Source organism: Bradyrhizobium sp. Ec3.3, assembly GCF_000472925.1.
Classification (GTDB): domain Bacteria; phylum Pseudomonadota; class Alphaproteobacteria; order Rhizobiales; family Xanthobacteraceae; genus Bradyrhizobium.
Window position 1 is genome coordinate 102,501 of record NZ_AXAS01000008.1, and the last position, 57,671, is coordinate 160,171.

Here is a 57,671-nt window from a genome sequence, read left to right on the forward strand (position 1 = left end):
CAGCGCGTTCCACTTGTCGAGGTTCATGACGTTGTGGCCCTGGCCGGTGCCTTCCCACCAGCCGGGATAGTAGTAGAATTTCGCGACCTTGACGAAGCCGAGCTTCTCGTCGTCATAGGGGCCGACCCATTCCGCAGCATCGATGGTGCCCTTCTCGAGCGCCGGATAGATGTCGCCGCCCGCGATCTGCTGCGGCACGCCGCCGACCTTGGCGATGATCGTGCCCGCGAAACCGCCGACGCGGAATTTCAACCCTTGCAGATCGGCCATCGACTTGATCTCCTTCCGGAACCAGCCGCCCATCTGGGCGCCGGTCGAGCCGGTCGGGATGCCGATCGCATTGTGCTCCTTCAGCAGATTGTTGAGCAGGTCCTGGCCGCCGCCCCACAACAGCCAGGAGATGTGCTGGCGCGTGTTGAGCCCGAACGGCAGCGAGGTGCCGAACGTGAACGCAGGGTTCTTGCCCCAGTAGTAGTAGAGCGCCGTGTTGCCGATCTCGACTGTGCCGTTCGACACGGCGTCGAGCACCTGGAGGCCCGGGACGATTTCGCCGGCGGCGAAGGGTTGGATCTGGAAGTGATTGTCGGTGATCTCGGCGACGCGCTTGCAGAAATATTCGCAGCCGCCATAGAGCGTATCGAGCGCCTTCGGCCAGCTTGCCGCCAGCCGCCACCTCACGTCCGGCATCGACTGTGCGATGGCCGGCGCAGCAATCGTGCTCGCGGCAAGGCCAAGACCGCCCGCCGTCAGAAACTTACGACGTTCCATGCGTTTCCCCTCTGTTGTAGTCGAATGCTCGACGAGGGATCGCGACCTTGTTGTCGCTTGTTGTTCGCCGGCAGCCGACGCTTCTTTTTGTCCGAACTCTGTCAGGCCCGGATCGCAGTCAGGATGACGAAAGGGAAACCGCAAATCAAGGCCGCCGCCCTCAGCCGTTCGACGTGTGGTTGATCAATGCTGCGCTGCGAACGCAGCCTCCATGGCCTTGCGGATCCTGACCGTCTCGTTATTGGCGTCGAATTCGACGTCGCTCCAGCGCACCACCTGGCCATGCGCGACGTCTTGTCTCAGCTTGACCCTGTGGGCAAGGCCGATCGGCAGCGCGCCGATCTTCAGGCTGCTTGCTGCCGGCATCAGCTTGCCCCACACGGTATAGCCGCCTTCCCCGTCAAGCATCTCGCCCCCGCGAAGATTGCGCTTGGCGACCGCCGCGACGTCGCCGCGGAAGCCTGTCGCTTGACCAGTGGGCTCGCCGCGCAGCGCCGCCGACAGGATCGAGATGTTCAGTTCCAGTCCGATCAGATGATAGGGCTTGTACATTGCGGCATAACGGCCGCTCGCGTCGGTCTTCAGGCCGTACTGCCTGAAGCAATCCGCGGCGTAATCGTTCGGCGCCTCCAGCACGACATAGACGCCCCAGCGCAAATCGCGAAACACCGGCCGGCCGTCACGCTCGAGCGATGACACAACTTCGACCACGCCTGATCGCTCCAATGCACCACCCTTGTCGCGCGGTCGCATGATGTGCGGGAGGTCGTCGACGCCGCATGGGGGAAACAGCAGCCCATCCGTCGGTACATCGAGCGTGCAGGCATTGGCGATCGCCGCCATCTCGATCGCCGACTTGGTGCCGTCGAGAAAGGAATTGAACATCTGCGGATTCATCCCGGCCGACTGCGCGTCGCCCGCAGTGAGGCCGTAATGCTGCCAGACGCCATCGGGCGTTACGTCGTGATAGGACGGCAGGTATTTGGTGCCCTTGCCGGCCGCGACCACACGAAAGCCGGTAGCGCGCGCCCAGTCGACCATCTCGGCCGTCAGCGCCGGCTGATCGCCATAGGCGAGCGAGTAGACGACACCCGCTTTTCGCGCTTCCTGTGCCAGCAGTGGGCCCGCCAGCACGTCGGCTTCGACATTGACCATCACGATGTGCTTGCCGGCCGCGATCGCCGCACGCGCGTGGCGGATGCCGACGGCGGGATTGCCGGTCGCCTCGACCACGACGTCGATCGGGCCATTCATCGCGCGCACGCCGTCATCGGTGAAGCTGGTCGCCGCGATGCGTTCGGCGTCCCAACCCACCGTCCGGCACGCCTCGCGCGCACGGTCGCGGTCGAGATCGACGATGACGGGCACCTCCAGCCCCGGCACATGCGGCACCTGCGACAGGAACATCGAGCCGAACTTGCCGGCGCCGATCAGCGCCACGCGCACCGGCTTGCCGGCGGCAGCGCGGGCCTGGAGGAGGGAGAAGAGGTTCATGGGGAATATCCGATCAAGTATCGTGTCCAGGACGCGGTGCAGCGTGAAACGCTGCTCCGCAGAGCCGGGACCCAGAAAGAGAAGTGCGAGTGGCATGGGCCCCGGCTCAGCAGCGCACCGCTTGCGCGCTGCGCTGCGTCCGGGGCTCGAGACCTATCTATTCCGCCGCCTGCCGCGGCGCACGTGCGAGCCGCAGCAGCGCGTCGTCGTCGACCGTCCTGATCGGCGCAAAATCGCGGTGCGCGATGTACTCCGGCCGCGTCGGCTTGCGGATGTAGTTCGAGACCGCGTTCAGCGTCAGGTACACGATCTTGCGCGGGTAGGGCGTGATGTTGCCGCTCGAGCCGTGCACGAGATTGCCGTGGAACATCAGCATGCCTCCTGGCTTGCCGGTCGGCGCGACGATGCCGCCCTGCTTGACGAGGCGCGTCACGGTTTCCTCGTCCAGCGTCCACAGCGGATAGGAGGTGGTTGCAAGATCGTGCGAGGCCTCCAAGTCGCCGGCATTCTGGCTGCGCGGCACCAGCATCAGGGGACCGTTGATCGGCATCACCTCGTCGAGGAAGATCGCGATGTTCATCGCGCGCGGCTCGGGCATGCCGTCGTCGCGCTTCCAGGTGCCGTAGTCCTGGTGCCACTGCCAGACGTCGCCGGTGAAAGCCGACTTCGCGTTGATCTTGAACTGGTGCATGTAGACCGGCTCGCCGAACACCTGCTCGACCGGCTCGATCATGCGCGGATGCCTGCCAAGCACGCCGAAAGCCTGGTTGTAGAGATGCGCGGCGAAGGCCGTGCGCGGCGCGCCACTCTTCTCGCGCCAGACCTCGGGCCGGTCAGTGTCGTAGATGCCGACCGCCTCGCGCGCGAGGAAATCGACCTCCTCTTGGGCAAACAGCTCGGGGAGGAACAGCCAGCCCTCGCGATGGAAGAACTCCGATTGCTCCTGGCTCAGTTTCATGGGTGCATCCTTCGTTGATTATTATAGTTGTCATTCCGGGGCACGCGAAGCGTGAACCCGGAATCTCGAGATTCCCCGTTGCGCAATTGCGCATCTGAGGTCTGGTCCTTCGGACCATCCCGGAATGACGGCGCGAATTGCTACGCGGCTTCCTCCGTCGCTCTCAATCTCTCCTCGGTCATTCGTCCGGCCGTCTGCGCATGCGCAAGCGCGGCGCGCTCCGCCGCTTTGGCTTCACCGGCCAGAATGTGTCCGGCAATCGTCGCGTGCTCGGCCCAGGCGCTCTCGCGATAGTCGAGCTCGGACAGCACGGTCGCCATCGAGCGGCGCATATGCGGCCATTGCGGCGCGATCGTCTCCTCGATCACGGGATTGCCGGCGAGGTGATAGATCGCGCGGTGAAACTCGACGTCGAGCGCGATCAGTTCGTTCAATGACGTCTTGCGGTTGATGGCGCGTCCGGCGCGCAACGCGGCCGCAAGCCGCTCGCGTCCCGCGGCATCGCGCGCGATGCGTTCGGCGGCGAGCCGCGCTGCCAGCGCATCAATGGCGCTGCGCACCTCGTAGAGCTGGCGAATGCGCGTGGGATCGAGTTGAGTGACTTCGAACCCGCGCCGGCCGCTATCCGCGACGAGACCTTGCCGATGCAACAGATGCAGCGCATGCGACACCGGCTGGCGCGACACGCCGAGCTTGTCAGCCAGTTCGTTCTGTCGGATGCGTTGACCGGGCTGCAAGGTGCGATCCGTGATCGCCTCCAGGATGCGCGCATAGACCTGGTCGATCAGATTGGGCAGCGGGTCGAGCGGGATCACGCCGGCGGCTCCTTTCGGAATACGGAATTCCGTATGCGAAACTATCGCGGGAGGAGCGGGGGCGTCAAGCGGGCCGTAGATCATCATTTCTGGCGGACTAATCTATTGAAGATGCTTGACTTTTTATCCCTCCCACAGGCGGGGTGGGGTGAAGCCGCTACTTCTTCCCCTGCTCGATCAGCATGCGCGTCATCAGATAGAGCCGCGGCACGATCGAATTGGTGTCGATGTACTCGTCGCGGGCGTGATAGCCGAAGCCGGCAAGGCCAAAGCTTTCGACCACGACCGCCTTGCCACTGCGATTGGCATAGCCGGCGTCGGTCCCCCCACCCGTCATCTCGGCGATGTCGAGCTTGCGACCGAGCTCCGCGTAGATCGCCTGTCCCTCCTGTGCGAGCGCGCGGCCGCGCTCGCCGGCAACGAAGGGCGGACGTCCCGGCACGATCGACACCGTCGTCTCGGTGTCGGGCACAAGCTTGTTCTTGATCTTCTCGTCGAGCGCGGCCTGGAGCTTGGCAATGCCGTCGGAAACGGTGAGGCGGATGTCGGCGCCGGCCTCGGCATCTTCCGGAATCTGGTTGCGCACGGTGCCGGCCTTCGACGTCGTCCAGTTGAGCTGCGTGCCGGGGATGGATTTCGCGACATCCTGGGTTTGCAGCAGCTGGTGCGAAAGCTCGATCAGCGCGTTACGGCCGCGGTCCGGCGCCGCGCCGGCATGCGAGGCGCGTCCCTTCACCTTGATCGTTCCAGTCGCGGTGCCGCTGGCACCCAGCAGCAGTGAATCGTTCTGCGCCGGCGGCGAGGCGGCCGTCGGCTCGCACGACAGCACCACGTCATGCTGATCGGCGAGCTCTGAGATGAATTCGCCCGAGCCGATCGAGCCGACCTCCTCGTCCGGATTGAGGGAGACCGTGAGCGTGGCGTAGTCGCGCCAGCCTGTGTCTTTCAGGATCTTGAGCGTGTGCAGGATCACGGCGATGCCGCCCTTGTCATCGGCAATGCCGGGTCCGAAGATCTTGGTGCCATCGGCATGGTACGGCTCAGTCGCGAGAATGCCGCGCTGATACACCGTATCCATATGCCCGATCAGCATCAGCTTGCGCTTGCCGGTGCCCTCGAAGGTGCCGACGACGATATCGGCGCCGGCGCCTGCCGTGGTCTTCTGCCGCCGCGTCGTCGCGCCCAGCGCTTTCAACCGCGCTTCGGTGAAGTCCGCCATCTTCGCGAGCCCCTCGACATCGCTGCTGCCGCTCTCGATCATCACCATATCGTGCAGCGTCTCGATCAGCGGCGCCTTTTCCTGCTCGGCGGCGGCCTTCAGCTTCTCGTCGGCGGCCGTGAGCGCCGTGGCGTTGGCGCTCACAAGGACGAGCAGGGATACGGCGAGGAGGGGAACGAGGCGGAGTGTCATCGAGCTGTCCTTCTGCGTCTCGCGCGCCGGCACCGCGCGCGATTGCCAGTCAGCTTAGCATCGCCGCCGCATCGACTCCAAGACGCGTTGCGCCCTACTTCTCCAGCACCTCCACGTCCAATGCGCCGATCGCTTCTGGATTGGCGATCGCCTCGATCCCGGCGATCCTGTCGCCTTTGAAAGTGACGCGCAGCGCGATCCGCAAATGCCCACCGAGGATGACAGCAACACCCATTTTGCCATCGACGAGTGCGGGCCGTGCAGCCTGGGCGCGTCCCCTAAACGTCTCGGCGACAGCCGTGGCGCCGCGGATCTCCGGCAGCGAGCCGAGTCGCACCGCGGCCTCATCGGCGCGCACGACGACGTCGGGATCGAGCACGGCGAGCAGTCCCTCGAAATTACCCTCGCGCGAGGCGGCCAGAAACGCATCGACGATCGTCCGCTGCCGGGAAAAATCCGCATCCGGCACCGGCGCGCCCTGCACACGGCGCCTGGCGCGGCTCGCGAGCTGGCGCGATGCATCCACCGAGCGACCGACGATCGGCGCGATCTCTTCGAAGGGAACGGCGAACATGTCATGCAGCACGAAGGCGAGCCGCTCTGCCGGTTGCAGCGTCTCCAGCACCACGAGGAGCGCGGCGCCGACGGAATCGGCCATCTCGGCCTCGCGCTCACGCGCATCGTCGACCGGCTCCGGCACGTCCGGGCCGATCGGATCCTCGCGGCGCGATTTGCGTGCGCGGAGCATGTCGAGGCAGATGCGCGCAACAACGGTGGTCAGCCAGCCCCGCAAATTCGCGACATCCGAGGTGTCGCTGCGGCTGAGCCGCAGCCATGTCTCCTGCACGGCGTCGTCGACCTCGCCGCGCGTGCCCAGCATCCGGTAAGCGACGCTGCGCAAATGGTCCCGATTGGCCTCGAATTGCCGGGCTAGAAAATTTTCTTCAGTCATCGGTCACATCCCCTGGTCGTGGTCCGTCATGCCCATGACGAGACAAATTCGGCCGATGTGACCGGATCCGTCGAAATTCCTCTCACCGGAACTTCCGGCTTCGAAATGGAGACACGACATGATGCACGCACGTATGAATCATCCGGTCATGGTCCTGCCTGAGGCCATGAAGGCGATGCAGGCGCTGAACGAGGTGAACAAGCAGGGACTGCCGGAAAAACTCCTGGAACTCGTGCACCTGCGCGCCAGCCAGATCAATGGCTGCAGCGTCTGTGTCGATATGCATCCCAAGCTCGCCCGCAAGGCTGGCGAGACCGATGAGCGGCTGTTCGCGGTCTCGGCCTGGCGCGATACGCCCTATTTCACCGAAGCAGAGCGCGCCGCGCTGGCACTCACTGAGGCGGTCACGCGTCTTGCGGATCGGGCAGACCCCGTTCCGGATGCGATCTGGAACGAGGCTGCCAAGCATTTCGACGAGCGCGAGCTTGCGACCCTGATCCTCTCGATCGCCACGATCAATGTCTGGAACCGCCTGAACGCGACAATCAAGATGCCGGTCGGCGTGTGGAAGGTGTAGCGAGGCGAGCACCGGTCTTCCTTCTCCCCTTGCGGGAGAAGGTGGCGCGAAGCGCCGGATGAGGGGTTACATCCGCGAATTCACTTTAAGAGATGTATGCGCGGAGCGAGACCCCTCACCCGTCTCGCCGCCGCGTTCCGCGCCGTCGATCCACCCTCTCCCGCAAGGGGAGAGGGGAAGAGAACTACCCCTCCAAGAACTCGCTCACCACCTTGCCATACTCGTGCGGCGCCTGTTCGAACATCCAGTGGCCGGCATTCGCGATCACCGCCGTCTTCGCGCCGGCGATGTGCTCGGCCAGCACGCGCCAGATCACCGACAGGCTGCCGGTCGTCGCGCCGCCGCCGATCAGTAGCGTCGGCGTCGTGATCGCCTGCGCGTCGGCCAGCATGTAGGGCTTGCGCTGCTCGTTGAGCTGGCCGAGGAAGGTGACGACGTTGTCGCGCAGTTGCTGTTTCGCGGCCGCCGGCACGCGCCGCCAGGTGCCGTCGCCCTCGATGCCCTCATAGAAATTCCGGAGCGCGCCTTCGACGTCGCCGGCATGGATCATCTCGACCGAGAGCGCCGTGCGCGCGGCGAGCGGTGGATGGGCGGGCATGTCTGCCGGGACTGGCAGGCTTGCATCGAGATCGCCGCCGGGCTCGGCGAGCACCAGCTTGCGCAACAGGTCAGGCCGCGCCTGCGCCACGCGAAACGCGATGTGCCCGCCGCGCGAATGCCCCATCAGATCGACCGACGCGTGCCCGATTCTTTCGATGAAGCCGATGACGTCGGCGACATGCTGGGCCATCTTGTAGTCCTCGCCGGCGCCGTTCCAGTGCTCGGGAAAGAAATGCCGCAGGCTGACCGCGATCACGCGATGCCTTTTCGAGAGCGGGCCGAGCACCGAATACCAGGTGCGGAAATCGCCGAGCGTGCCGTGCACGCAGACCAGCGGCAAGCCTTCTCCGACCTCGAGATAGGCCATGTCGTATCCGTTGACGTGAACAGTCTGCATGATCAGCCCGCCAGAAAATCCAGCACCACGTCCGAATATTTTTGTGGCGCCTGCTCGAACATCGGATGCGTCGTGTTCGCGATGATCGCCGTCCTGGAGTAGGGCACATGCGCTGCGAGCGCGTGCAGCACTTTCGGCAGCAGGCCTTTGGTCCGGGCACCGAGGATGAACAGCGTCGGCATCAGAATCGACTCCGCATCGGCCTTTGAAAATGGCGGGCGGTTATCCCTGACCTGGCCGATCAGAGTATACGCGTTGTCGCGCAGATTCTGCTTCACCATCGCCGGCAGCCGCGGCCAGGTGCCGGGTCCCTCCAGCGTATCCACGAACACGGCGAGGCCGCCATCGACGTCGCCGGCCGCGATCTTCTCCGCGGAGGCCGTGAAACGCGCCAGCAGCGGCGAGGGACCGCCGGTGTAATCCGGATCAAGGCTCGCATCGAGTTCGCCGCCGGGCTCGGCGAGAATCAGCCGGCGCAGCAGATCCGGCCGCGCCTGCGCGACACGAAAGCAGATGTGCCCACCGCGGGAATGGCCCATCAGGTCGACGGGACCGGTATCGAGCTTCTCGATGAAGGCGATGACGTCGTCGACATGCTGCGCAATGGAATAGGTGTCGCCGACACCGTCCCATTGCGCCGGGAAGAAGTGCCGCAGGCTGACGCAGATCAGCCGGTGCCGCTGCGACAGCGGTCCGAGCACGCTGCCCCAGACCCGGAAATCGTTGAGCGAACCGTGCACGCAGACTAGCGGCGGTCCCGCCCTGGCTTCGCCCACGTCGAGATAGGGCATATCATATCCGTTGACGTGAAGGCTCTGCATGAAGGCTCTCGAAAGGCGCGGGGAACTCCTGTGCAAGATTCCCGGAAACCGGGTGGATCGCAACTATTTCCAAGCCTACATTTCGCGGGAAGATCACAAGCGGGGGCCTGCGACGAGGAAGAGCCCAGGAACCTAGTCATGACTGACCAGCATTTCGTCCTGTTCGAGACCAAAATCGGCCTGTGTGCCATCGCCTGGGGCCCGCGCGGCATCAACGGCGTGCAACTGCCGATGGGCGGCGAGGACAAGATCCGCACCCGCATCCACCAGCGTCACGCTGATGCCAGCGAGGCCCAGCCGACGGCCGAGGTGAAGCAGGCGATCGACCGCATCGTCAAGCTGCTCGATGGCGAGCCGGATGATCTCACCGACATTCCGCTCGATCTCGATGGTGTTCCCGACTTCAACCGCGGCGTCTACGAGATCGCCCGCACCATCCCGCCCGGCAAGACCATGACCTATGGTGATATCGCCAAGCGACTCGGCGGTGTCGAATTGTCGCGCGAGGTCGGCCAGGCGCTCGGCCGCAACCCGTGCCCGATCGTCGTCCCCTGCCACCGCGTGCTCGCCGCCGGCAACAAGCCCGGCGGCTTCTCCGCCAATGGCGGCGTGGTGACGAAGCTGAAAATGCTCGAGATCGAAGGCGCGCTGGTCAACCACACGCCGAGCTTGTTTGATTGAGCTCTGGCCTTTTCCCTCTCCCCGTTCTTACGGGGAGAGGGTTGGGGTGAGGGGCTGTCTCCGCAAATTCGACGACCGTTGGACTCGCGGAGAGTCCCCCTCACCCGCCGCGCGTTCCGCGCGTCGGCCTCTCCCCGCAGGCGGGGAGAGGCGAAGCAAGCGCTCACACCGCCGCGCAGACGAACGCGTTGCCCTTGCGGCGGATCTTGCCGCTCGACGGCGAGGGGAAATGCGCGGTGCAGCACAGCGTATCGGTGTCGCAATAGCGCTCCAGGAAACTGCGCCGGGTTTTCGCCGCCTGCGCCTGGTCGACGTCGAACTTGATCGACAGCTCCGGATAGAGCGTCTGGAGCGGCGAGTGCATGAGATCGCCGGAGAACACGGCGTCGTCCTTGCCGCGGCCGAAGGTGAAGGCGACGTGGCCGGGCGTGTGACCCGGCGTCGGCAGGATGCGAACATGATCGCCGATCTGATGGTCGTTGCTGACCAGCTCATGGCGTTTGGCTTCGACCACCGGCAGCACGCTGTCGACGAAAGGCGGCACGGGCGCCTTCGCGTTCTGCTCGGACCAGTAGTCGAACTCCTGCCTGGCGAACAGATAGCGCGCCTTGGGGAAGGTCGGCACCCAGCGGCCGTTCTCCAACCACGTATTCCAGCCGACGTGATCGACATGCAGATGCGTGCACATCACAAAGTCGATGTCATCGACCGAGACACCGGCGTCGCCCAGCGCACGCAAATACGTATCGTCGGTCTTCATGTGCCAGGCCGGCCGCTGCGGGCGTGGCTTGTCGTTGCCGACGCAGCTATCGATCAGGATGGTGTGATGCGGTGTCTTCACCACATAGGACTGGAAGCAGAGCATCAGCACATCGTTGTCGTCGAGCGCTTTCGCCTGCTTCATCCACGCCCGGTTCTCGGCCAGCACCTCCGGTGTCAGCCCGGGCAAGAACTCCAGCGCTGCGAAGAAGGGGGCTTCCTGCTCGATGACGCGATGGATGGTGAGATCGCCGACCGAGAATGTGAGGCTCATGCTAGCTTCTCCTGGTATCAATGCGCGTCGCGCACGGATGGAATGACGATATTGGAAAGGATGTCGATCGCCGCCAGGCCTTCCTTCGGCTGACCGTACTGCGCAGCAGTGGTCATCATGACGAGATCAAGCTCGGGCACGATGAAAATGCGTTGCCCGCCCCAGCCAAACGCGCCGACCCACTTGATTTCCTTGTAGCCGGCGAGCGAGCGACCCATCCACCATTGATAGCCGTAGAACAGCGTACTGCCAAAATAGCCGATCGCCTGGAAGCGCGGCGCGATCGATTGCGCGATCCACTCTGCCGAGACGATCTGCTGGCCGTTCCACTGCCCGCGATTGAGCACGAGCTGGCCGACCTTCGCCGCATCGCGCGGCCGTAGGCGGAGGCCGGCGGCAGCTGCGACCTTGCCGTTCTTCGGATAGGCCTTCCACTCGAGGTCGGTGACGCCGAGCGGCTGAAACAGCGCCTCGCGCGCGAAAGCTTCCAGCGGCTTTCCCGAGACGCGCTCGATGATGTTGCCGAGTAGATCGGTCCCGCCACCATTGTAGGTCCACAGCGTATCCGGTGGCGCGGCGACAGGTCGTGACAGCACATAGCCGATCGGATCCGGCTCGAAGCCGAGATGCGGCTCGTCGTTCTTGGGATCGGTCCAGGCCCGCGCCTCGTCCCATTTGATGCCGGAGGACATCGTGAGCAGATGGCGTAGCGTGATGGTTTCCCACCCGGCCTGCTTCTCGGCCTGGTAGTCGGGGAAAAATTTCAGCACGGGCTCATCGGCGCTGGCGATCAGCTTGCGGTCGATAGCGATGCCAACCAGTAGCGACGTCACGCTCTTTGATGCTGAGCGCATGTCGTGCTTGGTGGTGGCCGTGAACTCGTGTTGGCCTTCCGGCTGTCCCCAGGGTTGGTCGTAGCCTGGAAAATATTGCTCGAAGACGAGCTTGCCGTGACGCGCGACGACGACCGAATGGACTGCGGTAGCCCGTTGCTCGAGCCGCGCGGCGATGCCGCAGAGCAGCGTGCCATCCATGCCGACGCTATCGGGCGACGCGGTCACCCAGCCATCGTCGATCGACGATGGCGAACCGCAGGCAAGGTTTCTTTGTTCAGGCGCCATGCCGTCAGCTCGCACATGACTCGCTGAGACGATCAACGCGAGCGCGAGGCTCGCGCCGAGAATTGTGAGGCGGGGAGAACGGTCGCGCATCGTCATTCGCCCCGCATGTCTTGTTACGCCGGCGGCGGCACCGAGATCTTCACGGAGGGCCGCTCCAGCATCTTCTGATGGAAAGCGTCGAGCTTCGGATAGGCCTTGCGCCAGCCGCAGTCGGCGAAACGGAAGTCGGCATAGCCGAGCACGCAGACGAGGCCGATCTGCGAGATGTCGAACGAACCGTTCAGGACTTCGGGGCGGTTCTCGAACCGCGCCATGCCGGTCCAGGCCCGGTTCCAGTGGTCGTCCGACCATGCCTGCCATTGCAGGCCCTGCGGCCGCACCATCCTCTCGTAGCGGCACAGCAGCATGGAATCGAGCATGCCGTTGATCAGCGAATGATCGGTCTTGGCCGACCAGCGGCGCGGGCCGTAATCCGGGATCAGATTGCCGCCGGCGAGCTCGTTGAGATATTCGACGATGACGTAGGAATCGAGGATCACCTCGCCATTGTCGGTGATCAGCACTGGCAGCTTCTTCAGCGGCGTGATGCGCGAATAGTCCTCATTCGCCTGCCCCGGCGCGACGGTTGCGGGGACGAACTCGATCTTGTCGACGAGCCCAAGCTCGATCGCGGCGATGCGCACCTTGCGCGCGAAGGGCGAGGCCTCGGAGAAGGTGAGTTTCATTTCAATGTCCTAGGGCGGATGCGGCAGTTCAAGTTCGTCATTACGAGCGAAGCAATCCAGATTGTCTCCGCGGAAATAGTCTGGATTGCTTCGTCGCTTTGCTCCTCGCAATGACGGTGTGGCAGCGGTCGAGACCGTTGCCTACGCCGCGACGATCTCCTGGCGCTGCTCGCCGAGGCCTTCGATGCCGAGCGCGACGACGTCGCCGACATTGAGGTAGGTCGGCGGCTTCATGCCCATGCCGACGCCGGGCGGCGTGCCGGTCGTGATGATGTCGCCGGGCAGCAGCGTCATGAACTGCGAGACATAGGAGACGCACTTGGCCATGGTGAAGATCATGGTCGCGGTCGAGCCGGTCTGGCGGCGCTGGCCGTTGACGTCGAGCCACATCGACAGGTTCTGCACGTCCTTGATCTCGTCCTTGGTGGCGAGCCACGGTCCGAGCGGACCGAACGTGTCATGCGACTTGCCCTTGGTCCACTGACCCAGGCGCTCGGTCTGGAAGTGGCGCTCGGAGACGTCGTTGCAGACGCAATAGCCGGCGACGTAATTGAGCGCGTCGGCTTCAGAGACGTATTTGGCGCGGGTACCGATGATCGCGGCAATCTCGACCTCCCAGTCGAGCTTGGTCGAGCCGCGCGGCTTCTCGACCGGATCGTTCGGGCCGGAAAGCGCGGTGTTGGCCTTCATGAAGATGATCGGCTCAGTCGGGATCGCGGCGCCGGTCTCCTTGGCGTGGTCGCTGTAGTTGAGGCCGATCGCGACGAATTTCGAGATCCCGGTGACGGGGGCGCCGAACCGCGACTTGCCCGCGACGGCCGGCAGCGAGGCCGGATCGAGCGCTGCGAGCTTCTTCAGGGACTCCGGCGAATAGGCCTCGCCGGTCAGGTCCTTCACATGGGCCGAGAGGTCGCGCAGCTGGCCGGATTTGTCGATCAGCCCGGGCTTTTCTGCACCTTTTTCACCATAACGAACAAGCTTCATTCTCGTCTCTCCCTAGGATGGACTGGTCGGTTAAATAGCTTCATGGAACAGGGCGGCGGGAATTTCAACCGCCTATGGGCCCGTGCATTGCAGCCCTCTCAATTCGGATGATCGCAGGGTGGGTTAGCGAAGCGTGACCCACCTCTTTCGCTTTGCGCTGAGGCAGACAATGGTGGGTTACGGCTAGCGGACTGCGCTTCGCGCAGCCGCGGGGCTAACCCACCCTACGATTGTAACGCCACGAACTTGAACGCGTCTCCGTCGCGCTTGATGTGTCCGCCGGAGAAATGCCCGCCGATCACCAGCGTCGCGGTATCGGCGAAACGCGAGAACAAATCGCGCCGCGTCCTGGCTGATTGTTGCGGGTCGGAATCCACCGTCGAACACCAGTCGAGATGCGCCATCTGGCAGGGGTGGTGGGCGGCATCGCCGGCGAGCAACGCCTGCTCGCCGCCGGAGCGGATCAGGACGCTCATGTGGCCCGGGCTGTGGCCGGGAGTCGGGATCATGCTGATCTCCTCGCACAGCTGGTGGTCGCTCGGGATCAGCTCAGCAAGGCCGGCGTCCACGATGGGTTTCACGGAATCGGTGAACACGGCCGCCTTGTCCGGTTCGGTCGAGTGGTCGCGCCAATACTCGTATTCCGTTCTGCCGAAAACGTAGCGGGCGTTCGGGAAACTCGGCACCCATTGGCCGCCATCGAGCCTCGTGTTCCAGCCGACATGATCGACATGGAGATGCGTGCACAGCACCGTATCGATGCTATCTGGCGCAAAGCCCGCCGTCGTCATCATCTCCAGAAACGGCGTGTTGCGGTTGTTCCAGGTCGGGACGTTGCGGCCCTGCTTGTCGTTGCCGAGGCCGGTGTCGACGACGATGCGGCGCGACGGCGTCTCTACCACCAGCGAATGGATCGACATCTTCAGCCGGCCCTGCTCGGTGGCGAAATGCGGGATCAGCCAGGGCAGTTTTCGGATTTCCTCATTGCTTGCCAGCGGCAGGATGAAGCGCGTCGAGCCGACCGTCTCCATTTCCACGAATTTGGTGATCCTGACCTGGCCTACCGTCCACCGCATCCGGCGCGTCCTCTTGTTCTGGTTGGAGCGGACATTGCGGGTTTCCGCCAGCCGCCGCAATGGATCATCCGCTGTGATGCGGCGTTATCGGGGGAACCCAGGAGGGAGCCATGCCGGAGCTAGCGATTTCCGCCGAGAAAGTCGCCTTCTTGATCGAGAAGGCGCGCGAGTACGACGTCAAGGAGACCGACTCCGATCCGGACTCGGGGTCAAATCCAACGGATGACGATGCGATCGACGTGCTGCAGGACAACGGCTCCGATCCGGTCGGCCGCGAGATTACAAGCTTCATTGCCGCCCTGAACGAGGACGAGCAGATCGATCTCGTCGCGTTGATGTGGCTCGGGCGTGGCGATGGTGGACCGGACGATTGGGAGGATCTACGTGCCCGTGCCGTCGAGGCGCGCACCGAGTATCAAAATCCCCGGCGAGAAACCGCACACTATCTCTTGGGTGAGCCGATGCTGGGCGATCTGCTCGCCGATGGCCTCGACGCGTTCGGCGTCGACTGGACCGACGAGCGCTCGAGCGCGGATTCGTCAGGCTTCAGCGAGCGCGACGAGGACGAGCCGACGAAGCGGCGGTGATCGAAGTCCCTTCTCCCCTTGTGGGAGAAGGTGGCGCGAAGCGCCGGATGAGGGGTTGTCTCCGCGAACTCACATGATGCAGTCTGACTCGTGGAGAGAGACCCCTCACCCGCCTCGCTTCGCGAGGCACCCTCTCCCACAAGGGGAGAGGGCAAGAGAGCCTACATCGTCCCGGGGAACGCACCGCCGTCGAGCAAGATGTTCTGCCCGGTGATGAAGCCGGCCTTGGCGCCGCATAGGAAGGCGCAGGCGTAGCCGAACTCGCCGGGATCGCCGAAGCGGCCGGCGGGATTGAGCTTTGCGCGCTCGGCCAGAAGCTGCTCCGGCGTGATGCCGCGCTTGTCGGCTTCGGCCTTCGCCGTGCCGCGCAGGCGATCGGTCTCGAAGGGGCCCGGCAGCAGGGCATTGATGGTGACGTTGTTGATCACCGTCTTGCGCGACAGGCCGGCGACGAAGCCGGTAAGGCCGGCGCGTGCGCCGTTGGAGAGGCCCAGGATCTCGATCGGCGCCTTCACGGCGGCCGAGGTGATGTTGACGATGCGGCCGAACTTGCGCGCCATCATGCCGTCGACCGTCGCCTTGATCAGCTCGATCGGGGTCAGCATGTTGGCATCGATCGCCTTGATCCAGTCGTCGCGGGTCCAGTTGCGGAAATCGCCGGGCGGCGGGCCGCCGGCATTGTTGATCAGGATGTCCGGATCGGGGCAGGCCTTCAGCACGGCCTCGCGCCCGGCCGGCGTCGTGATGTCGCCGACGATCTCGGTGACCGTCACGCCCGGGTTGGCCTTCCGGATCTCCTCGGCCGTTGCCTTCAGCGCGTCCGCGCCGCGCGCGGTCAGCGTGACATGCACGCCCTCGTTGGCGAGCGCCATGGCGCAGGCGCGCCCGAGGCCCTTGCTGGATGCGCAGACGATGGCGCGGCGACCTTTGATCCCAAGATCCACTGTTTCACTCCGTAATGTCAGGCAGGTTTTGTTGGCACCACTGTAGCCAACCTCAGTCCCGTTGATAAGAGACGGGCTGTAGCCAAAATGCATGGCGCGCCCGCGGAAGAAGGTCACGCCGCGTCAGATGGGCCGCTCCCTCTTGATGCGATCGATGGCGGCCGCGGCTTCAGGCGGCAGGGACTTGAATCCCATCTGTCCGGCAGCGGAGAACAGCGGGCGCAATTGCGAGCCGACGAGGAACGGCGGCTGCCGGTTGGCAGGCACTAATTGATCGAAGACCAGGACCAGCGTTGTCGCGACGAGGCCGACCCGCACGGCTCCGAGCGCTGCGCCGCCTATGCGGTCTCCGCGCCCGGCTTCGCCGACTGCATCGTCCAGCGCGGCGCGGCCGAGATGTCCAAGCGCCATGCCGGTTGCGACGAAAACGCCGAAGAACAACACCCAGCCCTGAAGCAGAGGCGAAGCGCTCTCACCGACCACGTGGGGTGCGATGAGCGACACCATCCAGATGGAGATCGGTGCAGCCAGGAGATAGGCCAGGATGGTCATCGCACTGCGCAGCAGACCGGTCCTGAAGCCGAATCCTATCGCCACAGCCAGCGCTGCATAGACTGCGAGATCGAAACTGTTCATGAGCTGCGCCCTGCCTGCATGGAACGAGTGAACGGCAAACCCATCATTCCGGTTTCAGATCACTAAAATCGTCTGTATCTGTGCGGGGGGGACACCCTGGAACCTTGCCATGTCAGACGTATTCGACGTCAGTAAAGAAACCATCCTCATTACCGGCGCGAGCCAGGGCCTGGGGCGCCAGTTTGCGCGCGTGCTCGCCGCGCACGGCGCCGCCGTCGTGCTCGCCGCGCGCCAGACGAACAAGCTCAAGGCGCTCGAAGCGGAGATTCGCGGCAAGGGCGGCCGCGCTGCGGCGATCGCGCTCGATGTCACCGATACGGGGTCGATCGCCAAATCGGTCGATGCCGCGGAGGCGGCGCTCGGTCCCATCACCGTGCTGATCAACAATGCGGGGATCGCGATCGAGAAGCTCGCGACCGAGCAGACGGAAGCGGACTGGGATGCCGTGGTCGGCGCCAATCTCAAGGGCGCCTATTTCCTTAGCATCGAGCTGGCGCGACGAATGATCGCACGCAAGCAGTCAGGCAATATCGTCAACATCGCCTCCGTGCTCGGCACCGGCGTGTTGAAAGCGGTCTCGCCTTACGCCATCTCCAAGGCCGGCATGATCCAGGCGACGAGAGCGATGGCGCTGGAGCTTGCGGGGCAAAACATCCGCGTCAACGCGCTGGCGCCGGGCTATATCGACACCGAGATGAACCACGATTTCTGGTCGACGCCGGCAGGCGAGCGCCTGGCCAAGCGCATCCCCCAGCGCCGCGTCGGCGCCGAGTCCGATCTCGACGGAGCGGTCCTGCTGCTGGCCTCAAAGGCCTCGCGCTACATGACGGGCAGCGTGGTGACGGTGGACGGCGGGTTTCTGCTGAGTTGATTCTTCTTCGCCTCTCTCCGCCCGCGGGGAGAGGCGAATTGCATCGAAGATGCAATCCGGGTGAAGGGGAACCTCCGCGAGCCGTCTGTTGTTGTGATCGCGGAAGCAGCCCCTCACCCCAACTCTCCCAGCGCGAGCGAAGCTCGTCGCGCCCCCGTAAGAACGGGGAGAGGGAGAGCAGTTCGTCACCGCATCTCCGCCCTGATCATATCCGCGGCCTTCTCGCCGATCATGATGGTCGGTGCGTTGGTGTTGCCGCCGATCAGCGTCGGCATGATCGAGGCATCGACGACGCGCAGGGCCTCGAGGCCATGCAGCCTGAGCTTCGGATCGACCACGGCGAGCGGATCGGTGCCCATCTTGCAGGTGCCGACGGGGTGATAGACCGTGTCCACGCGGGCGCGCAGAATGTTGCGGATGTCGTCGTCGGTGCGCACGTTGGCGGTGAAGACGTCCTTCTGCTGGAGCGCGCGCAGCGCCGGCGCCTCCATCAGGCGGCGCGTGGTCTTGAAGCCGGCGACCATGCTCTCGAGATCTTCTTCCTCGCCGAGAAAATTCGGATCGATCAGCGGGGCCTGCATAGCATCACTGCTTGCAAGCGACACGCTGCCGCGGCTCTTCGGCCTGAGCAGGCAGACATGGCAGGAGAAGCCGGTGCCGCCGTGGCGCTTGCGGCCGTGGTCGTCGACCATGGCCATGCCGAAATGCAGCTGGATGTCGGGAATGTCGAGATCGGGCCGCGTCTTCAGGAAGCCGCCGCATTCGGCGAAGTTGGAGGTGAGGGGGCCTCGCCGCTCCTTGCGATATTGCAGGATGGCGCGGATCAGGCGCGGCATGCCCTTCAGCGAGATGCCGGCAAAATTCGGGTTGTCGGACATGTAGCCGAAAATGAAGTCAGGATGGTCCTGAAGGTTCTGGCCGACGCCCGGTAAATGATGCACGTTCGCGATGCCGTGCTCACGAAGCGCGGCTGTATCGCCGACGCCTGACAGCATGAGCAGGTGAGGCGACTGGAACGCTCCGGCGGCCAAGATCACCTCGCGTCGCGCGCGCAGCTGCTTCAACTCCTTGCCCTGCCGGTATTCGACGCCGACAGCACGCTTGCCCTCGAACAGGATCCGCATCGCATGCGCCCCTGTCTCGACGCGCAAATTCGCGCGCCTGTTCATGTGGGGATGAACATAGGCACGCGCCGCGCTCCAGCGCTCGCCGTTCTTCTGCGTCACCTGGTAGATGCCGAGGCCTTCATGATCGTCGGCGTTGAAATCCTCGCGGATGCGGAATTGCGCTTCCTGCGCGGCCTGCAAGAAGGTCTGCTGGACCGGATTGCCGGAGCGCAAGCGATTGACCGCGAGCGGGCCGCCCTTGCCGTGATATTCGCCGCCGAAATCGGCGTTGTCTTCCGAGCGTTTGAAATAGGGCAGCACGTCGGCATACGCCCAGCCGGTGTTGCCGAGCGAGGCCCAGTGGTTGTAGTCCCAGCGGTGGCCGCGGATATAGACCATGGCGTTGATCGCGGAGGAGCCGCCGAGCCCCTTGCCGCGCGGCTGATAGCCGATGCGGCCGTTCAGCCCCTTCTGCGGCACGGTGTCGAAGGCCCAGTTGTTGACGGTGCCTGCCACCATCAGCACCAGCGCGCCGGGCGTGGTGACGACCCAGTTGTCGCAACGGCCGCCGGCATCGAGCAGCGCGACCGAGGTCTGCCCGTCCTCTGAGAGCCGTCCCGCCACCGCGCAGCCGCCTGAGCCCGCGCCCACGACGACGAAATCGAATGTGTCAGTCATTGTTGTTCCCCCTGCAGTTTTCTTTTCCTTGTCATTCCCGGGCGATGCGAAGCATCGAGCTATGATGCGAAATTGCGCATCTGAGAATCCATTCATCCGCGTCACGTGTTGCGAAATGGATTCCGGGCGCGCGCTACGCGTGCCCCGGAATGACGATGCGGGCCTCAGCTTGCTGAAGGCCCTAAAGCCCGATTCGCCCGACTGGCGCCGCTGCCGGAGGCGCCGACGACGCCCATCGGCTGGTTGACATGGCGTTTCCCCGTTATCTTGTTGCCACAGGCTGGCCCTTTGCGGAACTTATGGCAAGTGCTGGCTTTTTCGGCCCGTTACGGGTGCATTTGGCCTGTCATAAAGTCGAAAAAAACGTCCCGCCGGGCCTTTCCAAAGCGGACGGCGGTTGATACATAGCCCTCGCACCCGACGGGCTTTGCCTCGGGGTTGCCTTCCAAGGAAGCCTTTGGGACGCGAAAGCAAGCCACGCCACGCGCGCTGGTCCGCATTCACCGTCTCAGGTCGTCTTCGGGGGGCGTTGCAAAAGTTTAACGCGGGGTGGAGCAGCCCGGTAGCTCGTCAGGCTCATAACCTGAAGGTCATAGGTTCAAATCCTATCCCCGCAACCAAGTTCGGACTTTGCCGGTTCCGATGTGAAAATGGCCCGCTTTCCAAGCGGGCCATTTTTGTTTTGACCGACAGGCGGCTTGGAGCGTGCCGTTAGTTACGCCTCGAGGTCAGACGAGATGGTCTCAAGCGAAATGTCGTTGCGTCGCTGCCAGAAGGGCGCGTCGGGAAAGCGACGTTCGGATGCATACATTGCGCGCTGCGTGGCCAGGTAGGATGCGATCCCCTCCAGAAACTGTCGCTCGTAGCGCCGGGATGCCGTTGTGTCCCCCGCCAGCGCACCGGCTACACTCTCGGCAGCCTGAATGCCGCTCCACAGCGCGATAGCAAGGCCATTCGCTCCCAGCGGATCGAGCGCAGTCGCGGCATCGCCCGCCCGGACAATGCGATGGTCGATCATCCCTGACATGGTGGTGGTGCTCGCCGGCGCGAACTTGAGCTGCGCGCACGCAGCCACGTCGATCCCCAGGCTCGTCACGCGTGCCGAGATCGCATGAGTGTGCGAAACCATGTCGGCCCACAAGGTCATGTCCTTGCGCAGGCCCGCCGGGAGCAAGTCCGAATCCGTAAAGAAGCAGAGCAGGATGCGGCCACCTGGCAGCATGGACATGTACCACCATCCCGCCGCCACAGCCTCGACAAGCGTCGCCGGCACGGCTTCGACATCTTGCTCGAGCTCGAAAATGCCATAGCAGGCCACGAGCTTGTCCAGACGGCGAAGCGGCGCTTCGCCCCCGGATGTGACCGAGGCGCGGCCGGAGCAATCGATCACGAACTCGGCTTCGATCGAGGAGCCATCGGCAAGATCGACAACGACGTGGTCCGGTGCCCGCGAGAGCCGTCGGGCCTCGGCGCATTGCCGCGCGAGGCCGTCGGCGTCGAGCGTCCGGGCCATGCGGGTCTCTAACCGCTGCCGGTCGATATGCCAGCCCGACGCTCCCTCCTGGTGAAACGCATTCCGCCGCAATATGGCGCTGCCCCACACCGAATAGCGCCCCTGACAGGCGATCGCAGTCTCCGCGTCGAGCAAGCCAAGCCAGCCGAGACTCTCGAGATGGGGAGAGGCGCGAAATGAAAGCGTTTCGCCGCGATTGGCGACGTCATGACCGGGCGCAATGAGAAGCGGACGGCATCCCCGCCTGAGCAGGGTGCGGGCACAGGCCATCCCTGCCATTCCCGCGCCCAGGATCGCGACCTGGTGCATGCGCGCCTAGGTGCGGTCTTTGATCGCGGAAAGATCCAGTGTGCCGCGCTGCACTTCGACGAAGACGTCCTTGGGAATGCCCGGGACGTCCTTCGGTCCGACGCGGCGCACGACGACGCCCATTTGCGTCCATAGCGCGATCATTCGCCGCAATCCGTCGGTGTAGCTGGCCTCGACATGCAGGCCGATGCCGGCCGCACCGCGCGACCAGGCAACCCGCGCGTGATAGAAGCGCAGCCGCTCTTCCGCCGAGAGGTCCGCGCGCATCATCTGCTTGTAGAAACCTTCCGGCAGGACGTCGACGGGAAGCAGCGCAGGCCACCACACCGGTGTCGGGAAACCGTCGGCCGTCAGCACGGACTGGCAGCTGAATGCATCGCCCTGCCAGGGAACGCCCATCCATCGCGTGAGATCGCCCGGCGCCTGCGGCCCCACCGGTGCGCCATCGTTCTTCCGATCGGGATGACCGGCGAAGACATTCTGCGGGTTGAGCTGCAATCCGACATCCTGCACGAGGCTCTTCCGCGTCGAGATCGCGATGCGGAAGGGGAGCGGAGTTTCCGTCGTGGACCGATACAGCGCGGCATGGCGGATCGGCCATGTGATCTCGACGCCCGGATGGAATGCACCACCCGAGCAGGCATCCAATGCCGCACGCGTGAGCGCCTCCGGCCGGAGCGACAATGGCATGTCGTCGAGCTTCTCGACCGCGTTGGCGGCCGCGTCGTTGAGGTCGTCGGTGAATTCGCCTTTGGCCCAGCGGATCAGGATCTGGTACTGGGTCGGCGTCAGCGTGAGCCAGCCGGTCGGGCTTCCCGGGAAGTTGACGCCATCCCCGAGCATCGGAGGCAGCGCGTCGGAGCGCCGGTCTTCGCCGCCGGGCTTGCGGAATGCGGCCAGAACCTTTTCGCGCGCGGGACGCGCTTTCTCCGCGGGGTCCGCAAGCGACTGGACGACGGCGGGATCGGACAGGTCGTCGAGATCGGTCCAGGCCTTGCTGAGATAGGATGCCTGTACGATCCATTGCATCATGCCGGCGCGCCGCAGGATCGGAAGCACGTCCCGGCGGAACGACACCGCAGCGGACAGTGGCTTCAGGTGTCCGGACGCGATCATCGCTTCCCGTGCCGCGTCGTAGAGGCTGACGATCGGCTCGATCTGCGGCGCGAATTTCGGACCGCAGCAGACCACCCAGGCCGGCTCGCAGGCCATGTCCGCGCCGCCGAGGCGGACGCTGGCCTTCACCCAGCCGTCACACCAGTCGTCATGCCACCCGTCATTGTTGGTGAAGTCGCGCACCGGATTCTGCGGCAGGGCAGAATTGGAGATGCCGTCGGCAGGAAAAACCAAGAGCCGCCCGGCCTCGTCGGTGCGCAGATGACCGAGCGTCACCGGCATCGTCTTCCAGAACTTACCCGCCATGCGATAGGCCGCGTCACGGCCGTCGGCGTTCTTCGAAGCACCGTCGATCCGGACGGGACCGGCGTCGATCACCAGCATTTCTTCGCGGTGGGCCGGCTCGATGGCGGCATTGCGCAACGCGCCGGGAATGCCCGGCGCATTGTCGCCGCCGTCCATTGCGTTCGAATAGCCGTACCAGGCCGCCTTGCTGTTCGCCACATAAACGGTCCATCGCAGGCCGTCAGCCTCGCCGAGCTCGCGCACGACGCGTCCCTGATCGTCATAGCCGTACACGCGAAAGCGCTGGACCTGCTTCTTGATGCGGCTCGGTCCCTGCTTGAATCCGCCCGCAGGCTCGTTCATCAGGCCCGGCACTTCAGGCGCGAGGAACCATTCATCGCCATTGCCGACGCGCGAAAAGCCGATCGCCGGGAAAATCGCCGCGCGCACGATGGCTGTTCCGGCAGGCGCCTGCGCCTGCGCCAGCGCCGGCAACACGGCCGCCCTGAAAAGCGCAGGCGCTGCAAAACCGACGGCGGATGCGCTGATCAGGAAGTCACGGCGTTTCATGAGCGAATGTCTCCGGTTGATGACCCACGAAGATTCATGGAGCGATCACTAGGTAGAAATCTTTAACGCGTGGTTGTCTCGCGTTGCAGCTCTCCAAAGAAGCAACCTTGGGTGCCTTCCGTCGCGCACCAGAGCTTTCTTGTTGCCGAATGTTGCTGGCGGCCCCGCCCGCCAAGAGCAGTCACCTATCGGACATCTTTAGGACACTCATTTTTTGGAGTACCCAGCCGTATCGAAAACCAATGGCGCAGGGAGTACGGAGCGTTGGTACGAATTGGCTGTTACAGGCGGCAGATAGGAGCGGCGGTCCTTGGCTGTCTGCTGCTGGCATCGTCGCATGCGAGCGCAACAATCGATGGTCTTGCCGGGACCTGGTCCGGGAACGGTTCCATGAAGCTCTCGGAAGGGGGCCGCGAACGAATTCGCTGCAAGGCAAGCTACGTGGTCAAGAAGCCCGAAAAATCCATGAACTTCGAGCTGAAATGCGCGAGCGATGCCTACAAGATGCTGCTGTCCGCCCAGATCGAGCAGGACGGCTCCACGATTTCGGGCAACTGGTTTGAAAGCGAGTATCGCCAGGGCGGCAAGATCACCGGGAAGAGCTCGGATGGACTTGTCGAAGCAAGGATCGAAGGCAACACCGTCGCCGCTTTCGTGACCATTCGAACCAAGGCCAACCATCAGTCCTTCGCGCTGGAATCGCCGGGCGCCTGGGCCTCCGAAGTTTCCGTCGAGCTGGACCGGGTCAGCAACTGAACTGGGAGCCGTCGCGCGCCCGCTGCTCCCGGTGTTGATCGCGGGATGCCTTACCCCACCACCTGCGCCCTCGCGTCCCCCTGTGCGGGGAACGCGCACGACCCTGCACGCCGTCGCCCCGGACGTTTTGCCGCAAGTGATCCAGTTCACACCTGCTGTGACGGTCCTTGCTGTACCCTAAGGTTGCATTTGTAGAACGCCCATTTCGAGCAAGGCCTTAAGTCGCACGGGCTGGATTGCCCACGCGGCGCGCAGTTTTTTAAACGAGCGCATCCCCTGTCTCGGGTCCGTGCCGTGGCTGACGAGCAGGCGATGGAGGGGGCAGCATGAGCGAATCGACCGCCCAGCAGCGCGTAAACTGGAAGACCTTCGAGTGCAACCAGCACGCGATGGTCCGCATCTCCTTCGGTCCCGACGAGATCCTCGTCGCGCCCCCGACGGCTGACGCCTGGCAGGCGCTGGCGATGGTGCTAGCGGCCAATGGCTACAACATCAGGACGACCGATACCGACAGCTACAATTGCCGCGCCATTACCGGCGGCAGCGAGAAAAGCCTGCACGCCTACGGCATTGCACTCGACGTCAACTGGACGACGAACCCGTACAAGGAGACCTCGGACCAGCGCAAGGTCCGCTTTTCCGACCAGCCGACGCAGGATCTGCGCGCCCAGGACGTCAAGCGCAACCTTGCCGACACCGACATGACCCAGGCCATGATCGACGATGTGCTTGCGATCAGGACGGTCAACAAGAAGCGGGTGTTCGAGTGGGGCGGCAACTGGATCAACATCAAGGACACCATGCATTTCGAGATCGACGTGAAACCCGACGATCTCGCGACGGGCATCGACTGGAGCTCCGTGAAGGGGCTAGTCAATGGCCGGCCGGTGCCAGGACGGCTGATGGAAACGCGCGGCGGCGGGACGCCCCTGCAAGGCGACATCGCACTCGGAAACTTCGAGAAGGTGCACGCCCTGATCGAGAAATGGGAGGGCGGCTACACCAACCATCCGCGCGATCCCGGCGGCCCGACCAACATGGGCATTACGCAGAAGGACCTGTCGGCCTGGCGGCACGCGCCGGTCACCGCCGATGACGTGCGAAACCTCACGCGGGACGAAGCGCTGCAGATCTTCCGCGCCAACTACTGGACGCCGGTGCATGGCGACGAGATCCCGCTGCCGGCCGCCCAGGTCGTCTACAACACGGCCGTGCTGAGCGGGACGACGCGCGGCATCCGTTTGCTGCAGCAGACGCTGGCCCGTGGGCAGAATGGGCTCGCTCTGGACGGACACATGAATTCGCCCACCATAGATGCCTGCCTTGCCGCCGATCAGAAAATGCTCGTCGAGGACTATTGCTCGGCTTACGAATCCTATCTGCGCAGCCTTCCCATCTTCGACACGTTCGGCCGCGGCTGGCTCAACCGGCTCAATGAGATCCGGCAGACCGCGCTCGGATGGGCGGAAGCGCCAGAGGTCGGTCTGGACGTCGTGCCGCAGCGGGAGCTGCAGACGACGCCCGTCCTGGGGGCGACCGAACTCAGGTTCGGCGACAAGGGCACGCTGGTCGAGGGCCTGCAGCGCAAGCTGACGGAGCTTGGCTATCCGCTGGGCGAGATCGACGGCCAGTTCGGCACGCTGACGCGCGAGGCGCTGCTGGCGTTCCAGGCCGACAACAACGTTTCTCCGACCGGCGTCCTCGATCCGGCCACCCAGGTCGCGTTCGCCCGGCCGCAGCCGCGACCGCTCTCGCGCGATCGCCTCTCGGCGACATCAGACGATCTGCGGGCGAGCGGCTCGCAGACGATCAAGGCCGCTGACAGCACCAAGATCACCGGCTGGATCTCCTCGATCCTCGGCGCGCTCGGCATCGGCAACAGCGCCGCGGTCCAGGTGATCAACAACAACGTTGCGACGCCCCCGGCGCCTAATCTTTCCCAATTCCTGGCGGAAGTGCAGAAGCTGTTGACGTCACCGCAGCTGCGTGCCGATCCGGCGAACACCCAGCAGGTGCTCGATGCCGCCAAGCAGCTGCAGAATTTCAACGTCAAGCAGCTGCTGTCGCCGGAAAATATCCAGATCCTCGACAATCTCCGCGGACTGATCCCCGCCAATGTCATCAGCTCAAATCCGGCACTCGCCAATTTCTTTCAGATCGTCGACGGCGCGCACGGGTTCACCCAGTTCCATACCATCTTCGACGCCTTGCCCGGGATGTTCGCCAACGACTCGACGCTTCAGCTCTTGTCGAAGGGACTGGCGGCCGTGGCCGGCAGCGTGATCCCGGGCTTCGGCGGATCGCTGGCGACGCTCGCGATTGGCCTTGCCGCCAACTACTTCAGCAATCGCGTCATTGAGGCCCGCACGCGCGACCACGTCACGGGCGCCAACACGAACCGATGACCATGAACGACACTCACCCAGACCCTCATGTGTCGGCCGCAACGGCCAATCCGTCCAACTCGGGGGCGAGCCATGATCATTGACACCAACATGCGGACAACTCCGCGTCTGGCTTCCCTCAAGCAGAACGGCGTCGATACCATCATCCGCTATTATTGCCACAACACGCGGCAGCCCGAAAAACGGCTGACGCCCGACGAAGCCGACGCCATCATTCGCGCAGGGCTGAAGCTCGCCGTCGTCTACCAGGGCGCCGGCGATTCCGCGGCATCGTTCTCGCAGGATGCGGGTGCCAAGGACGGCGCCTACGCGCGCGACTATGCGGTCAACGTCATCGGTCAACCCGCAGGTTCAGCGATTTACTTCGCCGTCGACTATGACGCTTCGGATGCGGACATCCGCACGCGCATCGTTCCTTATTTTAACGCGGTTCGGCAGGCCTTGAAGGGCGGGGCGGGCGACGCCTCCTATCAGGTCGGCGTCTACGGCAGCGGCGCGGTGTGCCAGGCGTTGCTGCAGGCCGGATTGGTGTCCTACACCTGGGTTTCCCAATCCGGCGGTTTCAACGGCACTGCCGCGTTCCTCCGCTCCGGGCAATGGAATCTGCATCAGCGCCTGCCTTCGACGCTATACGGCCTGAGCGTCGACCCGAATGATCCCAATCCGCAACGGCCGCAGTTCGGCGCGTTCAATCAACTCGCGACGGGCGCGCCTGCGCCCGCAAACATCGGCGTGGCCAGCAATTACGCGCCGCTGCCATCCATCAGCGCGACGTTCGTGCAGCAGCAACTGCAGCGTCTCAACTACCCACCGGGTGCGATCGACGGCGACTACGGGCCGCTGACGCGCGCGGCGCTGCTCGCGTTCCAGGCCGACAACAATCTGCCGCTGACAGGAGTGGCGGATGCTGCGACCGCCGCTGCATTCGAGACCGCGCGTCCGCGTGCGCTCGATCCCGCGCGCGTGCGGGCGACGGCCGACGATCTGCGCGAGATGGGCTCTCAGACCGTCAAGCAGGCGGACCATACCAAGACAGCAGGGTGGATCGCGTCGATCCTCGGTGTGCTCGGCATCGGCAACAGCGGCATCGTCGAGATGGCGAATTCGGCAGGCGCGCCGGTTACGCCCGCGCCAACCGGACAATTGCCGCAAGGCTTGTTCAAGTTTCTGGGCGACCTGCAGGTATTCCTGTCGTCGGGACAGCCGGCCGACAAGCTCGAGCCGATCAAGGAAGGCCTCCGCCAGCTACAAGCCGTCGACCTGAAGAACCTGATCACCCCGGAAAACGCCAATGTGCTGCAGCAGCTGAAGGTGCTGATTCCGCCGGACGTGCTCACGAAGAACCCTGACCTCACCAAGGTCCTCCAGCTGGCCGACGTCGCGCGCCAGGCCAGGCCGCAATTGCAGACGGTGTTCGACATGCTGCCCAGCTTCTTCACCGATGGCACCGCCTTGCAGGTCCTGGCGAAGGGCGCGGCCGTGGCTGCATCGTCGATGATTCCCGGTTTTGGCGGCAGCCTCGCCGCGCTCGGCATCGGCCTTGCCGCCAACTATTTCGGCAACAAGATCATCCAGGCTCGCGTCGCGGATCACCAGACCGGCGCCAACAGGAGGCTGTAGCGGTGGTCGCGGGACGCGACACCGCGACAACACGCTCTCCGGAGACGATTTTGTCTTGAGTCCGCACCGGAGTTCCGTCGAGTCCGAGCCGGGCCGTTCACTCGCTCTTATGATGCCGCGCATCGAGGGAGCGAGGAGAACGTTTGTCGCATCTTAAGTTTTCGACCGATGCCTTCGCCGACAACGACAAGATCGAGGCGTGGCGCGAGGTGTTCGGCCGCTCGGTCGTCAAGATGGAGATGGACCCGGCGCGGGGCGAGCCCTTCCGCAGCGAAGCGCAAATTCATGCCCTGCCCGGTGTCACCATGGCTTCGATCAGCAGCTCCGCCAATCGGGTGATGCGCACGCCGAGCCTGGTTGCGGACGGCAGCGACGATTTCGTCTTTGCCCTGATGACCCATGGCGAGGCGACGATCAGCCAGCGTGGGCGCGAGGTGGTTTTTCGCAAGGGCGAAGCGGTGCTCTGGTCCAATGCTTCGGTTGGAAGCTGCGACTACGCGATGCCGATCGATTTCGTGGCGCTCGTCGTTCCGCGCGTGCTGATCCCTGTTGCCGATGTCGACGACGCCTTGATGCGCCCGTTGCCGGCGGATCTGGCGCCGATGCGTCTTCTCCGTAACTATCTCGCGCTTCTACAGGAAGGGCACCTTGAGGCCTCGACACCGCACCTCAGGGCGGCGTGCGCTACTCATTTGCAGGATCTGGTTGGGTTGGCGGTAGGCGCGACGCGCGAAGCGGCAGATATCGCCAGCGGACGCGGCGTTCGCGCGGCGCGCCTCAAGGCGCTCAAAGCGGATATCACCGCGAATATCATGCAGCGCGACCTCTCCGCGGAAACGCTCGCTCTGCGGCATGGCATTTCGCCGGCCTACATCCGCAAGCTGTTCGACAATGACGGCACCAGCCTCAGCCATTTCGTTCTGATGCAACGGCTGAGCCGCGCCTATCGCATGCTGGTCGATCCCACCTTCGTCGATCGGCAGATCAGCGTCATCGCCTTCGAATGCGGCTTCGGCGACCTGTCCTATTTCAACCGATCCTTTCGCCGCTACTACGGCGCGACGCCGTCGGACATCCGAACGCGGCCGGCGCGCAACGGCTTCGTCCCTTGACGCCCCAGTCCGTGTGGTCGTTCCGCAACACACGCCGCGAACCCGGCGATGTGTAGCGCGCAAGCCTAGTCGTTGTTCGATCCGGTCCAAGCCCGCCTGCGTGTTGCCGACTATCGTTCTTGCGGAACACCAATTCGCCGGATTCGCCAAACGCTTCCACCAACAAGTTCGCCCGAGAGTCTGCATAATGATCAACTTCGCTTGCGCCAAATCCATTCGACCCGACGGCCTCCGTGGCGTGTTGCCGGCATTCGCCGCCACGGTACGACTCGGGCGCGTCCCGACGTTCGCCGCTCCGTTCCTGTTATCGGCGGCCGCAATGGTCGCGATCCCCGCAAGGCCGGCGTTCGCCGCCTGCGTGCAGTCGGGCAGCACCGTGAGCTGTGACGGCGCGAGCACCACCGGCTTCGGTACCGGCGTTGAAAACAACCTGACCGTGACGGTCCAGTCGAACGCCTCGATCACGATCGGCCCGGCGCAGCCCGCGATCAACGTCGCCGACGGCAACACCGTGCTCAACAGCGGGAGCATCACGATCGGCGACTTCAGCGCGGGCATGCAGGGCGTAAGGAACAACACCTTCACCAATGCCGGCACGATAACGATTGGCTCCACCTCGTGGGGGATGGTCGGGTTCACCGACAACAACGTCCTCACCAATACCGGCACGATCACCTCCACGGGGGTCAACACCATCGGCATCTACGCTGCAGGCACCGGCAACACGGTGAGCAATTCCGGCGCCATCACCCTGACCGGCGCTCTCTCGACCGGCATCTGGGCCAGCGATATCAATACCATCCTGAACTCCGGCACCATCACGGTCGGCGGCAGCAACGGCGCCCACAGTGCCGGTGTCATCCTGACGATGAACAACAATTTTACCAACACCGGCTCGATCACGGCCGCAGGGACGAGCAGCACAGGTGTCTTGGTTGCGGGTGACGGGAACAGCGTGACCAACAGCGGGACGATCGTCGCAACCGGCACCCACGGCTTCGGGGTCCGCATTGACGGCAACGGCAATACGCTCGTCAACACCGGCACCATCAAGGGGGGCTCGAATGGCCATTCGCTGTTCTCCCCCGGGACCACCGGCAACGTCATCACCAACAACGGCACACTCGACGGCGCCATGTTCTTCCTGGGCGCCGGCACCAGCAACAGCTTGACCAACAACGGGCTGATCACCATCACCGATGCGGCGATGGTGCTTGGGCAAGGCAACATCGCGTTCGGCGGCGCGTTCACGCAGACGGCGCAGGGCACGCTGGCGCTCCGCGTCGACAATGCGGGCAACAGCGATGGCCTGCTTGCCAATTCCGCCCAGCTCGGCGGCACCTTGCGTGCGGTGTTGCAGCCCGGCCTGTATGGCTCGTCGACCACCTATACGAACGTCGTGCAGAGCGGCACTTCGGTTGCTGGGCAATTTTCGAGCGTCATCTCGTCCTCGGCCTTCTTCACGGCGGCTGCGACCTACAGCACCAACTCCGTCGACCTGACCCTGACGCGTCAGGGGTTCGGCGCGGTTGCGGGTGAAACGGCCAACCAGCGTGCGGTCGGCAATGCGCTCGAGGCCGGCTATTCGCCGTCGCTCACGGGCGCCACCGCGACGTTCTATTCGCAGCTCCTCCAGGCCGGCTCGGTCCGCGTGCTCGACCAGCTTTCGGGCGAGGGCACCAGCGGCACCCAGAACACGGCCTTTGCCGCCGGCAGCATGTTCGGCCGGACCATGGACGACCAGATGGACGCGTGGCGCACCGGTCATCGCGGCGAGGCCGCAGGCAGCGGCGCGCTCGGCTACGCCTCGGAGCGGCCGGTCACCTCGGTCTTCAACGCGCTGAAGGCGCCGCCGCTGGTCGAGCCGCAATGGCACGCCTGGGCGTCGGGCTTCGGCGCCGGTCAGTCGCTGTCGGGCGATGCGGCGGTCGGCAGCGCAAGCTTCAGCGACCGCGTCGCGGGCGGCTCGATCGGCGTCGATCATCTCCTCAATCCGGACCTGCTGGTCGGCATCGCCGCCGGCGGCTCCAGTGCGACCTTCAGCGTCGACGATCGTGCCACCTCGGGCAGGCTCGATGGCGCCCATGTCGGCGGCTATGCGATGCAGCGGTTCGGCGCTGCTTACGTCTCGGCGCAACTCGCCTACAGCCACTTCAACAACTCCACCACGCGCACCATCACCGGCATCGGTGCGGACGAGATCGCCAAGGGATCGTTCGGCAGCGACCAACTCGGCGGGCGCCTGGAGATCGGCCGCACCTATGATTTCAGCCAGGTGTCAATGACGCCGTTCGCGGCCGTGCAGGCCGCGCGGCTGTGGCAGGCGGCCTATACCGAAACCAGCACCGCCGGGACCGCGCCGGGCGTCCTCGGATTGAGCTACACCTCGCGCTTCGTCTCCTCGCTGCCGGTGTTCCTCGGCACCAAGTTCGACGGCCGCTTCAATGTCGGCAACGGCATGATGTGGATGCCGTTCGCCAACGTGGCCTGGGTGCACGAATTCTCGCCGACCCGCGACGTCACGGCATCGTTGATCACGTTGCAGGCCCCGGCGTTCACCGTCGAAGGCGCGCGCGCGGCGTCCGACGCCGGTCGGGTCGAACTCGGATCGCGCCTCGCCCTCAACCGCTGGTCGGAACTGTCCGCACGCTTCACAGGCGAGTTTTCGAGCGCAGGTCAGAGCTATGCCGGCATGGGCGCGCTCAAGGTGAGCTGGTGAGCATGGAGAGACGGGTACTCGGCGTCGCCTGTGGCGGCCAGTTCGCGAGAAGCGCGACCGACCAGAGCGTGAAGGGCACGTTTGCGGTGAGGTTCTGATGAGGATCGGTGAGGGCAACCACCGGCGATGCGGCCTCCACCAATCCAAACGACGAATTTGCTCCCGGGACGACTGTGCGCGCTCCGGCCAATTTTGCCATCCGACGGCTGCTTCGGCCGCAAGACTTGGGAATGACCGATGAGAACGAGAAACGACGCGATGCAGATCAAGACGGTGTACCTGACGAAGCCGAACTCCGGGCAGTGGGCTGGGCGATCTTTGACGCTAGCCGCTTCTTTTTCTCTCACGGTGGCCGCTGCGGTCACAATCTCGACCGGCCCAGTCGCAGCCGCCTGCGTGCAGTCCGGCAGCACCGTGAGCTGTGACGGCGCGAGCACCACCGGCTTCGGTACCGGCGTTGAAAACAACCTGACCGTGACGGTCCAGTCGAACGCCTCGATCACGGTCGGCCCGGCGCAGCCCGCGATCTACGTCGCCGACGGCAACACCGTGCTCAACAGCGGCAGCATCACGAGCGTGGGCTTCACGGGCATGGAGGGCCTCAACAACAACACCTTCACCAACGCCGGCACGATAGCGATAGGCTCCAACTCATGGGCGATGGCCGCGTTAGGCACCAACAACGTCTTCACCAATACCGGTACGATCACCTCCACGGGGGTCAGCGCCATCGGCATCGAAGGCCGCGCCGGCAACACGGTGAGCAATTCCGGCACCATCACCCTGACCGGCGCGGCATCGGACGGCATCAGGGCCACCAACACCGATACTATCGTGAACTCCGGCACTATCACGGTCGGAGGCAGCAACGGCGCCAACAGTATCGGGCTCTTCTTGGCGTCGAACAACAACCTTACCAACACCGGCTCGATCACGGCCGCCGGGATGAGCAGCATAGGTGTCCTAGTTGGGGCCAGCGGCAATACCGTGACCAACAGCGGCGCCATCAAGGGGGGCTCGAACGGCTATTCGCTGTTCTCCCCCGGGTCCATCGGCAACGTCGTCACCAATAACGGCACGCTCGACGGCGCCATTTTCTTCCTGGGCCCCGGCACCAGCAACAGCTTGACCAACAACGGGCTGATCACCATCACCGATGCGGCGACGGCGCTTGGGCAAGGCAACATCCTCTTCGGCGGCGCGTTCACGCAGACGGCGCAGGGCACGCTGGCGCTCCGCGTCGACAGTGCGGGCAACAGCGACGGTCTGCTTGCCAATTCCGCCCAGCTCGGCGGCACCTTGCGTGCGGTGGTGCAGGCGGGGCTCTACCAGACGACGACGACCTATGCCGGCGTCGTGCAGAGCTCAGGCCCCGTGACCGGGCAGTTCGCGAGCGTCACCGCATCGTCGGTCTTCTTCACCGCCGCCGCGACCTACAACGCCAGCTCCGTCGACCTGACCCTGACGCGTCAGGGATTCGGCGCGGTGGCCGGCGAAACCGCGAACCAGCGCGCGGTCGGCAACGCGCTCGAGGCCGGCTATTCGCCGTCGCTCACGGGCGCCGCCGCGACGCTCTATTCGCAGCTCCTCCCTGCCGGTTCGTTGGGCGTGCTCGACAAGCTCTCGGGTGAGGGCACCAGCGGCACCCAGAACACTGCCTTTGCCGCCGGCAGCATGTTCGGCCAGACCATGGACGTCCAGATGGACGCGTGGCGCACCGGCCACCGCGGCGACGTTACGGGCGCCGGTGCGCTCGGCTACGCCGCGGAATCGCCGACGACCTCGGCCTTCAACGCGCTGAAGGCGCCGCCGCTTGCTCAGCCGCAATGGAATGCCTGGGCGTCTGGCTTCGGCGCCGGCCAGTCGCTCTCGGGCAATGCGACGGTTGGCAGTGCAGGCTTCAGCGACCGCGTCGCGGGTGGCTCCATCGGGGTCGATCATCTCCTCAATCCCGACCTGCTGGTCGGCATCGCCGCCGGCGGCTCGAGTGCGACCTTCAGCGTCGATGATCGTGCCACCTCGGGCAGGCTCGACGGCGCCCATGTCGGCGCCTATGCGATGCAGCGCTTCGGCGCGACTTACGTCTCGGCGCAGCTCGCCTACAGCCACTTCAACAACGCCACCACGCGCACCATCACCGGCATCGGGGCTGATGAGACCGCCAAGGGCTCGTTCGGCAGCGACCAACTCGGCGGGCGGCTCGAGGTCGGCCGCACCTACGATTTCACCCGTGTCTCGGTGACGCCGTATGCGGCGATTCAGGCCGCGCAACTTTGGCAGGCTGGCTATACCGAGACCAGCGTCACCGGCACCGGCGTGCTTGGCCTGAGCTACGCCTCGCGCACCGTGTCCTCGCTGCCGGTGTTCCTCGGCACCAAGTTCGACGGCCGCTTCAATGTCGGCAACGGCATGATGTGGATGCCATTCGCAAACGTCGCCTGGGTGCACGAATTCTCGCCGACCCGCGACGTCACGGCATCGTTGATCACGTTGCAGGCCCTGGCGTTCACTGTCGAAGGCGCGCGCGCGGCATCCGATGCTGGCCGGGTCGAAGTCGGCTCGCGCCTCGCCCTCAACCACTGGTCGGAACTGTCCGCACGTTTCACCGGCGAGTTCTCCAGGGTCGGCCAGAGCTACGCCGGCATGGGCGCGCTCAAGGTGAGCTGGTGAGCATGGAGAGACGGGTACGCAACTGCAGCGATAGGGGGTGGTCGTGTTGTTTCCTACTGAACGAGAGCTCGAATTTCTCGCCAGCCTGAAAAGGATTTGGCTGAGTCTATATCGGGAGGAGTGCGAACGGATGACCGCGTGCGGGACGCTCGGCTGGCGTCACGCGTTCGGCGACACTACGCCGCTGTCGACCGTCGCCTTCCAGGGCGGCTCCGCCTTCACGGTTGCCGGCGTGCCGATCGCGCGCGAAGCCGCGCTCGTCGAAGCCGGGCTCGATCTCGCCATCACCCCGACCGCGACGTTCGGGGGCGCCTTCGCGGGGAGAGCGACCGGCCAGAGCGTCAAGGGCACACTTGCGATCAGGTTCTGATTCGGATCGGTGAGGGCGTCAATCAGGACCGTTTGCTGGCGACGGCCGCTTCGGCGGCGAGTGGGGGAAATTGATGAAATCGAGAAGTGACGCGGCGCGGATGAAGACTGAGCAACTGCCGGCATTCATCGCCAAAGCGCGATCTGAGCGCGCCCCAACGCTCGCCTCTTTGTTGTTGCTGTCAGCAGCCGTAACGGTCGCGATCCCCGCAAGGCGGGCGGTCGCCGCCTGTGTGCAGTCGGGCAGCACCGTCACCTGTGATGGCGCGAGCAGCACCGGATTCGGCACGGGCACCGAGAACAGTCTGGCGCTGACAGTCCAGCCGACTGCCTCGATCACGGTGGGCAACGGACAGACGGCGATCAATCTCGGCAGCGGCAACACCGCGATCAACAGTGGCACCATCGCCGTTGGCGACGGTAGTCTCGGCATGCAGGGTCTAGACAGCAACAACTTTACCAACACCGGTACGATGACGGTGGGTGCCGGTTCTACCGCCATATTTGCGCTCGGAAATAACAACGCTCTCTCCAATACGGGGATGATCAACGCGACGGCGCAAGGCGCCACCGGTGTCGGGGCCGCCGGGAGTGGCAATACGATCACCAATTCCGGCACCATCACGCTCACCGGAGTGGGGTCTTACGGTATCGTCACGAACGGCGGTGACATCATCCAGAATTCGGGTGGCATCACGGTAGGCAGCAACACCGGCTTCAACGCGACGGGCGTCGCCCTGCAGACCGACGACACACTCATCAACAAGGGCACCATCACCGCACTCGGCAAGGATGGACGCGGCGTCATCGTCTGGAACGTCAATACGACGGTGACGAACAATGGCACGATCCATGCGCCCGGCACCAACGGAGCTGCGGTGGAGATTGAAGGCATCAACGATATCATCACCAACAACGGTACGATCAGGGGCGGTCGGAACGGCTATTCGCTGTTCTCCTCCGCGACCGCCGGCACCACCATCACCAATAACGGCACGCTGGACGGACAGCTTTTTCTCTTGGGCGGTGGTGGCGTCAGCCTGACCAATTCCGGGTTGATCACGATCAGCGACCCGGGAACGCCGCTCATACCGGCCATCTTCTACGTCGGCGGCACGTTTACCCAGACCGCACAGGGCACGCTGACGCTGCGCGTCGACAATGCAGGCCTTCGTGACGGGCTCTTGACCGACGGCCAGGTCAAGCTCGACGGCACCTTGCGTGCGGTGCTCCAGCCGGGGCTCTATCAGTCGTCGACCACCTACACCGACGTGGTCCAGACCATCACCTCGGTCACCGGCCAGTTTGCCAGCGTCACCTCGTCGTCGGTCTTCTTCACCGCAGCCGCGACCTATAACGCCGCCTCCGTCGACTTGACCCTGACCCGCCTGGCCTTCGGCGCGGTCGCGGGCGAGACCGCGAACCAGCGTGCGGTCGGCAATGCGCTCGAAGCCGGCTATTCGCCAGCACTGACGGGCGCGGCCGCGACGCTCTATTCACAACTGCTCCCGGCCGGCTCGGTGAGGGTGCTCGACCAGCTCTCGGGCGAGGGTACGGGCGGCGCGCAAAATACCGCCTTCGCCGCCGGCTCCCTGTTCGGCCAGACCATGGACGGCCAGATGGACGCGTGGCGCACCGGTCATCGCGGCGAGGCCGCAGGTAGCGGCGCGCTCGGCTACGCCACGGAACGGCCGGTGACCTCGGCGTTCAACGCGCTGAAGGCGCCGCCGCTTGCGCAGCCACAATGGAATGTCTGGGCGTCGGGCTTCGGCGCCGGTCAGTCGCTCACCGGCGACGCAACGGCTGGTATCGCGGGCTTTCGCGATCGCGCCGCGGGCGGTGCGGCCGGCGTCGATCATCTCCTCAATCCCGACCTCCTGGTCGGCATCGCCGTCGGTGGCTCCAGCGCGACGTTCAACGTCGACGATCGCGCCACCTCCGGCCGGGTCGATGGCGCCCATGTCGGCGGCTATGCGATGCAGAAATTCGGCGCGACTTACGTCTCGGCGCAACTCGCCTACAGCCACTTCAACAACGCCACGACGCGAACGATCACCGGCATTGGTGCCGACGAGATCGCCAAGGGCTCGTTCGGCAGCGACCAGCTCGGTGGGCGGCTCGAGATCGGCCGCACCTATGACTTCAGCCGCGTGTCGGTCACGCCGTTCGCAGCCGTGCAGGCGGCGCGGTTGTGGCAGGCGGCCTATACCGAAACCAGCACCGCCGGGACCGGAACGGGCGTCCTCGGCTTGAGCTACGCGTCGCACAACGTCTCCTCGCTGCCGGTCTTCCTCGGCACCAAGTTCGACGGCCGCTTCAACGTCGGCAACGGCATGGTCTGGATGCCGTTCGCAAACGTGGCCTGGGTGCATGAGTTCTCGCCGACCCGCGACGTCACGGCGTCGCTGATCGCGGTGCCGACCCCGGCGTTCACCGTTGAAGGTGCGCGCGCGGCGTCCGACGCCGGCCGGGTCGAAGTCGGCTCGCGCCTCGCCCTCAGCCACTGGTCGGAACTGTCCGCCCGCTTCACCGGCGAATTTGCGAAGGGCAGCCAGAGCTACGCCGGCACGGGGTCGCTAAAAGTGAGCTGGTAAGCGGCGTCCGCGTCCGGGCACTCGTGGAGAGACGATGGCGCCTCTAGCGAGCGCCAAGTCTATCGCAGTGGTTGTGATGCTGGAGGCCCCCTTTCACAAGGGCAGGGGCCACCGTGTTTAGAACCTTTCGGATTGCTGCCGCGGCGCTCGCTTTCGCGGCGGTCGTCGGCAGCAATATTCTTGCGGAACTCATGAACAACTATCTCGCGTGCAGCCTCGGCCTTGTCGCCTCATTCATCGTCTGGCGACGAGTCGAGCTCAGCTTCATGAACCGCGCCCATCGCGAGATGGCCCGCCTCCACGGTGCCGACTGGAACGACAAGGACAGTGAGCGACTTTAAGGCCGGCACGCGCAGATCATCGCCGGCGCGGAGGCAACACCCTCAGGAGGTCTCTCGGCTGCGCCGCGTCTCGCCCCGTATTTCCGACGGGGACGCGCCGTAAGCGCGGCGGAAGGTTCGGTTGAAGTAGGAGAGATCGTTGAAGCCGGTATCGCGGGCGATGCTGCTGACCGGGCGATCGATGAAGCGGCGATCGGTCAGCATCCGATACGCTGCAGTTAGCCGATGGGTGAGGACGAATTCAGTGAATGTCGTTCCCTCGGTCTCGAACAGCTTGCGAACATAGACGGTGGAGATGCCGGTGTCGGCAGCCACCGTGCTCAGCGTCAAATCGCGCCGGCCGATGTCAGCGACGATCCGCTGCTTGATGCTTCGCAGCCGCGCGGCCGCCACTCCACGCGTCTGCGCCACCTCCGCGCCTTCTGTTCCGGCGCCCAGCATGAGCGCGCTGAGATCGATCAGGTGGAGCCCGACTGAGCGGCGCGCCTCGGGAGATGTAAGCGCAATATCCTCCCTGAGGATCCCGGCGTAGCCGAGAAACAATCTCAGCTGGGGGCTTGCTCGATCGATCGGCTTGCCTACGGCGTCGTCGAGATTCGGAACCAACGGTGCGATCAGGGATCGGCTGATCCGCAGGTGGACGATACTGGTCGCGGTATGGCCGATCCCGGTCCCGGCGAACCCGTTCGACGTCAGTGCAGCTTCTCCCGCTCGCAGTGTGGCCTCGTGACCGTTCTGCCGATAGGTGGCGACGCCGCTTTGGACGAACACGAGCACCGGATCGTCGTTGTCGATCATGCTCGCGGTATGGCGGCAGGTCATCGCAGACATCTGCGACGTTGTGATCGAGAGCCCCGGTAAGGCGCGCAGATTCATCTCCACGTCGAACGGCACCTCCTTCAGCGGGTCCATCTCCAGCTTCAGGACGTTGCGACCAAACAGCTCGCAAAAGGCTTCGGTGCGTTCGCGGTCGGCAAATGAGCGACTGGATATGGTGATCTGGTCGAATTCGGCGGCGCTGGCCAAGACGGCCTCCAGGTTACGCGAATACTGGCGCACCCTTGTCGCACGAAAGCCGGAGCATGTTCAAATGCCATGGAGATCGATTCTACCATCGCGGCTGCTCGCTGCGCACGGGGGGCAGCGTAGCTCGAGAGGCTAGGACTTAACGATACTCGACTGGGACCAAACGCTATTCGCCGTCTGCTTCGCAGCGGCCGGCGCGAACAAACCTGCGCTGCGCGCTGATTTCAATGGCAATTTCGAACCGGCCGCAACATAGTCGCGACCAATCGCCGCGCAGAATAATCGGGGCGGACATCCGCTGCGAGCGGCATTCGGTATTCATTCAACATCGAAATCCACATGCAGAACTGCGACACCAACGATCTCTCGATCATGGACTTCTCGACCGACGCGTTCCCGGAGCGCGACCGACAGGAGGCCTTTTGCGAGAGCGTCGCCCGTTCGCTGCTCAAGCTGGACGTCAGTCCGCTCCACGATCTGCCGCTCGCCGCGACCATGTCATTCCGTGCGCTGCCGGGGCTCGGCCTCTCGACAGGTCGGCTGTCGCCGATCCACTGCCGTCATCTGTCCGCTCAAACGGACAACGACGATTTCGTGCTGGTGGTGAGCTGGACAGGTGGGTGCAGCGTGCTGCAGGGGAATCAGGAAACGGAGCTCCACAACGGGCAGGCGACGTTGACGGCCAACGGTGTGCGTGGTGAAGTTTGGAGCGCGAGTTCAACAGCGTCCGATTATCTGAATTTGCGGCTGTCGCGCAGTTTGCTCGAACCCCGGCTTTCCGATTTCAGCACGGCCCTGGCGCGGCCGATCGGCGCGGATACCCCGGCCTTGCGCTTGTTGCTCGGATACTGCCGCATCCTGAACGACGAGAAGGCGCGCTTCACGGCGGAACTCGGTAGCGCGGTCGCCACGCATATTCACGACCTCGTCGCGCTGGCAGTCGGCGCGAGTCGGGACGGCACGGAAATCGCCCGGCGCGGTGTCGCAGCCGCGAGGCTGCATGCCGTCAAGGCCGACATTCGCGCGCATCTCGCCGATCCTAAGCTGTCGGTTGCGGTCGTAGCCGCCCGTCACCGCGTGACGCCGCGTTACATCCACCGGCTGTTCGAACTCGACGGCACGACGTTTTCCGAGTTCGCCCTGACGCTGCGGCTGACGCACGCCGACGGGATGTTGCGCGACGCTCGCTTTCTGGATCGCACGATCAGCACGATCGCCTTCGACTGCGGATTTAGCGACCTGTCCTACTTCAATCGGACCTTCAAGCGCTTCTACAACGCCACGCCGTCGGACATTCGCCGAACGGTGCGGTGGACAGAGTGACGCCGGCACTTCAATCGACTTCCACACATTCAATCATCGGCGATGATGCAATATTGCCCTTGATCTGCCCGACGCGTCAAGCGATTTCGTAAAATCCGTATCTCCTCACGCCGGCGGCCGTTCTACTTTGCATGGGGTTGTTTTCGACATTTAGTTTTGAGCCGGTCTTGCCCCGCGCAGGCTGGCGAGCAGGTCTTGCGACGGCCAGCAATCGACGGTCAGGCCCGCGCGCTGCTGGTACTGTCCGATCGCCCGCCTTGTGACCGTGCCCAGCCGGCCATCGATCGCATCGGAATAATAGCCGCCTCTAGCGAGCTGCGTCTGGATCGCTGCGACCTCGCTGTTGCGCAACGGTTTGAGCTTGGCCCAGGGCTTTTCGAACGGGGCGCCGCCCGCGATGAGGTCGGCGAGATGCCCGACGAACAGTGCATAGACGTCGGACTGGTTGTAGCTGCGGATCGCCTGGAAGTTGGCGAAGGCGAGGAAGGCCGGACCGTAAACGCCGGCAGGCATGACCAGTTGCGCCTGGTCTTGCAGCATGCCGGTGGCGACGGCGGCATCAGTGGCCGGCGTGACGCCGAGCTTCAGCCAGGCTTGGAGCGGCCGCTTGATGTCGGGCGAACTCTCCACGCAGCTTACCGTCTCCGGCAGACGAACCTCGAAACCCCATCGCTTGCCGCGCTGCCAGCCATAGTCGCGAAGCTGCTTGGCACCCGAGGCGAGCGCGTCGGGGATCGAGCGCTCGAGATCGATCTTGCCGTCGCCGTCGCCGTCGGCCGCGAATTTGAGGAAATCCGACGGCTCGAACTGGGTGTGGCCCATCGCCCCCGTATAGGAGCCCTTCGCATCCATGCTGATGGTGCCCTGCTGGACGAGATCGAGCGCGATCAGGAGCTCGCTCCGGAACAGGTCCTTGCGACGGCCGAGATAGGCCTGCGTCACCAGCGCCTGGAACACGGGATGGCGCTGCACTTCAGTGCCGTAATCGGTCTCGCGGCCCCAGATCGCAATGACGACGTTGCCGGGGACGCCGTAGTCGGCCTCGATGCGCGCGAGCAGGCTGCGGTAGGTCTGGAAATGCCGCGCGCCTGTGCTGGCCAGCCCTGTGAGCTGTTGCCGGGGCAGGTAGTCCGCCGGCAGCTTCACGAATTCGGCCTGCTCCTTCACGGGGCGGCCGGGGATGACGAGATCCGGCAGATTAAGGTCGAGCTGGACATTGGTCGCGCGGTCGAACACCGCCTGCCTCACGCCGCGCGCCTTCGCCTCCTGCCAGAGCTGCGCGCGCCACGCGTCGAAGGCGGGGTCGGCGCGAGCCTCCAGCGCCTGCATCAGCACGACGAGCGCGATTGTCCCTGGGATCAATGTGCGCTGCAAAATGTCCACGAGGCCTCTCACGCGACCACCAGTCCCACCGCCAGCGCCAAGCCGCAGAGATAGGTAAACAATGCGCCGGCAAAGCGTGCCGGGTTGGGCCGGTTGAGCGACTTGCCCCACAGCAGCCCGGCGGCAAGGGAAAAGCGCGCGATCGTCGCCACCACGATCGTCACGATGATCCAGCTTGGGGCCGGGCGCGTTGCGAACCAGAGAAACATCGCCGCGAAGAACGGCGCGTATTCGGCCGTGTTGGCATGCGCCCGCACCGCGCGGTGAATGGGGTCGGTGGGGCCGAGATCATGGCCGATGCTGCGCCTGAACCTGCCGCGCAGGATCGAGACATAAAACCCGAGGCCAAACAGCAGCAGCCCGAGCAAGGCGGTACAGATGATAGCGATGTTCATTGCGTGTATCCCCCAAAGAATTGAGCCGGAAGAAGATCAGATCACGGCGCCGCGGGAAAGCCCGGCCGGCCGATCCGATCGCCCCTCTCCCTGACAAACCTCCTTTTCCGCGGTGCCGATGTCCGCTACCCTTAGCTGCTAGCCACCGGGTTAGGTGGCGTAGCCGCGTCAATTTCAGCATTGATTGATTTGGGCGGCCTATCTGCCGCGAGACTGTGCTTAAGACTGTCCTTGGAAAACGGGGCGGAGCCATGATCAACCGGGATTCGGCAGCTCTCTTGTCTCCCATCGAGCGCGACCTGCGGCTCGATCTGTTCCGCGGCATCGGCTTGTGGATGATCTTCCTCGATCACATCCCGCATGACGTCGTGTCGTGGCTGACCTTGCGCAATTACGGCTTCAGCGACGCCGCCGAGTTCTTCGTCTTCATCTCCGGCTATCTCGTCGGCTGGATCTACGCGCCGATCGTGCGGGGCGGCTTCTTCCTTGCGGCACTCAAGCGTCTCTGGAAACGCACGGCCGAACTGTACGTCGCCCACATCATGCTGTTCCTGCTGTTCACCGCCCAGATCGCGCGCACCGCGCGGCGGTTCGACAACCCGATGTATGAGCACGAGTTCAATGTGTTCAATTTCCTGGCGCATCCGGACGAGCTGATCGGCCAGGCGATCCTGTTGAAGTACAAGCCGGTCAATCTCGACGTGCTGCCGCTCTACATCACGCTGGTGTTCGCTTCCCCCTTCATCGTGTGGTGCCTCGTGCGGCGTCCGAACCTCACGTTGCTGGCGTCCGCAGTGCTCTACGTGCTGTCGCGCTGGTTCGACTGGAACGTCGCGTCCTATCCGCCCGGTACGACCTGGTACTTCAATCCCTTCTGCTGGCAGCTGATGTTCGTGTTCGCGGCCTGGTGCGGTTCCGGCGAGGTGGACAAGATCGCGAAATGGGTGTGGTCGAAGTCCGTGATGGGTCTCGCGGCCGCCTGGATCGCGTTTGCGTTCCTGATCGTGATGACCTGGCACGTTCACACGCTCGAGGCGATGATCCCGAAGTGGATGATCAAGGCGATCTACCCGATCGACAAGACCGACCTCGACATGCTGCGCTTCACGCACTTCCTGGCGCTGGCGATCTGGGTCACGCAGCTCGTGCCGCGCCACTGGAAGGCGCTTCACACGAAATGGCTGCGCCCGGTCATCCTGTGCGGGCAGCACTCGCTGCCGATCTTCTGCCTCGGCGTGTTCCTGTCGTTCTCCGCGCACTGGATCCTGACCCAATATACCAAGGGCGTGTGGGAGCAGCTCGCCGTCTCCTTCGCCGGCATCGCTATCATGATCGGCGTTGGCTGGCTGTTCGACCGGGCGAAACAAATTCCGGACCTGTTCGTGGACGTGATCGAGGTCGAGGACGAGGAGCCCGAGTCGGTGCCCGATCTCGACAAGAAAGCCACCGTGGTCGCGGCCAGCGCCGGCAGTTGAGAGGCCATCACGGCGTGCCTTGCCGAATTCTCATGGCGACATCTCATGGAGAGGTTCATGTTGAGAGGCTGGTTGACGATCGCGGGCACCTTGCTGTTCCTCACCTGCACCGCAGCTGCGCAGGCGCCGTCGCCCGAGGCGATGACCGCGGCGCGCAAGCTCGTGACCACCATGAAGCTGGCGGAGCAATACCGCGCGCTCCTGCCGCAGCTCCTGCTCAAGCTGCGGCCCGTTCTGTCGCAGGACAGGCCGGAGATCGAGCGCGACTTCGACGCCGTGACGGCGACGAGCTCGAACATCTACGCGCCGTTCGTCGACCAGATGATCGATCAGATCGCCGCCGTCTATGCCACCACCTTCACGGTGGACGAGCTGCGCCAGATCGAGGCCTTCTACGCCCAGCCGGCGGGGCGGAAGCTCTTGGAGAAATCGGATGCACTTACGCAGGCGAGCGCGCTGATCGCCCAGGACGTCACCCGCAAGGCCGCCGACGAATTGAAGCAGCGCCTGACCGAGGCTCTGCGCCAGAAGGGGCACAAGCTCTGAGCCTGCCGTGGAGGCTCAATCGCGCGAAAACGACTTGCGTTAAGGCGTCAGGACGGCCCGCAATGCTCGATGCGTGCCCGTCTGCGCGAAATTGACCGGAAACGCCGTTGAAATTATAGCTTCCCCTCAAGACCGAACGAACAACAGAACGACGGGAGGCAAACGTGACCGACGACATCGCAGCGACAATCTCCAAAGCGCGCGAGCATTCCATCGCCGATCTTCTGCGTCGCTCCGCTGGCCGTGAACCGCACAAGCCCGCGATTTCCTGCGGCGGCGTGAAGTGGACCTTTGCCGAGCTGGACGCGATCTGCAACCGCCTGGCGCGCGGGCTCGATGGCCTCGGCGTCAGGAAGGGCGATCGTCTGGCGGTGTTGTCGCGCAATTCCCACGCCTTTGCCGCGCTGCGCTTTGCGGTAGCGCGGATCGGCGCGGTGCTGGTGCCGATCAACTTCATGCTCAATCCGGACGAGATCAATTTCATTCTGAGGAATTCGGGCGCAAAGGTGCTTGCGACCGGCCCGGATTTCGTCGAGCCCGCGCGCGCCGCAAGTGCCAGGGATTGCGCGGTGGAGAAGCTGATCTGGCTGCCGGGCGAGGATCCGGCGTCACCGCCCGCGGGGCTCACCACGTTCGACGATCTCCTGCATTCCGACGGTTCCTTCTATGAGGCCTCCGTCGATGCCCGCGATCTTGCCCAGATCATCTACACCAGCGGCACGGAATCGCTGCCCAAGGGCGCGATGCTGACCCATGAAGCCGTGATGTGGCAGTATGTGAGCTGCATCATCGATGGTGGCATGAGCGCTCATGACAACGTGCTGCACGCGCTGCCGCTCTATCATTGCGCCCAGCTCGATGTCTTCCTGGGCCCGCAGATCTATCTCGGCGCCTCCGGCGTGATCACGGGCAAGCCGACCGCCGACAACATCCTGGCGCTGATCGCGGCTCACGGGATTACCGCCTTTTTCGCACCGCCGACGATCTGGATCGCGATGCTGCGCTCGCCCCATTTCGACAAGACCGATCTGTCCAGCTTGCAAAAGGGCTATTACGGCGCCTCGATCATGCCGGTGGAGGTGCTGCTCGAATTGCAGCGCCGCCTGCCGAACGTCAAATTCTGGAATTTCTACGGCCAGACCGAGATCGCACCGCTCGCCACCGTGCTGCAGCCCGAAGATCAGCTGCGCAAGGCCGGCTCGGCCGGCAAGCCGACGATCAATGTCGAGACGCGCGTGGTCAACACGGCGATGGAAAATGTCGGGGTTGGTGAGGTCGGCGAGATCGTGCACCGCTCGCCGCATCTTCTGTCCGGCTATTACAACGACCCCGTGAAGACCGCAGCGGCATTTTCCGGCGGCTGGTTTCATTCCGGCGACCTCGCGACCGTCGATGCCGAGGGCTACATCACCGTCGTCGACCGCGTAAAGGACATGATCAAGACCGGCGGCGAGAACGTCGCGAGCCGCGAGGTCGAGGAGATGGTCTACCGCATTCCCGCGGTGTCGGAGGTCGCGGTGGTCGGGCTGCCCGATCCGCGCTGGATCGAGGCGGTCACCGCGATCATCGTGGTCAAGACCGGCGAGACGCTGGACGAAGAGACGGTCATCAAGCATTGCGCGGGCTCGATGGCGCATTTCAAGGTGCCCAAGCGCGTCGTGTTCGTCGACAGCCTGCCGAAGAATCCGAGCGGCAAGCTGCTCAAGCGCGAGCTGCGCCAGCGCTTCGTCGGCGGCAACACGCTCGACAAGGCTATCCAGAAGAATTTCGGGACGTAGTTCGTCGCGGCCCCGTAAGAACGGGGAGAGGGAAGAGAAAAAGCTCAATACTTCTTCATGGCCGCGCCGAACGCCAGCCACAGCGCCGTCGACGCCAGCCCGAAGCCGCCGAGCAGGAGGAAGGTCGGGCCGTAGCCGATCCATTCTGCGATCCAGCCGCCGAGCGCAGGGCTGAGGCTCGCGCCGACGCCCTGCACGGTGATGACGGCGCCCTGACCGAGATTGATGCGGCCGGTGCCGTTGAGCGAGCGCGCGACCACGCCGGGCACGGCGACGGTCTGCAATCCCGTGCCGATGCCGTCGAGCAACTGCACCGGCACCACGCCCCACCATCCCGTGAGGAAGAAGGCGAGCACGCCGCGGATGGGCAGGAACATGAAGGAGACCAGGACCACCGGCCAGTAGTTGCGCTTGCTCGCGACCTTCATGGCGATCAGCGACGTCGCGACCATCACGCCTTGCGCGATCACCACGGTGGTTGCGACAAAGCTCGGCCCGTTGGCCTGGTCTTCGGCGAGGCGGCAAGGCCATAGAGCGGCACGATCGCGGCATTGCCGAGATGGAAGATGGCGAGCGCCAGCGCCAGCACGAGCAGCGGTTTGTGCCTGAGTAGCATCGTCATCGCATCCGGCGGAGCCTTGGAGTCGTCCTCCTTGCTGCCGCGCGCGACACGGTCGTCGATCGATTTCGCCGGGATCATCAGCACGCAGGCGATCGCGATGGCGCCGAATGCCGCCGCCAGCACGAACACGGAGACATAGCCGTAGCTGTAGCCGAGCCAGCCCGACAGCGCCGCGCCGACCATGTTGCCGGCATGGTTGAACGCCTGGTTGCGGCCGTTCAGCGCATTGAAGCCCTTCTGCTTGGCGATGCCGAGCGTGATGCCGGTCACCGCCGGCACGATGGCGGCGCTCGCCAGCGACTGCGCGACTTGCGAGAACGTCACCGCCCAGAAATTCTGCGAGATCAGGATGATCGCGGAGGCGAGGACGACGCAGACGCCGGGGATCACCACCCAAAGGCGCTTGTTGCGGCTGGCGTCGATGAAGCCGCCGACCGGCGTCGTGATCAGCATGCCCGCGACGTTGCCGATGGTCATGGCGGTGCCGATCAGCCCGCTCGCCCAGCCGCGATCCTGGAGGAACACGCCGATGAACGGTCCGATGCCCGACTGCATGTCGGCCATGAAGAAGTTGAGCGCGAAGAGGGGCCAGAGACGGGGTGAGGAGGGGGACCGCGATGTCATCGATACGTCAAGCGTGGTCTCAGCCGAATTCGTGTTGGCGGGGTTGCCTTGATCTTGTGTGGACCAAAACGTAACGGATGGTGATCCCGTTGGTTCCAGCCGCTCTTGCGGAGGAGCGATCTGCACGTCACATCTTTGGTCGTTGCTGACGGATGTCTTTCCTGGAGTACGCCATGCCACTCTGGACCTGCGAAACCTGCGGCGCGCAATTTCCCTCGAGCGAAAAGCCGCCAACCTCATGTCCGATCTGCGAGGACGAGCGCCAGTTCGTGAACTGGAAAGGGCAAACCTTCCTATCCTGCGAGGCGCTGGCGCGGCGTTGCCGCGTGGTATGGCGGGACGATCTCGGCCTGACCGGCCTGTCGCTCGAGCCGAGCTTTGCCATCGGTCAGCGGGCGCTGCTCGTTCCGGACGGCAGCGCCTTCGTGATGTGGGACTGCGTTCCGCTCGCAACCGCTGAAGCGATCGCGCATGTCAGATCGCTCGGCGGGCTGAAGGCGATCGCGATCTCGCATCCGCACTACTATGGCGCGCTCGCCGATTGGAGCGAAGCCTTCAGCGCGCCCGTTTATCTCCATGCCGACGACCGCCAATGGGTGACGCGGCCGCATCGCGCCATCGAACACTGGAGCGGCGATAGTCACCGGCTCTCGGATGGCATCACCCTGTTGCGCAGCGGCGGCCATTTCGCCGGCGCCACCATGCTGCACTGGACGCGTGGTGCCGACGGCAAGGGTGCGCTGCTCACCGGCGACATCGCGCAGGTGACGATGGACCGCCGCTTCGTCAGCTTCATGTATTCCTATCCGAACTACGCGCCGCTAAACGCGGCTGCGGTGCGGCGGATTGCGGCCTCCGTGGCGCCGCTCGCCTTCGATCGCATCTACGGCGCCTGGTGGGGCCGCAGTATCGCCGACGGCGCCAAGGCAGCCTTCGATGCGTCGGTGGCGCGCTATCTCGCCGCCATCGCCTGACGAACGTCGCCTAGGCCCGCTGCCGCAGGGCTGCGGGCAGGTCCTGCCGCCTGGACCAGGAGATGTAGTAGGCCACAGCCGCGATTGCCGCGAGGCCCAACAGGCTGACCAGGACCTGCATTGCGACGAGATTGGGTCCCGTAATCAGGATGAGGTGCGCGGCAAAGGATAGGAACACGCTGACGCAGAATACCGCGAGCCATTCCTCGCCGCTCCGGATCACCGGTTGCAGCGACTTCCATTGCAACGCCGGATGATCTGCCGGCACCAGATACGTCGCGAGGAAGGCCAGCGCTAGGAAATGCAGCACGCGATGCGGCGCGAGGTTTTCCTTGTCGGGCGCGAAGATGTCGAGCACGGCATCCGGCAGATAGGCGGAGAGCGCCGGCGAATGCCGCGCCAGCGTGACCGCCATCGCGAACACCAGATAAGCGCCTGCCAGCGCGCGCAGCCAGGACATGCCGTGCAGCGCGCGGGCAGGCGCGCCGGTCACCGCGAACCAGCCGCCCAGCACCATCAGCATCTGCCAGCAGAACGGATTGAAGGTCCATTCGCTGTCCGGAGAGATCCGGAACGTCCAGCCGAAATACCTCGCCGCGAAGTACACCGCGATCGATGCGAGCAGCGTCAGCTGCGGGCGGCGGAGCAGGCCCCACAGCGCCAGCGGAAAGAACGCCATGAGGGGGATCATCAATTGCAGCAGGTCGAGGTTGAGCGGCTCTTCCTGGAGCACTAGCCCGCGCACCAGGATGCGCAGGGGATGCTCGAGAATGCCCGAGATATTGTACTCGTGGATGATCTCCGGCGCGGTCGATTGCGAGGCGACGTAGGCGATGGCGTCGATATAGATCACGAACAGCACGACGTAGGCCGCATAGAGCCGCCAGACGCGACCGAAGATGCGGGTTGCCGCGACGACGAAGCCGCGCTCCAGCGCGATCTTGCCGTGGATGATCGTAACGCCATAGCCTACCACGAACACGAACAGGTCGGCGGCGCCGCTGAAGCCGAAATTGCGCAAGGTCAGCAGATTCGCAACATTGTTCGGAACGTGGTCGAGGAAGATCGACCAGTTGGCAATCCCGAGCGTGAGATAAAGCCTGGCATCGTGGGTATGTGCGGCGAGGGCCGCCTTGACGGACGGTTTCATTAAAAATTATCAGTTGGAATCAGGGGCGACGCTTGTAACGGCTAGCATTGCACGATCCGAGTAGCGTTTCCGTGAACGGAGATGGTCTTTACCCTCTTCCTTTGTGGGGGAGGGTGCCTCGCGAAGTGAGGTCATCCGCCTTGACTTCGGCAGGGCGCCTTTCCTCACAAGGGGAGAAGGAGGAAATGCCCCATCACAACCTCTTGATCTGCCGCGCCCGTGCGCTATATCCCGGTTTTCCTCATCCAGTTTCGATCGGGTAAACGCATGACGACGTCAGATACGGCTGTGCATTCGCAGCCCTTCCAGGCCGAGGTGTCCGAGCTCCTGCACCTGATGGTGCACTCCGTCTACTCAGAGACCGACATCTTCCTGCGCGAGCTCATTTCCAACGCGTCGGATGCCTGCGACAAGCTCCGCTATGAGGCGATCGAGACCCCGGCGCTGCTCGGCGAGGGCGATGCCCCCAAGATCCGCATCATCCCCAACAAGCAGGACGGCACGCTGACCATCGCCGACAACGGCATCGGCATGGAGCGGCAGGAACTGATCGACCATCTCGGCACAATCGCCCGTTCGGGCACCAAGGCTTTCGTGGCGAAGCTCAAGGAGGCCAAGGATGGGCTTGGCCTGATCGGCCAGTTCGGTGTCGGCTTCTATTCCGCCTTCATGGTTGCGGACAGGATCCTCGTCGTCAGCCGCAGGGCCGGCGAGAGCGACGTCTGGACCTGGAGCTCGTCGGGCGGCTCCGGTTTCGAGATCGCGCACGCGGGCGAGGAAGATGCCGCGCGCGTGACGCGTGGCACCGAGATTGTGCTGCACCTGAAGGAAGATGCGAAGAAATATCTGGAAGACTACGAGATCCAGCGCATCGTCTCCGCCTATTCCGACAACATCCTCTTTCCCGTCGAGCTCGTGCCGGCAGAAGGCGAGCCGCGCCAGATCAATTCGGCGAGCGCGCTGTGGCAGCGGTCGAAATCGGAGCTTTCGGCTGACGACTACAAGAAGGCCTATCAGCAGATCGCCACCGCCTTCGATGATCCCGCGATGACGCTGCACTACCGCGCCGAGGGCCGCTATTCCTACGCCGTGCTCCTGTTCGCACCGTCGACGAAACCGTTCGACCTGTTCGAGCCGTCGCGCAAGGGCAGGGTCAAGCTTTATGTCCGGCGCGTCTTCATCACCGATGACGCCGATCTGTTGCCGGGGTACTTGCGCTTCATCCGCGGCGTCGTCGACAGCGAGGACCTGCCGCTCAACATTTCGCGCGAGATGCTGCAAAACAACCCGCAGCTCGCGCAGATCCGCAAGGCGGTCGCCACCCGCGCCGTCTCGGAGCTCGAAAGCCTCGCCGAGAAGGACGCGGAGAACTTTGCGAAGATCTGGGAGGCCTTCGGCGCGGTGCTGAAGGAAGGCATCTACGAGGACTTCGAGCGCCGCGAGAAGCTTTTGGCGCTGTCGCGCTTCACGACGACCTCGGGCGAGAAGCGCTCGCTGAAGGACGTCGTCGCCGACTTCAAGCCGAACCAGACCGAGATCTATTATCTCGTCGGCGACAGCATCGAGCGGCTGAAGTCCAGTCCGCGCCTGGAGGCGGCGGCTGCGCGCGGCCTCGAGGTGCTGCTGCTCACCGATCCAGTCGATGCCTTCTGGACCTCGATGCCGATGTCGTTCGACGGTAAGCCGCTGAAGTCGCTGGGCCAGGGCGATCTCAATCTCGACCTGATCCCGCGCGTCGACGAGGAGACGAAGGAGGAGCCGGCCGCTGATGAAGCCGCCACCATCGCGCTGATCAAGGGCTCCCTCAACGAGCGCGTGAGCGACGTGAAGGCCTCGACGCGTCTCACCAGCTCCGCATCCTGCCTCGTCGCTGACAGCCAAGGTCCGAGCCGCGAGCTCGAGCGCATCCTGGCGCAGCAGAACCGCGGCGAGCGCTCGAGGCCAATCCTCGAGGTCAATCTGCGCCATCCGCTGGTGACAGCAATCACCAGGGCGCCGGCCGGTTCGACGGTGATCGATGATCTCTGCCTGCTGTTGCTGGAGCAGGCCCAGATCCTCGACGGCGAATTGCCGGAAGACCCGTCAGCCTTCGCCGCAAGGCTGAACCGCCTGGTGCTAAAGGGGCTGGGTGGGTAGGCGAAGCAAGCTGCTCCCACAAGACACGTCATTGCGAGGAGCGAAGCGACGAAGCAATCCAGGCTGCCTCCGCGGAGGCGATCCTGGATTCCTTTGCTGCGCTCGCAATGACGAAGACTGTGGCGTCGTCCTCGCTCACTCCGCCGCGTCCTTCTGCTCGTCCCTCTCGGCGTCTGCCTGTGGCTTCGGCTTCTTCGCCATCCAGCGTGAGAGCAAATTGGAGAAGCGGTCGAGATAGAGATAGACGACCGGCGTCGTGAACAGCGTGAGTGCCTGGCTGACCAGGAGGCCGCCGACCATGGCATAGCCGAGCGGCTGGCGGATCTCCGCGCCGGTGCCGGTTCCGAGCATCAAGGGCACGCCGCCGAGCAGCGCCGCCATCGTCGTCATCATGATCGGGCGGAAGCGCAGCACCGCCGCCTGGCGGATCGACTGCTCCGGCGTCAGATGCTGCTCGCGCTCCGCGGCGATCGCGAAATCCACCATCATGATGCCGTTCTTCTTGACGATGCCGATCAGGAGGATGATTCCGATCAAGGCGATCAGGCTGAAGTCGAAGCCGAAGATCATCAGGATGGCGATTGCGCCGACGCCGGCCGAGGGCAGCGTGGAGAGAATGGTCAAGGGATGGATGTAGCTCTCGTAGAGCACGCCCAGGATCAGGTAGACCACGACGAGCGCGGCCAGGATCAGCAGCGGCACGGTACCGAGCGATTGCTGGAACGCCTGCGCGGTGCCCTGGAAGCTCGTTGCCAGCGTCGGCGGCGCGCGCATCTCGCTCACGGTTTGCGAAACCGCGTCGGTCGCCTGCCCGAGCGCGACGTCCTCGGCGAGGTTGAAGCTGATCGTCACCGCCGGAAACTGGCCCTGATGGGCGATCGCGAGCGGCCGCACCGGCACATTGGTCCAGCTGCAAAAGACTGAAAGCGGCACCTGTTCGCCCGTCAGCGGCGACCGGATGTAGAGCTTGTCGAGCGTATCCAGCTTGCCCTGCAGCTCCGGCGTGATCTCGAGGATCACGTGATAGCTGTTGGTCTGGGTGAAATATTGCGTGACCTGGCGCTGGCCGAATGCGTCATAGAGCGTGTCGTCGATCAGTTGCGGCTGGATCCCGTAGCGCGCGGCGGTATCGCGATTGATGGTGAGCTGAAGCGTCGTGCCTTCGGTTTGCTGGTCGGTCGCGACGTCGCGAAGCTGCGGCAGCGTTTTCATCGCGTCCAGGATCCTTGGGGCCCATGCGTTCAGCTCGGCGAGATTGGCGTCCTGGAGCGTGAACTCGAACTGGGTGCGCGTCGCACGGCCGCCGAGCCGCACGTCCTGCGAGGCCTGCATATAGAGGCGGGCGCCCTCGACCTCCGCAAGCTTCGGCCGCAGTCGCGCGATGATCTGCTGCGCGTTGACATCGCGCTCGTCCCGCGGCTTCAACGTGATGTACATGCGCCCGGAATTCAGCGCGGTGCCGCCGCCGCCGATGAACATCGCGATCGAATCGACGGCGGGATCGGCCTGCACGATCGCGTTGAGCTCCTCCTGCCGCCGCTTCATCTCCGTGAACGAGATGTCCTGCGGCATCTCGGAGACTGCGGTCAGGAAGCCGTTGTCCTGCTGCGGGAAGAATCCCTTCGGGATCAGGATGAAGAGGTAGACCGACAGTGCGACCGTGGCGAAGAAGATGCAGAGCGTGATGAAGCTGTGCTTGAGCGCGACGTCGAGCCCGCGCTCATAGGCGCCGAGCAGGCGCTCGAACATCCGCTCGCTCCACTGATAGACCCGGCCATGCCGCGCCTCGTGATCGGCGCGCAGGAAGCGCGAAGCCATCATTGGGGTGAGCGTCAGCGACACCACCAGCGAGACGAAGATCGCCATTGCCAGCGTCACGGCGAACTCGCGGAACAGCCGGCCGATGATGCCGCCCATGAGCAGCAGGGGGATCAGCACGGCGATCAGCGAGATGCTGATCGAGACGATGGTGAACCCGATCTCCGCCGCTCCCTTGTAGGCGGCAGCCAGCGGTCGCTCGCCGTGCTCGACGTAGCGGGTGATGTTCTCGAGCATCACGATCGCATCGTCCACCACGAATCCGACCGCGATCGTCAGCGCCATCAGGGAGAGATTGTCCAACGAATAGCCGAACACCCACATCAGCGAGCAGGCGCCCAGCAGTGCCAGCGGCACGGTCACGGCCGGGATGATCGTGGCCCAGAAGCTGCGCAGGAAGAGAAAGATCACCATCACCACCAGCGCAATGGTGATCAGGAGCGTGATCTGCACATCCTCGACCGCTGCGCGGATGGTGGTGGTACGATCGCTGATGATCTTGATGGCGATCGCCGGCGGGATCGCCGCCACCAGCCGCGGCAATTGCGCCTTGATGCGGTCGACGGTGTCGATGACATTGGCGCCGGGCTGCTTGAAGATGACGAGAAACACGCCGCGCTTGCCGTCGGCCCACGCCGCCGTCTTCATGTCCTCAGGACCGGCCACCGCCTCGCCGATGTCGCGGACCCGCAAGGGAGCGCCATTGCGATAGGCAATGATCACATCCTGCCAGGCCGCGGCTTCGAGCAGCTGGTCGTTGGCGTAGATGGTGTAGGCGCGCCGCGTGCCGTCAATGTTTCCCTTCGGACTGTCGGTGGTGGTGATCGCGATCTGGCCGCGCACGTCCTCCAGCGACAGGCCCTTGGCGACGAGTTTTGCCGGGTCGACCTGGATCCGCACCGACGGCTTCTGCTGTCCTCCGACGAAGACCTGCGCCACCCCGGAGATCTGGCTGATCTGCTGGGCAAGCTGGGCGTCGGTGCGGTCGCTGACGGTGGTCAGCGGCAGCGTGTCCGACGTCGCCGACAGGATCATGATCGGCGAATCCGCCGGGTTGACTTTGCGATAGGTCGGGGGCGAAGGCAGGTTCTTCGGCAATTGGCCGCTCGCCGCGTTGATCGCGGCCTGGACATCGTTGGCGGCGGCGTCGATCTGGCGGTTGAGATCGAACTGGATGGTGATCGAGGCCGAGCCTAGTGAGCTCGTCGATGTCATTTGTGCGATGCCGGGGATCTGCGCGAGCTGGCGCTCGAGCGGCTGCGCCACCGAGGAGGCCATCGTCTCGGGGCTGCCGCCGGGGAGCGATGCGGAAAGCTGGATGGTCGGAAAGTCGACCTGCGGCAGCGGTGCAACCGGCAGCAGTGGATAAGCCACCAGGCCGACGAACAGGATACCCGCCATCAGCAGCGAGGTGCCGATCGGGTAACGAATGAACAGAGACGAGAAGCTCTCTTGCATGCCCTGAAACCATCGACTGGCCAGCGCATCTTCTCCTCGCGAAAAGCGGAGTCGCGCCCGAGAGCCCGAGCGCGAATGTGCGTTTCCTTCAGCCCATATGTTGATCGCCCCGAGCCATCGGCGGTTCGGGGGCCGGCGTTGTGAGAACAAGATTAGTCCCTTCGCGCCGGCTTGCGAATGGAATCCTGCGAGGGATCATGCGACCTTTGTCGAACAGGGGCGACCTGCAGATATGCGCTTTCTGCAGGTCAAGAGAGGTCAGCTTGTCTGCTCTTTCGAACGTGCGTCACAAGCGGGAGAGGTATGTTCCGGGACGGTCGCCTCCGCCGCCGCGTTGTGCCATATCGAACCGGCGCGACGCCCGTCGTCGTCGCCGATTCGAGGAATTTCCGATGCGCAAAGCACTCCTGACCGTCATCGCGATCGCCACTCTGCAGGCAGCGACGCCTGCCAGTGCCCAGCGCTACGACCCGCGCTATCCGGTGTGCATGCACGTCTACACGGGAGGCTTCCGCGGCGGCGGCAGCGACTGGTTCGACTGCTCGTTCACGTCGCTGGAGCAGTGCCGCGCCACGGCCTCGGGCCTTTCCGCGTCCTGCGACCTCAATCCCTACTACGCCTACGACCAGCCGCAGCCGCGCCGGCGCTATAAGCAGGCTTACTAGCGCCATCATCGGCGCGCCCGAGCGCCGCAATGTGTGCGGCGCAGCGTTCACCGCTCGCCCGGCCACCATTCCGAGCGCGGATCGCGCACGGAGATCTTCGTGGTGCGCAGCGCCACGAGATGGCTACGCTTGTAGGGAAACCCTGACAGTTCCGAGCATTGCCGGCAGCGCATGTAACGTTCGAGCTCGTGGATCGGCGTCGACTTCCGGCGCCTGATGATGTCGAGCGCCACGGTCTGGTGCGTCTCGCAGCCGAGGCACTTCACCTCGAGATAGCAATATCCGGCGTTCAGCGCGTCACCCAGCGTCGGGGATGGCTGCGCCGGCCCCTGAAACGACAGCATCCGCTTGTTCCAGGCCTCGCAGGCGAGGCGGTCGGCCTCTTTCCGTGCCGCCGCCGCCCGCTCCGCCGCCGCGCGAACGGATGCGCCGTAGATTCGCTCGCGAGATTTGTTGCCCATGGCGCGAGACAATGCGCGCGCAGGAGAGGCAAGGGCAAGCCGCTAGGGATTGCGGGTGTGGATGCTGCGGACGCAAGCCGCTGTTGCGCGCGGCTGCCGCCGTTACTCCTTCTTCGCCCCCGACAACTGCACCACCTTGCGCCAGCGCGCGGTCTCCTCCGTCAGCATGCTGCCGAACTCGTCTGCATTGCCGTGCAGCACCATCGCGCCGAGCTCGGCGATGCGGCTCCTGATCTCGCTGTCGGACAGCGCCGCGTCGATCTCGCGGTTCAAGAGATCGATGATCTCGCGCGGCGTATCCTGCGGCGCGCCGACGCCGTAGAAGGACGACGTCTCGTAATCTGGCAGCGTATCCGCGATCGGCGGCACGTCGGGCAGGATGTCGGAGCGTTCGCGCGTCGTGACGCCGAGTGCGCGCAGCTTGCCGGCCCGCACCAGCTCGAAGGACGAGGTGACGTTGTCGAACATGCCGTGCACCTGGCCGCTCATCACGTCGGTCAATCCGGGCGCGGAGCCGCGATAAGGCACGTGGGTGAACTGCACGCGGGCAAGCGCCTTGAACAATTCGCCGGACAGATGCAGCGAGGTGCCGATGCCGGAGGAAGCGATCGAGAGCATGCCCGGATTTGCCCGAGCGTAGAGGGTGAAGTCCGAAACGGTTCGCACCGGCAGATCGTTATTGACGACCAGCACCAGCGGAATACGTGCCACGCCCGCAACCGGTGCGATGGACTTGGCGAAATCATAGGGCAGTGCCGGATCGAAGGACGCGTTGATCGCGTTCGCGGTCGACGTCAGCAGCAGCGTGTAGCCATCGGGTGCCGAGGCAATCACGGCCTGCGTGCCGATATTGCTGCCGGCGCCGGGCTTGTTCTCGACCACGAAGGTCTGGCCGAGCCGCTCGGACAGGCGCTGGCAGATCAGCCGCGACAGCACGTCGGTCGCGCCGCCGGGCGCGTAAGGAACCACCCATTTCACGCTGCGCGAGGGATAGGAGGGATTGCCGAGGGCAAATGCGCGAGGGGCGGCGAGGCTTGCAGCGGCACAGGCGGCCGCGCTGAGAAAGTTGCGTTTGGTGATCATTATTATTGCCTCAATGCGAGGAAACTACCGGTGCGAACCACAGCTCGCCCGCACGCCTGAAATCGATATCGCAAGAATTGCTCCTCGCCGCACGCCGTTCCCGCCGGCTTGGTAAAGGATGACTAGAGTTAATCGCGGACTAACCGCGTTTTACCTTGTCTCTTAACACCTGGTCAGGGGCTCGCGGTTTATAGCTACCTTGACGGACGAGCGACCAGCCGAAAGACATCAACAACATGAACACCGGCGTCATCGAGCAGGCGAAACCTTCGCGCGCGCCCTCGGCCTCAAAGATCTGGCTGAAGGCGATCGAGCTCACCGCGCGCATCGAGACGCTGCCGGGCCGGCTGTTCGCCGATGTCGTCGAGGATTGGGCGAGGCGCCAGCCGGATCACGCGGCGCTCGTCACGGACGACGAAACGATCAGTTACGATCAGCTCGCAAAACGCATCAACCGCTATGTGCGCTGGGCGCGCTCGGTCGGCCTCGCGAAGGGCGACACCGTCGGTATGATCATGCCGAATGGTGTCGACTATGTCGCTGCCTGGCTCGGCATCAGCCGGATCGGCGCCGTCGTCGCCCTGATCAACACCAGGCTGATCGGGCAATCGCTCGCGCATTGCATCGATGTCGCAAAGCCGTCCCACCTCATCGTCGCGCACGATCTCACCGAGGCGCTTGCGGATGCCAGGCCGCACCTGAATTCGGCGGCAAAGATCTGGACCCATGGCGATGCGCGCAGCGAGCGCTCGATCGATGTGGCGCTGGCCGCGCTCGGCGACGGCCCGCTCTCGCAGGACGAGCACGGCGACGTCACGATCAATGATCGCGCGCTGCTGATCTATACCTCGGGCACCACGGGCCTGCCGAAGGCCGCCAGCATCAGCCATCGCCGTATCCTCAACTGGGGTTTTTGGTTCGCAGGGTTGACCGGTGCGACGCCGCAGGACCGGCTCTATGACTGCCTGCCGCTGTTTCATTCCGTCGGCGGTATCGTCGCGCCCTGCAGCATGCTTGCCGCCGGCGGCTCGGTGGTGATCGCGGAGAAATTCTCGGCGACGAATTTCTGGCCCGACATCGTCCGCCACGACTGCACGCTGTTCCAGTATATCGGCGAGCTCTGCCGCTACCTCCTGAAGT

At 64.4% G+C, this 57,671-nt stretch carries 46 protein-coding genes, 1 tRNA gene and 1 pseudogene (2 of these 48 cut by a window edge); 22 read left to right on the forward strand and 26 right to left on the reverse strand.

Going from position 1 to position 57,671, the window contains the following annotated elements:
* The 6 genes from YUU_RS0109675 to YUU_RS0109700 form a co-directional block, all read right to left on the reverse strand.
* Nucleotides 1-768 carry the 5' portion of a TRAP transporter substrate-binding protein gene (locus YUU_RS0109675; RefSeq protein WP_027522176.1) on the reverse strand. 321 nt of this gene lie to the left of the window's left edge, so the window shows 768 of its 1,089 coding nt (coding positions 1-768); the start codon lies at nt 766-768; the stop codon falls past the left edge of the window.
* A 183-nt stretch (nt 769-951) separates the two neighbouring features.
* Nucleotides 952-2,262, reverse strand: a complete 1,311-nt coding sequence (locus YUU_RS0109680) for an NAD(P)H-dependent oxidoreductase (RefSeq protein WP_027522177.1) — start codon at nt 2,260-2,262, stop codon at nt 952-954.
* 157 nt (nt 2,263-2,419) lie between these two features.
* A complete protein-coding gene (locus tag YUU_RS0109685) occupies nt 2,420-3,220 on the reverse strand; it encodes a phytanoyl-CoA dioxygenase family protein (protein WP_027522178.1) in 801 nt (266 codons plus the stop codon).
* A gap of 140 nt (nt 3,221-3,360) precedes the next feature.
* Nucleotides 3,361-4,035, reverse strand: coding sequence for a GntR family transcriptional regulator (locus tag YUU_RS0109690; RefSeq protein ID WP_027522179.1), 675 nt, complete (start codon nt 4,033-4,035; stop codon nt 3,361-3,363).
* A gap of 157 nt (nt 4,036-4,192) precedes the next feature.
* On the reverse strand, nt 4,193-5,446 hold the full coding sequence (locus YUU_RS0109695) for a M20/M25/M40 family metallo-hydrolase (protein ID WP_027522180.1): 1,254 nt from the start codon (nt 5,444-5,446) through the stop codon (nt 4,193-4,195).
* Between the two features lie 94 nt (nt 5,447-5,540).
* A complete protein-coding gene (locus tag YUU_RS0109700; RefSeq protein WP_027522181.1) occupies nt 5,541-6,398 on the reverse strand; it encodes a sigma-70 family RNA polymerase sigma factor in 858 nt (285 codons plus the stop codon).
* A 121-nt stretch (nt 6,399-6,519) separates the two neighbouring features.
* Here YUU_RS0109700 and YUU_RS0109705 point away from each other — a divergent pair, with 121 nt between their 5' ends.
* On the forward strand, nt 6,520-6,975 hold the full coding sequence (locus tag YUU_RS0109705) for a carboxymuconolactone decarboxylase family protein (protein WP_035661913.1): 456 nt from the start codon (nt 6,520-6,522) through the stop codon (nt 6,973-6,975).
* A gap of 184 nt (nt 6,976-7,159) precedes the next feature.
* On the opposite strand, the gene YUU_RS0109710 is transcribed toward YUU_RS0109705, so the two are convergent.
* Together YUU_RS0109710 and YUU_RS0109715 are read right to left on the reverse strand one after the other, a co-directional pair.
* Nucleotides 7,160-7,972 (reverse strand): alpha/beta fold hydrolase, encoded by an 813-nt coding sequence (locus YUU_RS0109710; RefSeq protein WP_027522183.1) that lies wholly within the window; start codon nt 7,970-7,972, stop codon nt 7,160-7,162.
* Nucleotides 7,973-7,974: 2 nt separating this feature from the next.
* Nucleotides 7,975-8,793 (reverse strand): alpha/beta fold hydrolase, encoded by an 819-nt coding sequence (locus YUU_RS0109715; RefSeq protein WP_027522184.1) that lies wholly within the window; start codon nt 8,791-8,793, stop codon nt 7,975-7,977.
* 138 nt (nt 8,794-8,931) lie between these two features.
* Here YUU_RS0109715 and YUU_RS0109720 point away from each other — a divergent pair, with 138 nt between their 5' ends.
* Nucleotides 8,932-9,474, forward strand: coding sequence for a methylated-DNA--[protein]-cysteine S-methyltransferase (locus YUU_RS0109720; protein WP_027522185.1), 543 nt, complete (start codon nt 8,932-8,934; stop codon nt 9,472-9,474).
* Between the two features lie 163 nt (nt 9,475-9,637).
* On the opposite strand, the gene YUU_RS0109725 is transcribed toward YUU_RS0109720, so the two are convergent.
* The 5 genes from YUU_RS0109725 to YUU_RS0109750 form a co-directional block, all read right to left on the reverse strand.
* Complete coding sequence (locus YUU_RS0109725) at nt 9,638-10,507, reverse strand: MBL fold metallo-hydrolase (protein WP_027522186.1); 870 nt, start codon at nt 10,505-10,507, stop codon at nt 9,638-9,640.
* Nucleotides 10,508-10,524: 17 nt separating this feature from the next.
* A complete protein-coding gene (locus tag YUU_RS0109730) occupies nt 10,525-11,628 on the reverse strand; it encodes a serine hydrolase (protein WP_245287984.1) in 1,104 nt (367 codons plus the stop codon).
* A 113-nt stretch (nt 11,629-11,741) separates the two neighbouring features.
* On the reverse strand, nt 11,742-12,353 hold the full coding sequence (locus tag YUU_RS0109735) for a glutathione S-transferase family protein (protein ID WP_027522188.1): 612 nt from the start codon (nt 12,351-12,353) through the stop codon (nt 11,742-11,744).
* Nucleotides 12,354-12,494: 141 nt separating this feature from the next.
* Nucleotides 12,495-13,337 carry a fumarylacetoacetate hydrolase family protein gene (locus YUU_RS0109745; RefSeq protein WP_027522189.1) on the reverse strand — a complete coding sequence of 281 codons (843 nt, stop codon included), beginning with the start codon at nt 13,335-13,337 and terminating at the stop codon, nt 12,495-12,497.
* 224 nt (nt 13,338-13,561) lie between these two features.
* The gene (locus YUU_RS0109750) at nt 13,562-14,413 is read right to left on the reverse strand and encodes an MBL fold metallo-hydrolase (RefSeq protein ID WP_027522190.1); all 852 of its coding nucleotides are present in this window, start codon (nt 14,411-14,413) and stop codon (nt 13,562-13,564) included.
* Nucleotides 14,414-14,523: 110 nt separating this feature from the next.
* Between YUU_RS0109750 and YUU_RS0109755 the strand changes: the two genes are divergently transcribed.
* Nucleotides 14,524-15,000 carry a DUF3775 domain-containing protein gene (locus YUU_RS0109755; protein WP_027522191.1) on the forward strand — a complete coding sequence of 159 codons (477 nt, stop codon included), beginning with the start codon at nt 14,524-14,526 and terminating at the stop codon, nt 14,998-15,000.
* Nucleotides 15,001-15,161: 161 nt separating this feature from the next.
* Here the strand turns inward: YUU_RS0109755 and YUU_RS0109760 are convergent, their stop codons facing one another.
* A complete protein-coding gene (locus tag YUU_RS0109760) occupies nt 15,162-15,944 on the reverse strand; it encodes an SDR family oxidoreductase (RefSeq protein ID WP_027522192.1) in 783 nt (260 codons plus the stop codon).
* A gap of 123 nt (nt 15,945-16,067) precedes the next feature.
* Nucleotides 16,068-16,580: a CvpA family protein gene (locus YUU_RS0109765; protein WP_027522193.1), complete on the reverse strand. Its 513-nt coding sequence runs from the start codon at nt 16,578-16,580 to the stop codon at nt 16,068-16,070.
* A 109-nt stretch (nt 16,581-16,689) separates the two neighbouring features.
* Here YUU_RS0109765 and YUU_RS0109770 point away from each other — a divergent pair, with 109 nt between their 5' ends.
* Nucleotides 16,690-17,451 (forward strand): SDR family oxidoreductase, encoded by a 762-nt coding sequence (locus tag YUU_RS0109770; RefSeq protein WP_027522194.1) that lies wholly within the window; start codon nt 16,690-16,692, stop codon nt 17,449-17,451.
* Between the two features lie 185 nt (nt 17,452-17,636).
* On the opposite strand, the gene YUU_RS0109775 is transcribed toward YUU_RS0109770, so the two are convergent.
* Complete coding sequence (locus YUU_RS0109775; RefSeq protein ID WP_027522195.1) at nt 17,637-19,235, reverse strand: GMC family oxidoreductase; 1,599 nt, start codon at nt 19,233-19,235, stop codon at nt 17,637-17,639.
* 543 nt (nt 19,236-19,778) lie between these two features.
* On the opposite strand from YUU_RS0109775, the gene YUU_RS0109780 reads away from it, so the two are divergent.
* Nucleotides 19,779-19,855 (forward strand) — tRNA-Met (locus YUU_RS0109780).
* A 95-nt stretch (nt 19,856-19,950) separates the two neighbouring features.
* On the opposite strand, the gene YUU_RS0109785 is transcribed toward YUU_RS0109780, so the two are convergent.
* A complete protein-coding gene (locus tag YUU_RS0109785; RefSeq protein WP_027522196.1) occupies nt 19,951-21,057 on the reverse strand; it encodes an NAD(P)/FAD-dependent oxidoreductase in 1,107 nt (368 codons plus the stop codon).
* A gap of 6 nt (nt 21,058-21,063) precedes the next feature.
* Entirely contained in the window at nt 21,064-23,028 is a 1,965-nt protein-coding gene (gene goxA / locus YUU_RS0109790) for a CTQ-dependent glycine oxidase GoxA (protein WP_027522197.1), read from the reverse strand.
* Nucleotides 23,029-23,418: 390 nt separating this feature from the next.
* On the opposite strand from goxA, the gene YUU_RS0109795 reads away from it, so the two are divergent.
* The 9 genes from YUU_RS0109795 (at nt 23,419) to YUU_RS0109835 (ending at nt 37,614) form a co-directional block, all read left to right on the forward strand.
* Nucleotides 23,419-23,784 (forward strand): hypothetical protein, encoded by a 366-nt coding sequence (locus tag YUU_RS0109795; protein ID WP_245287986.1) that lies wholly within the window; start codon nt 23,419-23,421, stop codon nt 23,782-23,784.
* 326 nt (nt 23,785-24,110) lie between these two features.
* On the forward strand, nt 24,111-26,189 hold the full coding sequence (locus YUU_RS55025) for a glycosyl hydrolase 108 family protein (protein ID WP_051389686.1): 2,079 nt from the start codon (nt 24,111-24,113) through the stop codon (nt 26,187-26,189).
* A 72-nt stretch (nt 26,190-26,261) separates the two neighbouring features.
* Complete coding sequence (locus YUU_RS55030) at nt 26,262-27,809, forward strand: glycoside hydrolase domain-containing protein (protein WP_051389687.1); 1,548 nt, start codon at nt 26,262-26,264, stop codon at nt 27,807-27,809.
* Between the two features lie 143 nt (nt 27,810-27,952).
* On the forward strand, nt 27,953-28,921 hold the full coding sequence (locus tag YUU_RS0109810; RefSeq protein ID WP_027522199.1) for an AraC family transcriptional regulator: 969 nt from the start codon (nt 27,953-27,955) through the stop codon (nt 28,919-28,921).
* 187 nt (nt 28,922-29,108) lie between these two features.
* Nucleotides 29,109-31,640 (forward strand): autotransporter domain-containing protein, encoded by a 2,532-nt coding sequence (locus YUU_RS0109815; RefSeq protein ID WP_027522200.1) that lies wholly within the window; start codon nt 29,109-29,111, stop codon nt 31,638-31,640.
* Between the two features lie 237 nt (nt 31,641-31,877).
* On the forward strand, nt 31,878-34,310 hold the full coding sequence (locus tag YUU_RS0109820; protein WP_084801394.1) for an autotransporter domain-containing protein: 2,433 nt from the start codon (nt 31,878-31,880) through the stop codon (nt 34,308-34,310).
* A 130-nt stretch (nt 34,311-34,440) separates the two neighbouring features.
* The gene (locus YUU_RS62330; protein WP_027522202.1) at nt 34,441-34,680 is read left to right on the forward strand and encodes an autotransporter domain-containing protein; all 240 of its coding nucleotides are present in this window, start codon (nt 34,441-34,443) and stop codon (nt 34,678-34,680) included.
* 73 nt (nt 34,681-34,753) lie between these two features.
* Entirely contained in the window at nt 34,754-37,273 is a 2,520-nt protein-coding gene (locus tag YUU_RS0109830; protein WP_084801395.1) for an autotransporter domain-containing protein, read from the forward strand.
* 113 nt (nt 37,274-37,386) lie between these two features.
* Nucleotides 37,387-37,614 carry a hypothetical protein gene (locus YUU_RS0109835; RefSeq protein ID WP_027522204.1) on the forward strand — a complete coding sequence of 76 codons (228 nt, stop codon included), beginning with the start codon at nt 37,387-37,389 and terminating at the stop codon, nt 37,612-37,614.
* Between the two features lie 42 nt (nt 37,615-37,656).
* Here the strand turns inward: YUU_RS0109835 and YUU_RS50565 are convergent, their stop codons facing one another.
* Entirely contained in the window at nt 37,657-38,640 is a 984-nt protein-coding gene (locus YUU_RS50565; RefSeq protein ID WP_156944191.1) for an AraC family transcriptional regulator, read from the reverse strand.
* Between the two features lie 372 nt (nt 38,641-39,012).
* On the opposite strand from YUU_RS50565, the gene YUU_RS0109850 reads away from it, so the two are divergent.
* Nucleotides 39,013-39,963, forward strand: a complete 951-nt coding sequence (locus YUU_RS0109850; protein ID WP_198031729.1) for an AraC family transcriptional regulator — start codon at nt 39,013-39,015, stop codon at nt 39,961-39,963.
* A gap of 150 nt (nt 39,964-40,113) precedes the next feature.
* Here the strand turns inward: YUU_RS0109850 and YUU_RS0109855 are convergent, their stop codons facing one another.
* Both YUU_RS0109855 and YUU_RS0109860 read right to left on the reverse strand, forming a co-directional pair.
* On the reverse strand, nt 40,114-41,346 hold the full coding sequence (locus tag YUU_RS0109855; protein ID WP_156944192.1) for a lytic murein transglycosylase: 1,233 nt from the start codon (nt 41,344-41,346) through the stop codon (nt 40,114-40,116).
* An 8-nt stretch (nt 41,347-41,354) separates the two neighbouring features.
* Nucleotides 41,355-41,741, reverse strand: a complete 387-nt coding sequence (locus tag YUU_RS0109860) for an MAPEG family protein (RefSeq protein ID WP_027522207.1) — start codon at nt 41,739-41,741, stop codon at nt 41,355-41,357.
* A 251-nt stretch (nt 41,742-41,992) separates the two neighbouring features.
* On the opposite strand from YUU_RS0109860, the gene YUU_RS0109865 reads away from it, so the two are divergent.
* From YUU_RS0109865 to YUU_RS0109875, 3 genes are all read left to right on the forward strand, one after another.
* Nucleotides 41,993-43,216, forward strand: a complete 1,224-nt coding sequence (locus tag YUU_RS0109865; protein WP_027522208.1) for an OpgC domain-containing protein — start codon at nt 41,993-41,995, stop codon at nt 43,214-43,216.
* Between the two features lie 57 nt (nt 43,217-43,273).
* Nucleotides 43,274-43,762: a DUF2059 domain-containing protein gene (locus YUU_RS0109870; protein ID WP_027522209.1), complete on the forward strand. Its 489-nt coding sequence runs from the start codon at nt 43,274-43,276 to the stop codon at nt 43,760-43,762.
* Nucleotides 43,763-43,926: 164 nt separating this feature from the next.
* Nucleotides 43,927-45,540: an acyl-CoA synthetase gene (locus YUU_RS0109875; protein ID WP_027522210.1), complete on the forward strand. Its 1,614-nt coding sequence runs from the start codon at nt 43,927-43,929 to the stop codon at nt 45,538-45,540.
* 44 nt (nt 45,541-45,584) lie between these two features.
* Here the strand turns inward: YUU_RS0109875 and YUU_RS62670 are convergent.
* Nucleotides 45,585-46,786, reverse strand: a pseudogene (locus tag YUU_RS62670) (MFS transporter).
* A gap of 173 nt (nt 46,787-46,959) precedes the next feature.
* Between YUU_RS62670 and YUU_RS0109885 the strand changes: the two are divergent.
* The gene (locus tag YUU_RS0109885; RefSeq protein ID WP_027522211.1) at nt 46,960-47,760 is read left to right on the forward strand and encodes an MBL fold metallo-hydrolase; all 801 of its coding nucleotides are present in this window, start codon (nt 46,960-46,962) and stop codon (nt 47,758-47,760) included.
* A 10-nt stretch (nt 47,761-47,770) separates the two neighbouring features.
* On the opposite strand, the gene YUU_RS0109890 is transcribed toward YUU_RS0109885, so the two are convergent.
* A complete protein-coding gene (locus YUU_RS0109890; protein WP_027522212.1) occupies nt 47,771-48,910 on the reverse strand; it encodes an OpgC domain-containing protein in 1,140 nt (379 codons plus the stop codon).
* Between the two features lie 267 nt (nt 48,911-49,177).
* On the opposite strand from YUU_RS0109890, the gene htpG reads away from it, so the two are divergent.
* Nucleotides 49,178-51,046 (forward strand): molecular chaperone HtpG, encoded by a 1,869-nt coding sequence (gene htpG / locus YUU_RS0109895; protein ID WP_027522213.1) that lies wholly within the window; start codon nt 49,178-49,180, stop codon nt 51,044-51,046.
* Nucleotides 51,047-51,181: 135 nt separating this feature from the next.
* On the opposite strand, the gene YUU_RS0109900 is transcribed toward htpG, so the two are convergent.
* Nucleotides 51,182-54,322: a multidrug efflux RND transporter permease subunit gene (locus tag YUU_RS0109900; protein WP_027522214.1), complete on the reverse strand. Its 3,141-nt coding sequence runs from the start codon at nt 54,320-54,322 to the stop codon at nt 51,182-51,184.
* Nucleotides 54,323-54,714: 392 nt separating this feature from the next.
* Here YUU_RS0109900 and YUU_RS0109905 point away from each other — a divergent pair, with 392 nt between their 5' ends.
* Nucleotides 54,715-54,987, forward strand: a complete 273-nt coding sequence (locus YUU_RS0109905; protein ID WP_027522215.1) for a DUF3551 domain-containing protein — start codon at nt 54,715-54,717, stop codon at nt 54,985-54,987.
* A 47-nt stretch (nt 54,988-55,034) separates the two neighbouring features.
* Here the strand turns inward: YUU_RS0109905 and YUU_RS0109910 are convergent, their stop codons facing one another.
* The gene (locus tag YUU_RS0109910) at nt 55,035-55,448 is read right to left on the reverse strand and encodes a hypothetical protein (protein WP_027522216.1); all 414 of its coding nucleotides are present in this window, start codon (nt 55,446-55,448) and stop codon (nt 55,035-55,037) included.
* Nucleotides 55,449-55,550: 102 nt separating this feature from the next.
* Nucleotides 55,551-56,531 carry a tripartite tricarboxylate transporter substrate binding protein gene (locus tag YUU_RS0109915; protein ID WP_027522217.1) on the reverse strand — a complete coding sequence of 327 codons (981 nt, stop codon included), beginning with the start codon at nt 56,529-56,531 and terminating at the stop codon, nt 55,551-55,553.
* A 227-nt stretch (nt 56,532-56,758) separates the two neighbouring features.
* Between YUU_RS0109915 and YUU_RS0109920 the strand changes: the two genes are divergently transcribed.
* Nucleotides 56,759-57,671: the 5' portion of a long-chain-acyl-CoA synthetase gene (locus YUU_RS0109920; RefSeq protein ID WP_027522218.1), read on the forward strand. 902 nt of this gene lie beyond the right edge of the window; the window shows 913 of its 1,815 coding nt (coding positions 1-913); it begins with the start codon at nt 56,759-56,761; the stop codon falls past the right edge of the window.

Excerpts from the sequence above, each read along its gene's own strand:
- YUU_RS0109680 (WP_027522177.1), bottom strand. The coding sequence starts at position 2,262 with ATGAACCTCTTCTCCCTCCTCCAGGCCCGCGCTGCCGCCGGCAAGCCG.
- YUU_RS0109685 (WP_027522178.1), bottom strand. The coding sequence starts at position 3,220 with ATGAAACTGAGCCAGGAGCAATCGGAGTTCTTCCATCGCGAGGGCTGG.
- YUU_RS0109695 (WP_027522180.1), bottom strand. The coding sequence starts at position 5,446 with ATGACACTCCGCCTCGTTCCCCTCCTCGCCGTATCCCTGCTCGTCCTT.
- YUU_RS0109700 (WP_027522181.1), bottom strand. The coding sequence starts at position 6,398 with ATGACTGAAGAAAATTTTCTAGCCCGGCAATTCGAGGCCAATCGGGAC.
- YUU_RS0109705 (WP_035661913.1), top strand. The coding sequence starts at position 6,520 with ATGCACGCACGTATGAATCATCCGGTCATGGTCCTGCCTGAGGCCATG.
- YUU_RS0109710 (WP_027522183.1), bottom strand. The coding sequence starts at position 7,972 with ATGCAGACTGTTCACGTCAACGGATACGACATGGCCTATCTCGAGGTC.
- YUU_RS0109715 (WP_027522184.1), bottom strand. The coding sequence starts at position 8,793 with ATGCAGAGCCTTCACGTCAACGGATATGATATGCCCTATCTCGACGTG.
- YUU_RS0109720 (WP_027522185.1), top strand. The coding sequence starts at position 8,932 with ATGACTGACCAGCATTTCGTCCTGTTCGAGACCAAAATCGGCCTGTGT.
- YUU_RS0109725 (WP_027522186.1), bottom strand. The coding sequence starts at position 10,507 with ATGAGCCTCACATTCTCGGTCGGCGATCTCACCATCCATCGCGTCATC.
- YUU_RS0109730 (WP_245287984.1), bottom strand. The coding sequence starts at position 11,628 with ATGGCGCCTGAACAAAGAAACCTTGCCTGCGGTTCGCCATCGTCGATC.
- YUU_RS0109735 (WP_027522188.1), bottom strand. The coding sequence starts at position 12,353 with ATGAAACTCACCTTCTCCGAGGCCTCGCCCTTCGCGCGCAAGGTGCGC.
- YUU_RS0109745 (WP_027522189.1), bottom strand. The coding sequence starts at position 13,337 with ATGAAGCTTGTTCGTTATGGTGAAAAAGGTGCAGAAAAGCCCGGGCTG.
- YUU_RS0109750 (WP_027522190.1), bottom strand. The coding sequence starts at position 14,413 with ATGCGGTGGACGGTAGGCCAGGTCAGGATCACCAAATTCGTGGAAATG.
- YUU_RS0109755 (WP_027522191.1), top strand. The coding sequence starts at position 14,524 with ATGCCGGAGCTAGCGATTTCCGCCGAGAAAGTCGCCTTCTTGATCGAG.
- YUU_RS0109765 (WP_027522193.1), bottom strand. The coding sequence starts at position 16,580 with ATGAACAGTTTCGATCTCGCAGTCTATGCAGCGCTGGCTGTGGCGATA.
- YUU_RS0109770 (WP_027522194.1), top strand. The coding sequence starts at position 16,690 with ATGTCAGACGTATTCGACGTCAGTAAAGAAACCATCCTCATTACCGGC.
- YUU_RS0109775 (WP_027522195.1), bottom strand. The coding sequence starts at position 19,235 with ATGACTGACACATTCGATTTCGTCGTCGTGGGCGCGGGCTCAGGCGGC.
- YUU_RS0109785 (WP_027522196.1), bottom strand. The coding sequence starts at position 21,057 with ATGCACCAGGTCGCGATCCTGGGCGCGGGAATGGCAGGGATGGCCTGT.
- goxA (WP_027522197.1), bottom strand. The coding sequence starts at position 23,028 with ATGAAACGCCGTGACTTCCTGATCAGCGCATCCGCCGTCGGTTTTGCA.
- YUU_RS0109795 (WP_245287986.1), top strand. The coding sequence starts at position 23,419 with ATGAAGCTCTCGGAAGGGGGCCGCGAACGAATTCGCTGCAAGGCAAGC.
- YUU_RS55025 (WP_051389686.1), top strand. The coding sequence starts at position 24,111 with ATGAGCGAATCGACCGCCCAGCAGCGCGTAAACTGGAAGACCTTCGAG.
- YUU_RS55030 (WP_051389687.1), top strand. The coding sequence starts at position 26,262 with ATGATCATTGACACCAACATGCGGACAACTCCGCGTCTGGCTTCCCTC.
- YUU_RS0109815 (WP_027522200.1), top strand. The coding sequence starts at position 29,109 with ATGATCAACTTCGCTTGCGCCAAATCCATTCGACCCGACGGCCTCCGT.
- YUU_RS0109820 (WP_084801394.1), top strand. The coding sequence starts at position 31,878 with ATGAGAACGAGAAACGACGCGATGCAGATCAAGACGGTGTACCTGACG.
- YUU_RS62330 (WP_027522202.1), top strand. The coding sequence starts at position 34,441 with ATGACCGCGTGCGGGACGCTCGGCTGGCGTCACGCGTTCGGCGACACT.
- YUU_RS0109830 (WP_084801395.1), top strand. The coding sequence starts at position 34,754 with ATGAAATCGAGAAGTGACGCGGCGCGGATGAAGACTGAGCAACTGCCG.
- YUU_RS0109850 (WP_198031729.1), top strand. The coding sequence starts at position 39,013 with ATGGACTTCTCGACCGACGCGTTCCCGGAGCGCGACCGACAGGAGGCC.
- YUU_RS0109860 (WP_027522207.1), bottom strand. The coding sequence starts at position 41,741 with ATGAACATCGCTATCATCTGTACCGCCTTGCTCGGGCTGCTGCTGTTT.
- YUU_RS0109865 (WP_027522208.1), top strand. The coding sequence starts at position 41,993 with ATGATCAACCGGGATTCGGCAGCTCTCTTGTCTCCCATCGAGCGCGAC.
- YUU_RS0109870 (WP_027522209.1), top strand. The coding sequence starts at position 43,274 with ATGTTGAGAGGCTGGTTGACGATCGCGGGCACCTTGCTGTTCCTCACC.
- YUU_RS0109885 (WP_027522211.1), top strand. The coding sequence starts at position 46,960 with ATGCCACTCTGGACCTGCGAAACCTGCGGCGCGCAATTTCCCTCGAGC.
- YUU_RS0109890 (WP_027522212.1), bottom strand. The coding sequence starts at position 48,910 with ATGAAACCGTCCGTCAAGGCGGCCCTCGCCGCACATACCCACGATGCC.
- htpG (WP_027522213.1), top strand. The coding sequence starts at position 49,178 with ATGACGACGTCAGATACGGCTGTGCATTCGCAGCCCTTCCAGGCCGAG.
- YUU_RS0109900 (WP_027522214.1), bottom strand. The coding sequence starts at position 54,322 with ATGCAAGAGAGCTTCTCGTCTCTGTTCATTCGTTACCCGATCGGCACC.
- YUU_RS0109905 (WP_027522215.1), top strand. The coding sequence starts at position 54,715 with ATGCGCAAAGCACTCCTGACCGTCATCGCGATCGCCACTCTGCAGGCA.
- YUU_RS0109910 (WP_027522216.1), bottom strand. The coding sequence starts at position 55,448 with ATGGGCAACAAATCTCGCGAGCGAATCTACGGCGCATCCGTTCGCGCG.
- YUU_RS0109915 (WP_027522217.1), bottom strand. The coding sequence starts at position 56,531 with ATGATCACCAAACGCAACTTTCTCAGCGCGGCCGCCTGTGCCGCTGCA.